The sequence below is a fragment of the Cupriavidus pauculus genome (assembly GCF_022179805.1).
Lineage (GTDB): Bacteria > Pseudomonadota > Gammaproteobacteria > Burkholderiales > Burkholderiaceae > Cupriavidus > Cupriavidus pauculus_E.
Window position 1 is genome coordinate 397,570 of record NZ_BPUO01000004.1, and the last position, 56,677, is coordinate 454,246.

Sequence of the window (56,677 nt, forward strand, 5' to 3'; positions counted from 1 at the left end):
TGTAGAAGATGCGCGTGCCGTCCTTGGTCGTCACGAAGCTGCCGCCTTGCTTGTTCTGGCGGCCGGCAGCCTGCGCGGCTTCGGCGACGCCCGGCGTCAGCGCGGCCATCGATGCCACCGACGCGGCTGCCGCGCCGACGGTGCTGCCAACCAGCAGCTTGCGGCGCGAGGCGTCGGGTTGGTTGGCTTGTTCGGCTTGTTGGGGGGCGAGGTTCGACATGATTTCTACCTTCCTGCAAAAAGTTGATTCGGTTTTTTTGATTGATGTAAACGGTGGTGTCTGGCTCGTTGCCACCGTTCTATGCTGCGGGTGCTGCGATGGGGTGAACTTTAGCGGCCAGCATGAGCCCATTGCCGCACTCATGCTGTACATTTTGTTCAAAAAATTAGAATGATGTCTGGATGGCTCAGCGAGCGGGCACCGGAGCGATCGAATCGTGCGCCGTGGTGGTGCGCTGCGCGGCCTTGTGGACCATCGTGTAGGCGTAGTCGACACCCATGCCGTAGGCACCCGAGTGTTCCTTGACCAGCTTCATCACGGCGTCGTAGGTGTCGCGGTGGGCCCAGTCGCGCTGCCATTCCAGCAACACCTGCTGCCAGGTCACGGGCACCACGCCGGCCTGCACCATGCGCTGCATGGCGTAGTCGTGGGCTTCCTTGCTGGTGCCGCCCGAGGCGTCGGCCACCATGTAGATCTCGTAGTCGCCTTCCAGCATCGCGCACAGCGCGAACGTGGTGTTGCAGACCTCGGTCCACAGGCCGGCCACTACCACCTTCTTGCGGCCGTTGGCCTTCAGCGCGTCACGTACCTTCTGGTCGTCCCACGAGTTCATCGAGGTACGTTCCAGCGTCTTGGCGTCCGGGAAGACATCGAGGATCTCCGGGTACGTGTAGCCCGAGAACGACTCGCTTTCCACGGTGGTGATGGTGGTCGGCACATTGAAGATCTTCGCGGCCTTGGCCAGGCCGACGACGTTGTTCTTCAGCGCCTGGCGGTCCATCGACTGCACGCCAAAGGCCATCTGGGGCTGGTGATCGATGATGATCAGCTGGCTGTTCTGCGGCGTCAGCACTTCGAGCTTCGGGTTGGACATGGTGTGGCTCCTTGAAACGAAGAGTTGGGCGAAGCACGGGGGGCAGCCGCGGCGGCTGGCGTGTCCCGCACCGATTGCATCGCGCCGCCATGGCAAGGCATGGGCGATGCAACCCGACGCAAGACTAGACGGGGCTTGCGAATGGAGCCATCGAACCATCGTATTAGCGCATCCGTGTTTCGGATGACTGGCGGCGCCACGGAATCGGCGCCTGACCGGGCGCAGGGGCCAACGGTGCGGGGCGGCAGGGGCAAACGGGAGGCGTATCCCGGTGTACACAGACGGCGGCGCCATACGCTCTTGGTATGGGTTCGGCATTCCGCGCTGGCTGGCGGTGGGCGGCGGGGTGCTTGTCCACTCAGCCGATGGTATGGGTGGCGCAGCGTCCGCCGCTGTGCTGAAATGCGGGGCGGCGCCATTGACCGGCGCCAACACCCTATTGGAGAACCAAAGCCGTGACTTCCCAGAGCGGGGACCTTGCCGATACCGGCGTGGCCGACGAATCGATGGTACTGATCGTCGACGACGACGCCATGCTGCGTGCCGGCCTTGGCAACCTGTTCCGTTCAGTGGGAATGCCGGTGGCGCTGTTCGGGTCGGCGGCCGAGCTGCTGGAGTTCAAGCTGCCGGACGTACCTAGCTGCCTGGTGCTCGACGTACGGCTGCGCGGGCCCAGCGGGCTGGACCTGCAGACCCGGCTGGGCCAGATGGGGGTGCATATCCCGATCATCTTCATGACCGGCTACGGCGACATTGCGATGACGGTCACGGCCATGAAGGCTGGCGCCGAGGATTTCATGGCCAAGCCGTTCCGCGACCAGGACCTGCTGGATGCGGTGTCGGCGGCCATCGAGAAAGACCGGCTGCGCCGGCGGGGGTTGCGCCGCGTGGACGAGATCCGTGCCCACTACGCCACGCTGACGCCGCGCGAGGCCGAAGTCATGGGCATGGCCGTGTCGGGATTGCTCAACAAGCAGATTGCCGGCGAGATCGGCATCAGCGAGGTCACGGTGAAGATCCATCGTGGCCAGGCCATGCGCAAGATGCACGCGCGCACATTTGCCGACCTGGTGCTGATGGCCCAGCAGATCGGCCTCTGTCGCGCCGAGCAGTAAGTTCAGGGCCGGCTCCGGCCCGCTTCTTCGTATCCCACTGTGTCTGGCGCCGTGCTTTCCTACGGTAGCTGACAGGAAGCAAGCCCGCGCGATACGCCACCGATACACGGTATCGGTGAAATGGGGCCTCCACTAGCCATTGTTCGAGTACGGAGGATTCCCATGACGACGATTCGCCCCATGAAACCTGTTCGCCTTGTTGCTGCCACGCTGCTGATGCTGGGCGCGGGGCTGTTGCAGGCCGCGCATGCGCAGGCGCCCGGCATCCATCGCACCGATCTTGTGCAGCAGGCGATCTCGGTGCCCGGCAATGAGGCTGTGCAGGTCCGCGTGGATTTCGATGCTGGCGCCTTCGCGCCCGCGCACACGCATCCGGGCGAGGAAGTGGCCTATGTGCTGGAAGGCACGCTGGAATACCGGCTTGAAGGCCGCGCCCCAGTGACGCTGAAGGCCGGCCAGGCGCTGTTCATTCCGTCAGGCGTGGCGCATTCCGCGCGTAACGTGGGCACCGGCAAGGCGTCGGAGCTGGCCACGTACATCGTGAAGCAGGGCGCGCCGCTGGTTGAACTGAAGAAGTAAGGCGCAAGCAGAGGCGCGGCTCAGCCGAACTTGCGCGCCGCGTCCAGCGCCAGGCCCGAACCGATACCGCCAAACAGGTCGCCTTCCACACGACGCGCGCCGGGCAGCAGGCGTGCCAGTTGCTCGCGCAGCATCGGCACGCTGCTGGAGCCGCCCGTGAACAGGATGGTGTCGACGCCATCGGCGGGCACGCCCGCCGTCTTCAGCATGCCTTGCACGGTGCTGGCCGTCTTGCTCACGAGTTTGTCGATGGACTGGTCGAAGTCCTCACGCGTGATATCGAGCGTGGTGTCCGGCGCAATGCGTGCCAGGTCCATCGTGGTCAGCGTGTTTTCGGACAGCGCGATCTTGGCGGCCTCCACCTGGATGGCCAGCCAGTGGCCGGCACGTTCCTTGATCAGCCTGATCAGGCGGTCGAGCTTCTCGGTGTCGGCCGCGTCGCGGTAGTTGTCCATCACGATGGCCCACGCTCGGCGCGTGTAGATCAGGTTGATGGTGTGCCAGCTGGCCAGGTCGAAATACTGGCCGGACGGCATGGCCTTGCCGTTGCGCAACTGGCTGTTCAGCCCCAGCAGCGGCATCACGCTGGCCAGGCTCAGTGCACGGTCGAAATCGGTCCCGCCGATATGCACGCCGCCGTTGGCCAGGATGTCTTCGCGGCGGTCGATCTTCTTCGCGCGTTCCGGCGACAGCCGCACCAGCGAAAAGTCCGATGTACCACCGCCAATATCCGCCACCAGCACCAGTTCCTCGCTGCTGATCCCGGCCTCGTAGTCGAAGGCCGCGGCAATCGGCTCGTACTGGAACGCAATGTCCTTGAAGCCCGCGTCACGCGCGATCTCGGCCAGCGTGTCCTCGGCCAACTTGTCGGCGACGGGGTCCTCGTCGATGAAATGCACCGGGCGTCCCAGCACGGCGGCACTGAACTGTCGGCCGGCGACGCGTTCGGCACGGCCCTTCAGCTCGCCGATGAAATGCGCGAGCAGCTTGCGGAACGGCATGGCCTGGCCCATGACCTCGGTGCTGTCGTCCATCATCGACGTGCCCAGCAGGCTCTTGAGCGACCGCATCATGCGGCCTTCGTAGCCGGCCAGGTAGTCGGCCAGCGCCGCGCGGCCGTAGCTGACCAGCGGGTCTTCGGCGTGGAAGAAGATCACGGACGGCAGCGTGGACTTGCCGTCTTCCAGCGGCAGCAGCGTGGGCATGCCGGGCCGGAGCCAGCCGACGGTGGAGTTGGACGTGCCGAAGTCGACGCCGCAAGCGTTTGTGGTCATGTAAATCAGGGGTTCAGGTGCAGCGGAAGGCAGACGGCGCGCGACAGGTGCCGCCGTTGCGCGGGGCGTTATTGTAGGGGTTTTCCTGGCGTCGGGTTGAAACGCACAGCGCGGCCATCCATCGGGGATCACCCCATGCGGGTTTGTGCCAACTGTTCTCCACACGGCCGTTGCAGTCTACTGAAGCTGCAGGTTGCAGTGTGACCGACGGGTGCTTCCGCACCGGCCGGCCGTTTGGAAAACCGACTGGAGACAATACCATGGTGACCAAGCAGGACGAATCACGCATTTTCCACGAACTGCTGGCGCTGGCCACGCTGGAGGCACTGGGCGGCGCCATCGCACTAGGGTTCGTATTCAATCTGCTCACATGAGCCCCCACGGCGAGAGGGGCCGCACGGGCCGCGGATGCGGCTACGACGGCCCCTCTTGCATGACCGGCGCCTGACAGCGGCGCCTCGATCCGCCTCCCGGCAGCGTTGCCGGAACCCCACTAGAATGGCGCATCGCCTGGCAAGGTGCCGGGCTGGACCTGGGAGTCGAAGATGCGAATTCTGGTAGTTGGCGCGGGCGCCATTGGCGGATATTTCGGTGCGCGGTTGCTGCAGGCCGGGCGTGATGTCACGTTCCTGGTGCGGGCGCGGCGTGCCGCCCAACTGGCCGAGCATGGCCTGCGCGTCAAGAGCCAGCAAGGCGACCTGCATATCGCCAAGCCCCCCATCGTCCTGTCCGAACAGATCCGCGAGCCGTACGACGTGGTGCTGCTGAGCTGCAAGGCGTATGACCTTGACAGCGCCATGGATGCCATCGCCCCGGCAATGGGCCCGGACACCGTGATCGTGCCGATGCTCAACGGCATGCGCCACCTGGACCAGCTAGATGCCCGCTTTGGCGCCGCGCGCGTGATGGGCGGCCGCTGCATGATTTCTTCCACGCTCGACGAGCAGGGCACCATCCTGCATCTGTCGGCATTCCACGTGCTGTCGTTTGGCGAACGCCCGGCGGGCAACACGCCACGCGCGCAGGCGCTGGCCGAAGCGTTCGGCAACGCCGGCTTCGACGTGCAGCGCAGCGACGCGATGCTGCACGACATGTGGGAAAAATGGTTCTTCCTGGCCACGCTGGCAGCGTCCACCTGCCTGATGCGCGCCACCGTCGGCGACATCCTGGCTGCCCCGCGCGGCCGCGAAACCATCGACGCGCTATTGCAGGAATGCGCGTCGATTGCGGTGGCCAATGGCTACCCGGTACGCGATCCGGCGCTGCAGCAGGCGCGCAACACGCTGTTTGCCGATGGGTCGCCGCTGATGGCGTCGATGCTGCGTGACGTGGAGCGCGGTGCCGCCATCGAGTCGGACCAGATCGTGGGCGACCTGATCGCGCGCCGTGGCAGCGTGGCGGCACCGACGCTGACCCTGGCGCTGACCAACCTCAAGGCCTACGAGGCCCGCCGCGCACGCGGCTAATGGGCTGACGCCACCGGCTCAGGACACGCTGGCCTGTGCCGTGCGTGTCTGCAGCCACGACAACAGATCCGCCGCCGGCATGGGCCGCGCCAGCAGGTAGCCCTGCATGGCGTGGCAGCCGATGCCGATCAGCGTCTGCCGGTCGGCCTCGTGTTCCACGCCTTCGGCCACCACTTCGAAGCCGAACGACCGGCCCAGCGCCAGTACCGCGCGCATCAGGTCTTGGTTGCGCGATGAGCGGGCGATGTCGGTGATGAAGCTGCGGTCCACCTTCACGCAGGCCGCGCCAAGCTGGCGCAGCGCGCCCAGCCCCGAGTAGCCCACCCCGAAGTCGTCCAGCGCGATGGTCACGCCGGCATTGGCCATGTTGGCGAGCTTGCCCTGCACGGCTACCACGTCGAGCGCCACTTCCTCGGTGATCTCCACGGTCAGCATGCCGGGTTCGATCTTGCATTCGTCCAGCGTGGTCAGCAGCAGGGTGTCGATATCCACCTGGGCCATTTCGCGTGGCGACAGATTGATGGCGATCGGGATGCGCGGGCCGCCCTCGGCCTCCAGCGCCTTCGACATCCGGCACACCTTCGACAGCGTGGCGCGCAGCAGCGTCTCGGACAACCCCGAGGCCGCTGCCACCGACACCAGCTCCGGCGGTGGTACCCAGCCATGGCGGGCGTGCTTCCAGCGCAGCAGGGCTTCCAGGCTGCGCACCTGCGTGCCGCCTTCGCCAAAGATCGGCTGGAACCAGACTTCGAGCTTGTCGTCGGACAGCGCGCGCGGCAGGTCGCGCTCGATATCGCGCTGCATCTGCAGATGCCGGTGCAGGTCTTCGTCGAAAACGTAGCAACCGTTGCGGCCGGTGCGCTTGGCGGCGTACAGCGCGGCATCGGCAAACAGCAGCATGTCGTCCAGGCTGATGTCGGGCCCTTTGCAGATGCCAATGCTGATGCCCAGGGCGCAATACTCGTACCCATCCAGCGGCTGGCGCACCGCTTCGATCAGCCGCGCGGCCAGCGACGACGGGCAATCCGACGCCGCGAACGGATCGTAGAGCAGCATGAATTCGTCGCCGCCCATGCGGCCCACCAGCATGTCCGGCCCCGCCACGGCTTCGAGCCGGCGGGCCACCTCGCGCAGCACGCCGTCGCCGGCCTTGTGGCCGAACGCATCGTTGATGAGCTTGAAGCCGTCCAGGTCGAGCAGCAGCAGGCAATGCCGCCCGCTCATGCCGTTGGCAAAGCGCTTGTTGGCGCGGTCGAAGAAGCCGCTGCGGCTCAACAGCCCGGTCAGCGGGTCCAGGCTGGCCAGCGTCCACATCTCGTCGGCGCGGTTCACCGCGTGGTCATGCGCGATGCGCAGCGAATCCTGCAGCGCCGTGGCTTCGTTCTTGAGACGGATCGAATGCCGGATCTGCCGTTCACTTTCAAGCGTGCACCGGATCAGTGCCGCCAGGTAGAGCACCGTCGTGCCGGCCAGCCAGTACTTGTCGAAGTTGCCGAACCAGAACAGGCACGCGGCGGCCGACAGCAGCGGCGGTGTGATGAAGCACAGGGGAATGCGCGCGTACGCAAAGCCGTGCGTGACCGCACCGGCCGTGATGCCGCAAACGACGGTCAGGTAGAACAGCGTTTGCGGCGACGTATAGCCGTCGCACAGCACGGGAATCGTGGCCCACGTCAGGCCGGACAGCAGGGCCAGCGTGCAATGGATGCGCAGGTGCCGCGTCACCGTGGCCGCCACCCTGGCATCGTCACCGCGAGCGGCAATGCCCGCGCGGGTCACCGGCACCTGGCACATCCAGATCCGCAGCACGTTCCAGAGCAGCGATACCAGGAACCACGCACCCGCCGTGGCGCCGCGCCCGGCATGCCAGGCCACGGCCAGCACGCACAGGCCCAGGATGATGTTGATCGGGATCGACAGCCGTACCGTGCGGCGCACGGCCAGCAACTGGTCATGCCGTGTGAGTCGCGCCTGCGATGCATCGAGGGCGCCAGCAGTCATGCCGGCGGCTCCATCGGACGCACGCAGGGTGTTCAGCGCTCCGCCAGCGCTATTTGTTGTTTTCATGGGTTCATGCCCACCGCCATCCGTGCGAAACACGCATGGGGTCTTCCGCGTCCAGAATTACCCGGTTCCTGCCGTTTTTGTGTTTTGACTCCGTCGCAGTGCCAGCCGGCACGATGACGGGTTCATGAACCGTGGTGCCGTCAATTTCCGCGACGCCGGCATGTCCCCGAAATCCAGCGTCGAAAACGGCGAGTATAGGTCCAAACGTGTGCCGCGCCGGAACGATTGCGTCCGGGCCGCGCGTCACGCGTCGGGCGCCGGCTTGCCGTGCTGCTGCCAGAACGCCAGGAAATCGGCCACGGGCATGGCCTTGCCGAACAGCCAGCCCTGGCCGAATTGCACGCCACGTTGCCGCAGCGCCACGCACTGGGCCTCGGTCTCGATGCCTTCGGCCACCATGCGGATGCCCAGCGCGTTTGCCATGTCGATGATATGGGGCCCGACCGACTTCGACGGCGCGTCGGTGGTCATCGATCCGACAAACGCCTTGTCGATCTTGAGCCCGTCCACATCGAGGTCGTGCAGGTAGGCCAGGCTCGAATAGCCGGTGCCGAAGTCGTCGATCAGGATCGGGTGGCCGGCGCGGCGGAACGCGGCAATGGTGTCGCGGCAGGTGGCGTCGTTGGCGAAACCGCGTTCGGTGACCTCGACCCAGACCTGTCGCGCGCGAATGCCAGTGCTGGCCAGCGCGTTGCTCAGCACTGGCAGGGTGTCGCGCGCACGGAAGTCGTCCGGGGAGAGATTGATCGAGACATGCATGGCGGGGTTGGCGGCCAGGTGTGGGCCCAGGTCGCTGAGCACGGCATTGATCACGCACTGGGTGATGGCGTGGATGACCCCCACGGACTCCGCCATCGGAATGAACCGGTCGGGCAGCACGATCGTGCCATCGGCCAGGCGCCAGCGCACCAGCGCCTCGGCGCCGATGCAGCGGCCATCGGCCAGCGACATCACGGGCTGGTACACCGCGAAGAATTCCTCGCGCCGGATGGCGTTCAGCAGCGTGTATTTGGGGCTGCGCAGATGCCGGCCCCAGCGCAGCATCAGCCAGGTGGCCAGCGCACTGATCACCAGCCCCACGGGCAGGCCGACGTAGAGCAACTTCAGCCAGGTACCCGCGAACTCGCCGGACGGCTCGTAGGCCACCACCGCGAACGGTAGCATCGGCGATTCCTTGACGTCCAGATAGCGGCCGCCATGCACCTGGCCGTCCTGCTTGCCGGCCCATGCACCCTGCCGCGTGGCGGCATCGGTGTCGTTCCAGGCCGCGACCACCTCGCCCGACGTGGCATCGACCATGCCCAGCCGGATCTGCGCGTCGAGCGGCACGATGTCGATGAAGAACTGCGCATCGACGATGGCCACGTGGCGGCCAACGCGGAACTGCACCCCGCGCGGCAGCCTGCCGGCGGTGCCCAGGCGATACGCGGCCTGCAGGTGCGGCAAGGCAATCCAGGGCTGGTGTTGTCCTTCGATACTGCGCAGGGCGCCCGGAAACGACGACGAGGAGCACAGCAGCTGCCCATTGTCGAAATAGGTGATCAGGCGTGTATAGCGGTGCTGGAGATCGGCTTCGCGCATGGCGTCCAGGTGTTCCTGGCTGCAGGCGTCGCCGGTGAAGCGGTCGGCCTGGCGGGCGGCCTGGATGGCTTCGCGCGCCACCACCTCCACGCGCAGCAGCGCGCGCCCGGTGAACTCGTCCACGCGTTCGCGGAACAGTTGCTCGGCAAACTCGCGTGACAGCCACGTGGTCAGCGCCACCGGGCCGCAGACGCCTAGCGCTACCACGCAGAACATGAAGAGCCAGAGTCGCCGGGTCATCGGAGTAGGCGGTTAGGAGTGCGAGGCAGCATAGCAGATGACCCCCCGCCATCCGTCTGATATTGCGCATGCATGGACCGGATCGGCCATGCATTCGACATTTCACGACGTGCCGAAGCATTCCGGGCCGGCAAGCTGCGACTATCCATCCATCGTCAGCTCGCCGCACACACCGCCATGCCTGCCCTAACCGATGTCCTGCCAGAGTCGCTTCGCACGGCCACCATGCCGGCCGACCCCATTGCCGCCGTGGTGCACCGCGATCCCTATCCGTGGTATCGCGACCTGGCTGCCACACGGCCGTTTTACTTCGACGCCACCCTGAAGCTGTGGGTGACCGCCAGCGCGGCGGCCGTGGCCGAAGTGCTGGATCACCCCGCCGCCCGGGTGCGTCCGGCCAGCCAGCCGGTGCCGCCGGCGCTGGCGGGTGGCGCGGCGGGCGACCTGTTCGGCCGGCTGGTGCGCATGACCGATGGCCCGGCGCACGCCGCGCTGAAATCGATCGTGCTGCGGCGGCTGGCGGCGCTGGACCTGGGCCTGGCGCGTGTGCGCGCCCACGCCCTGGCCACGGCGCTGCCACGCATGACGGACGACGATGCCCACGAGGCCAATCGCTGGATGTTCACGTTGCCGGTGCTGGCCATGGCCGACCTGCTGGGTCTGCCGCTGGAGCGCGACGACGCTGGCCATGTGGCCACGCGCGTGGCGGGCTTTGTTGCCACGTTTGCCACGGCCATGTCGCCGCTGGCCACGCCGGCCGAGGTGCAGGCCGGCGCGGCGGCCGCGCAATGGCTGGGGGAATGCGTGGCGGCGTGCGAGCCGTCGGCGCCCGATGGCAGCCTGTTGCAGGCGCTATCCCGCGACGCCGCGCTGGCCGGTATCGACCGCACCGTGCTGATCGCCAACGCCGTGGGGCTGATGATCCAGGCGTGCGAAGCCACGGCGGGGCTGGTCGGCAACACGCTGGTCAGCCTGGGCCGCTCGGGCCGCCCACCGGGTGACATCGATATCGATGCGCGGGTGGCGCAAGTCGCCCGGATGGACCCGCCGGTGCAGAATACGCGCCGCTTCATGGCGGCCGATGCCACGTTGTGTGGGCAGCCGGTGCGCGCCAACGATGCCGTGCTGGTGCTGCTGGCCGGTGCCGCGCATGATCCGGCAGGCGACCCGGCGGCCGATGTGGCGCCCGGCAACCGGGCCTGGACATTCGGCGCCGGCCGCCACGGCTGCCCCGGCGACGCACTTGCCCGGGTACTGGCCGCCTGCACGGTGCAGGCGCTGCTGGGCCGTGGCCTGCAGCCCGCGCGCCTGGCCGATGGCGTACGCTATCGGCCATCGGTGAACGCCCGCATTCCGCAGTTCGCCGCGCAACCCGCTTGACCCTCATATAACTACCAGAACGGAGCCCCCATGATTGCCGTGATCTTCGAAGTCGAACCCGCCCCGGGACGCCAGGACAACTATCTCGACATCGCCGCCCACCTGAAGCCGACGCTGGAGGCCATCGACGGCTTCATCTCGGTGGAACGCTTCCAGAGTCTGACCACACCGGGCAAGCTGCTGTCGCTGTCGTTCTTCCGCGATGAGGCCGCCGTGCTGGCCTGGCGCAATACGATCGACCACCGCCGCGCGCAGGCGGCGGGGCGTGGCGGCGTGTTCGCCAACTACCGGCTGCGCGTGGCGCACGTGCTGCGCGACTACGGCCTGCATGAACGGGAGGAAGCCCCGGCCGACAGCCGGCAGGCGCACGACGCCGCCGGCCATTGATGGCTCCGGCCGGCGGGCGCCGACATTGGCATTCGTGACAATCTGACATATTCGCCCCGTAGACTCGTGCATCATCGCAGCAGAGGTCTGACCATGCAGCACCGACACGAAAGGGCGATGCGGGATGAAACGGCGCACGGGCGGCACGAAGTTGTGGGCAATGCTGAGCAAACAGGCGACGCGCAGCGCACGCGAGTTCGGCCGCACGGTCACCAAGACCGTGACCAATCCGATGCTGCGCGCGGCCAAGCAGCAGAGCCAGGCCATGAGCAAGGCGATGGGGCAGGCCGTCGGCAAGGCCGCGCGCCAGGTGGTGACCGGCGTGGTGACCCCGGCCCGCGCCCCGGTCAGCCGCGCTGGCGGCGGATCGTGGGAAGAAGGGCAATGGGGCTTCAGCCTGGGCATCGGCCGGTTGGCGCAGCGCCGTTATCGGGTGTTCGTGCCGCCCGGCGTCAGTGCGGCGCGGCCCGCCCCGCTGCTGGTGCTGCTGCATGGCTGCGGCCAGGACGCGGCCAGCTTTGCCGCCTGCGCCCGCGTGGCCACGGTGGCCCGCGACGCGCGGTGGGTCGTGCTGATGCCCGAACAGTCGGTACAGGCCAATCCGCAGCGTTGCTGGAACTGGTTTCGGCCGGCGGCGCGCGGCGCTTCGGAAACCGCGCTGCTGATGTCAATGATCGATCACGTGTGCCAGCGCTATGCCGTGATGGCGCACCGCGTGTGTGCATTCGGCCTGTCGGCGGGCGGCGCCATGGCGATGATGCTTGGCCTGCGTTATCCCGACCGGTTTGCCGCCATCGGCTCGCACTCGGGGGCGGCCCCGTACAGCGCCGTCAACGCCACGCAGGCGCCCAAGGCCATGCGCGGCGAGCGCGCGCCCGATCTTGTCGCGGCGCGCTTCGCGCTGGCCGGGCAGCGTCCGCCGCCGCTACTGTTGCTGCATGGTGACGAAGACAGCGTGGTGTCCTACGACAACGCCACGTCCACGGCGGCCATGTGGCTGGACCTGCTGCCACCGGGCGCACCGGCGCCCAAGGCATTGCCGGTCAAGCGCGTGCGCCGTGGCACGCGCCGCGCGGTGGACGTGTTCGACTGGCAGGCCGGCGCGCGCCCCTACCTGCGTGTGGTCAAGGTGGAAGGGCTGCGCCACGCCTGGAGCGGCGGCGCGCCCGGCCAGGCATTCTCCGACCCGGCCGGCCCCGACGCGCTGAAGATCGCCCTGCGCTTCTTCTCGGTCAATGGAACGGCAACGGACTGAAGCGCGGCGGCAACCTAGCGGTCATGCAGCCGCCGCACGAACCGGTCTCCGGCCGCCTGCACGAGCGTGACCAGCGCGATCAGGATCACGATGACGACGGCCATGAGCGTCGTGTCAAAGCGCTGGTAGCCGTATCGGATCGCCAGGTCGCCCAGGCCGCCGGCGCCCACGGCACCCGCCATGGCGGATGCGCCGATCAGCGACACCACGGTGATCGTGAAGCCGCCGATGATGCCGGGCAAGGCTTCGGGCAGCAGCACGTGCAGCAGGATATGCCGGCGTCGGCAACCCATGGCCTGCGCGGCCTCGACCAGGCCCGCATCCACCTCTCGCAGGCTCACTTCGGCAATGCGCGCGAAAAACGGCGTGGCGCTGACCGCCAGCGGCACCACAGCCGCCCAGACGCCGATAGTCGCGCCCACCACCAGCCGCGTGAAGGGCAGCAGTGCCACCAGCAGCACGATGAACGGCGTGGCGCGGAAGCCGTTGACCACGCCGCCCAGCACGCGATGCAGTCTTGGCGCCGGACGCACGCCGCCCGGCGCGGACACCACCAGCACCAGCGCCAGCGGAATGCCGGCCAGCGCGGCAATCGCCGCCGACGCGCCGACCATCGTCAGCGTATCGAGAAAGCCCTGCAACAGTCGTTCAATGAGGATCGGCGACATAGCCAAGTGTCCGGAAGGTCGGGGTAGACGGGATGGTGCCGCTGCCGGGCAGCGACAGCAGCAACTGGCCCTGCGTATGGCCCTGGATGCGATCGACGCTGGCATGCAGCAGGCGCACATCGACGCCCAGCAAGGTGCCCAGCTCCGCCAGTTCGGGTGGCCGGGCGCTGCCGGCGTAGTGCAGGGCACCGATGCGCCGATAGGTGCCCGACGCCGGCGGCTGCGCCACCAGCCGGGCGGCAATGTCCTCGGGCACCGCGGGTGCCAGCGGCGCGAGCAGCGCCTGCGTGGCTGCGTGGCGTGGATTGCCGAAGACCTGCCACACGGGGCCGGTCTCGGCGATGTTGCCGCGCTCCAGCACCAGCACGTCGTCGCATATCTCGCGGATCACGCGCATCTCGTGGGTGATCAGCACGATGGTCAGGCCGAGCCGCCGGTTGATGTCGCGCAGCAACTGCAGGATCGACTGCGTGGTCTCGGGGTCCAGCGCCGAGGTGGCTTCGTCACACAGCAGGATCTCGGGCCGGTGCACCAGCGCACGCGCAATGCCCACGCGCTGCTTCTGGCCACCCGACAGCCGGCCCGGATAGCTGTGCTGGCGGTCCTGCAGCCCCACCAGCGCCAGTACCTCGTCCACGCGCCGCGCAATCGCGTCACGCGGCACGCCGGCCACCTTCAGCGGCAGCGCCACGTTCTCGCGCACGGTCTTGGCCGACAGCAGGTTGAAATGCTGGAAGATCATGCCGATGCGACGCCGCAGCGCCACACGTCCGTCGTCGTCGAGCGTGGCGACATCGTGCCCGTCCACCAGCACGCGGCCTTCGGTCGGCGACTCCAGCCCGTTGATCGTCCGTAGCAGCGACGACTTGCCGGCACCGCTGCGGCCGATGATGCCGAAAATGCGGCCGGCCGGAATCTCCAGGTCGATGCCGTCCAGCGCCTGGACGGTGCCGGCGGCGCTGGCATAGCGCTTCGAAACCTGTTCGAACCGGATATGGCCGCCGGCCGGTGCGGCATGGTCCGTGGCCGGGCGCGGGACGGCGCGTACGGTGTCGCCCGCCCCGGTGGTGAACGGCAGGCCCCGTCGCAGCAATGCAGTGAGCGTGGTCATGGGGTGGCCTGTCACGGTTGCGTCTTGAGCCACGGCAGGCTGTAGAGCTTGGCGTTGTCGGCAAAGGAACTGGCCAGTTGCTTGCGGACCGCCGGCGAGTCCTGGTAGATCCGCACGAAGCGCGCCACGCGCGGGTCGGCCGCGTTGTCGTCACGCGTGACGAAGCGGATGGCAAAGTAGGTGTCGTCGATGCCCGAGTACAGCAGCCCGGCCCCTGCGACCTGCGGCTTGCCCGCGTTGACGAAGTGGGCCGGATAGCCTTGCGCCAGGTCCACGTCGTCGAGCGCGCGCACCAGCTGCGGACCTTCCACCTCGATCAGCTTGAGCTTCTTCGGGTTGCCGACGATGTCGTTGACGCTGCCCTTCGCGCCCACGCCATCGCGCAGCTTGATCAGCCCGGCCTTCTGCAGCAGCAACAGCCCGCGCCCCTGGTTGACCGGGTCGTTGGCCACGCCCACGCGCGCGCCGTCCTTGAGGTCTTCAAAGCGCTTCACGCGGTTCGAGTACAGCCCGATGTTGGACAAGACCCCGGTAGCCACGGCGCGGAACTTGTAGCCGCGTTCCTTGACGGCATTGTCGAGAAACGCCTGGTGCTGGAAGTAGTTCACGTCGAGGTCGCCGGCCGACAGCGCCACATTGGGCGTGGTCCAGTCGGTGAACTCCACCACCTTGACGTCGAGCCCCTGCTTGCGGGCCTCGGTGGCGGCAACTTCGACGGAATCGGCCAGCGCGCCAGGCGTGACACCGATGCGCAGTGGGGCGGCGTGAGCCGGGGACAGCGCCGCGAACGAGGTCAGCAGCGACACAAACAGCGGAGCGAGGGCGGAAGACAGTTTCATTGTGGTTGGACTCGAAGCGGATTGGGATGGTCAGAGATTGCGGAAGGCGTCGGCGGCATGGCGCGCGGGCAGACGGTCGCCTTCGGCGAACAGCTTCTGCCGCAGCGTGCCGTCGGCATAGGCGGTCTTGTAGCGGCCACGGTCCTGCAGCGCGGGCACGACGAGGTCGACAAAGTCCTCGTAGCTTTCGGGCACCACGGTGCGGCTCAGGTTGAAGCCGTCGATGCCGGTTTCGTCGATCCATTCGGCCAGCGTGTCGGCCACCTGCGACGGATCGCCGACGATGGCCGGATAGCGCCCGCCCAGTTCGAACAGATCGAGCAGCTTGCGGCGCGTCCAGCCTTGCTGGGCCGCCGTCTTGGTGGCCGATTCGATGGCGTTGCCGCCACCGTAGTCCACCGGATCGTCCAGGCCATAGCGGCCGAAGTCGACGCCCGTGCTGGCCGCGAAGTGGGCCAGGCCGGCTTCGCGGCTGGCGTAGTCGCGGTATTCGGCGTGCTTCTCGCGCGCCTGCGCTGCGGTCGGGGCCGTGACCACGGCCGCGCCCATGAAGACCTTCACGTCATCGGGCCGCCGGCCAGCCGCCACCAGCTGCTCGCGCAGCGCCTGCACCGTCTTGCGTGCCGCTTCCTTGCTGGGCGGCGAGATAAACACGCATTCGGCATGGCGCGCGGCAAAGCGCTGGCCGCGCCCGGAGCTGCCCGCCTGGAACAGCACGGGCGTGCGTTGCGGCGACGGCTCCGACAGGTGGTAGCCATCGACCTTGTAGTAGCGGCCGTGGTGGTGCACCTGGCGCACCCGGGCCGGATCGGCGAACACGCGGCCGGCCTTGTCGCGCCGCACGGCGTCGTCCTGCCAGCTACCTTCCCAGAGCTTGTAGAGCACGTCCAGGTACTCGTCGGCGCGGTCGTAGCGCTCGTCGTGGGCAAGCTGCGCGTCGAGCCCCATCGCCCGGGCCGCGCTGTCCAGGTAGCCGGTGACGATGTTCCAGCCTATGCGGCCGCGCGTCAGGTGGTCGAGCGTGGAAAAGCGCCGGGCCAGCAGGTATGGCTGCTCGTAGGTCAGGTTCACCGTCACGCCGAAGCCGAGGTGCCGCGTGGCGGCGGCCATGGCCGGCACCACCAGCAACGGATCGTTGACCGGCAACTGGATAGATTCGTGCAGCGTCACGTCGACGTTGTTGCGATAGACGTCGTAGACGCCGACGATGTCGGCCAGGAACAGCCCGTCGAACAGCCCGCGTTCAAGCGTGCGCGCCTGGTCGATCCAGTAGTCGAGCGTGTTGTAGTCGGCGGAACGGTCGCGCGGATGCGTCCACAGGCCATGGTTGATGTGCCCGACGCAGTTCATGTTGAACGCGTTGAGCAGGATGTGTTGCCGCCGTGGTGTGTCCGCCATCAGATGGCTCCGTGCCGTGGCGGCGGCGTGTCGTTGAGGTAATAGTTGCCGATCGCGTGGTACTTCCAGCGCACGGGGTCGTGCAGCGTATGTGTGCGGGCGTTGCGCCAGAAGCGGTCCAGGCCCTGGTGGTCGAGCGTGGAGGACGTGCCGCCCAGTTCGAACAACCGCGTGCCGGCCAGCAGCGACGCCGTGGTGGTGGCGGCGCGTGCCGCTGCCACCGCCAGCGAAGCCTGCGCGATGCTGTGCGCATCGGGCGCCTTCTGTGCGGCTTCGACGATGCGGCCCGCGCGGCGGACCAGCGCCTCGGCCGCGCGCAGCCTGACCTGGACTTCGCCGATGTGATGCAGCGTGAGCGGATCGTCGCTGGCATTGGCCACGTTCGCATCGATCCAGGGCCGCGCCCGGTCGCGCACGAAAGGCAGCGTGGCGGCCAGCGCGCCACGGCTGATGCCCAGGTCGATCGCCGCGTGCAGTAGCTGCGCGAACGGACCGATGGTTGTGGGCCGCTCGAACGACGCCAGGAACGGCACCACCCAGTCGGCTTCCACGCGCACGTTGTCAAAGGCCACCGATCCACTACCGGTGACGCGCTGGCCAAAGCCGTCCCAGTCGTCGGTGATGGTGACGCCATCGGCGGTGCGCGGTACGAACGCCAGCCATGTCACGTCGCGGCCATCGTCCTGCGTGACCACCAGTGTCGGAATCCAGTGGGCGTACACGGCGCCCGTGCAATAGAACTTCTGTCCGTCGACGCGAAAGCCATCGCCATCGCGCGTCAGTCGTGTGCGGCGCTTGAAGTCCTTGTGGCCGATCTCGGCCAGCGCATTGCCGAAGCGCTCGCCGGCCAGTGCGCGCTGATGGAAGAATGCCTGCTGGGCGGGCGTGGCGCCCACGCGCAGCACTTCCAGCGCATAGAAATGGTTTTGCGGAATCTGCCCCAGCGAGCCGTCGGCAGCGGCGATGATGGCGATGACCTCGGCCAGTGTCTCGGCCGATACGCCCGCGCCACCGTGCTCGCGCGGGACAGTGATGCCCCACAGGCCGCTGGCGCTGAACGCTTCGAGTTCGTCCCAGGGCAGCACGCGCTCGCGGTCGCGCTGGGCGGCGCCCGGTGCGAATTGCGCGGCCAGGCGATGCGCGATGGCGATGGCTTCGGCATCGTCGGCAATGACGTGGGGCACGGCGCGGGGCGCGGGCGCGGGACCCACGCGGCCATCGGCCGGAGGGGGAGTGAATAGCAGGGACATGTCAGTTCCAGGAATGCCGGCGGGGCAGCGCGTTGTTGAGCTGGTAGTTGCCGATCAGATGCAGCTTCCAGCGCACGGGGTCGTGTAGCGTGTGGGTGCGTGCGTTGCGCCAGTGACGGTCGAGGTTGTGCTTTGCGCGCGTGGCCGACGATCCGGCCAGTTCGAACAGCTTCTCGCTGGCATGCAGCGCGGCCTCGGTGGTCAGCACCTTGGCCTCGGCCACGGCAACCGACGCGCGGCCGCTCGATTCAGCGGACACTGGCTGCGTGGCGATCTCGTCGAGCACGAGCGCGGCTTCGCGCAGCACGGCCCGCGCGCCTTCGATGTCGATGGCAAGCCGGCCCACGTCGGCAATCAGATGGGGATCGTCGCTGGCGCGCGCCAGGCCCGAGTCGATCCACGGGCGTGCATGGTCGCGGACAAAGGCGACGGCGTCGTCGAAAGCGGCCTGTGCGATGCCGAGATCGATCGCGGCCTGGATCAGTTGCGAATTGGCGCCGTAGAGGCCGGGTTTGTCGGCCAGTTGCCACAGCGGCAGTACGTCGTCCGGCTGGATCGACACGTGCTCGAAGACCACCGTGCCGCTGGCCGTCGTGCGCTGGCCGAACGACGACCAGTCGTCCACCACGGTCAGCCCGGCGGCGTTGCGCGGCACCCAGACCTGCACCGGCCGGTCGTCATCGTCCAGCGCACGCGTGGGGATGCGATGCGCGAACAGCGCGCCGGTGGAGTAGTAGCGCGTGCCACTGAGCCGCAGCCCCTGCGACGTGCGGCGCAGCCGCGTGGTGCCGTCGAGCACGGTGCGGCTGCCGGCCGAACGCCGTTCGGGCCCGGCATTGCCGAGCCGCTGCCCGGCCAGTACTTCGGCGTAGATGCGGCGCTTCTGGGCTTCGGTGCCGGCTTCGCGCAGCACGCCCAGCAGGCCGAAATGGTTTTGCGGAATCTGGCCCAGCGACGCGTCGGCCGCGCTGATGATCGCGAATACATCGGCCAGCGTGACGTAGGACACCTCTGCGCCGCCATGGGCACGCGGCACGGTGATGCCGCCCAGGCCGCTCTCCGACCAGAGATCGAGTTCCGCCCATGGCAGGCGGCGCTCGCGGTCGCGCGCGGACGCACCGTCACGGAACACGGCCGCCAGCGCATGCGCGGCTTCGATGGCTTCGGCGTCGTCGCGCAGGCGGCGCACGCGGGCGGGGTCGGGAAGTCGCGGTTCGCGCGGCTGCACGGCGTGGATATCGGAAAGGTCGGTCATCGAGAATCGGGATGCGCGGCCAGGCGGGACTGCCTGTGGCACAGCGGTGTTCCGACACGATACTGCGGCGTTTGCGCAGCGCGAACGACGCGTTCCGTCTATCCATAGGCGAACGCGGCGCATAAGACCATACGCTGTCGTTCTTGCAAACGGGCGTGGGGGAGAGGGGTCAGGCCGGGCCGGCCGGCTCGATGGTGACGTCGCTGGTCGGGCACGCCACGCACGGCAGGATGAAGCCGTCATCCTTCTCGTCGGGGCTCAGGCCGGGCCATGCAATGCGGTAGCGCACGCTGCCCGCGTGCAGGCGGCTCATGCAGGCGCGGCACGTGCCATTGCGGCATGAACTGGGCAGTGCCACGCCATCGAGCAATGCAGCTTCGAGCAGCGTCAGCGATGCGGGCGCGGCAAAGCGTGCGCCGCCCGGCAGCACCTGGGCGGAGAACTCGCGGTCGTCGTCGAACGGTTCGGGCTGCGGCGCGGTCATAAAACTACTCGTCGATGTCCGGAAAGCCGGCGCGGCCGTGCGTGGCATCGCGCAGGTCCGCATGTGCCTGGTCGCGCAACGTGGCAGGCAGGCGGATCGTCAGCGTGGCGAGCGCCCCGTAACCGGTGTCGGCCAGCGAGCAGCCGGCCTCGGCATGCTGCTCGATCCAGCGGCGCACGCGCGGTTCGTCGGCGTAGTCGACCTGCACGGTCAGCGTGGCATAGGCGATGCGCTCGATGCGTGCCGCGTCCTTGAGCGCCATCGCAATCGCATCGGTATAGGCCCGCACCAGCCCGCCGGCGCCCAGCTTGATGCCCCCGTAGTAGCGCACCACGGCGGCCAGCACGCCATCCAGGTCGTGATGGCGCAGCACTTCCAGGATCGGTCGTCCGGCCGTGCCCGATGGCTCGCCGTCGTCGGACATGCCCGACTGCCCGCCCGCCAGCAGCGCCCAGCACACGTGAGTGGCGGCCGGATGCTGCGCACGCAGGTCCGCGATCACGCCCATGGCCGATTCGCGGTCGGGCACGGGCACGGCCAGCGCGATAAAGCGGCTTTTCCGTATCTCGATGTCGGCGTGGACCGGGGCGGCTAGGGTGAACGTGGGCAAGGCGGGCTTGGGGCTAAAGGCAGGCAGGAGGGCGAGTGTAGCGCAGGCGCCGGCGGGGCCGTTTGTGTGACAGCTTGCCGACGGTCAAATGACTGTCACGAAACCGTCTTAAGATCCGGACGGGGCCGATATCGGCCCACAACCGGAATTCCCGAATTCCCACTTCCCACATGGAAACGGCAGCGTCCGACTGCCACCACCCACGAACAACCATGTCCGACCAGAACGTCCTTTCCCGTCGCCGTGCCCTGAAGATCCTTGGTGGAGCCCCGATGCTGCCGCTCGGCGCTGCCGCCGCCAGCCTGGTGGGCGGCATGACCGCCATGGAGGCGGCGTTTGCCGCACCGCGCCGCAAGGCGGGCGCCGCGTTTGCATCGGCAACGTTCACGGGCATGGCTGCGCCCACGCTGGACAATCCGGCGGCCATGGCCACCACGACGGTGGGGTCGTCGCTGAAGGTTTCGTACGCCGACGGCACTGAACAGACCTACACGCTGGCCTACCAGCCGTTCTTCGTCACCGGAGACCTGGTGCCGGACGGCAAGGGCAACCGGGTGCTGGCCGGTGGCTACTACGACATCCAGAACCGGCCGATCCTGGACGACTCGGTGCCAGGCAAGTCGCGGCCGTTCTATTCCGATGCGCCCGATGGCAGCTCGCTGCTGACGCTGCGCAACGCCAAGGTACGCGGCGTCAAGGGCAATACCGTGTTCGCGGTGGTGCAGTTCGAGTACACGTCGCGCGACCAGGCCGATGCCGAGATGCATGGCATGCTGCCGTCGCCCATCGCCGTGCTGACGCTGGACCAGGACCCGAAGACCGGCAAGCTGAGCCTGGTGCAGTATCACAACGTGGATACGTCAGGCGTGAACGGGCTGTGGATCACCTGCGGCGCGAGCCTGTCGCCGTGGAACACGCACCTGTCGAGCGAGGAATACGAGCCCGACGCGGCCCGCGCGGCCACCGACAAGAAGCTGCGCGGCTTCAGCCAGCACCTGTATGGCGATGCGTCGCGCGCCAACCCCTACAACTACGGCCATCTGCCCGAGGTCACCGTGCATCCCGACGGCACGGGATCGATCCGCAAGCACTATTGCATGGGGCGCATCTCGCATGAACTCGTGCAGGTAATGCCCGACGAGCGCACGGTGCTGATGGGTGACGATGCCACCAACGGTGGGCTGTTCATGTTCGTGGCCGACCGTGCGCGCGACCTGTCGGCCGGCAAGCTGTACGTGGCCAAATGGCAGCAGACATCGGGCACCGGCCCGGGCGCGGCCACGCTGTCGTGGATTCCGCTCGGCAGCGCCACCAGCGACGAGATCCGCAAGCTGGTGGACGGCGGCGTGAAGATCGACGACATCATGGAAGTCCAGTTCAAGGACCCGGAAGACGCCGCCTACACGCGCATCCTGTTCGACGGCAAGCCTAACTGGGTCAAGCTCAAGCCGGGCCAGGAAAAGGCAGCGGCCTTTCTGGAAACCCACCGCTACGCCGCGCTGGTGGGCGGCAGCCTGGGCTTTACCAAGATGGAAGGCACCACGGTCAACATCGCCGACCGCAAGGCGTACTCGGCAATCTCCCGCATCGAATCGAGCATGCTGGCCGGCCACGCGGCCAATGCCGGCGACATCCGCGTGGAAGGGCCGTATTCGGGCGCGGTCTACGAACTGAACCTGCGCGACGCGCAGACCGACCGCGCGGGTGCGCGCATCGACAGCGAATGGGTGCCGGTGGACATGGCGCCCGTGCCGGCGCTGGTGTCCGAAGACCTGGGCGGCGGCTTCAAGAAGGCGCAGGATGCGCTGGGCAACTACGCCAACCCGGACAAGGTGGCCACGCCGGACAACCTCAAGTTCTCGGAGTCGCTGCGCACGCTGTTCATTGGCGAAGACAGCAACACGCACGTGAACAACTTCCTGTGGGCCTACAACGTCGACACGAAGCAACTGGCGCGCGTGCTGTCGTGCCCGGCTGGCGCCGAATCCACCGGCCTGCATGCGGTGGACGAAATCCACGGCTGGACCTACATCATGAGCAACTTCCAGCATGCCGGCGACTGGGAAAAGGGCCTGCACGACAAGGTGCGCGCGAAGCTGGACCCGCTGGTGCGCGCCAAATACAAGGACCGCTTTGGCGCCGCGGTGGGCTATCTCACCGCCACCCCGACTGCGCTGCGGCTGGGCAAGCGCGCCTAGGCGGCACCGACGCTGTCTGACCACGCAGGCGCCGCGGGCCTGCTACCCTGTGGGCTTGCCGACCGGCATTCCGACCGGCGCAACCCCACAGGAGACCCCATGACCCAGCCCGCCGCCGACCTGACCGCGCGCCGCATGGCGCCCGCCACCGAGCGTAACCGCGAGCCCATCCTGGCCGTGTTGCGCGGCGTGCTGCCCCAATCGGGCACGGTGCTCGAGATCGCCAGCGGCACCGGCCAGCACGCCGTGCATTTTGCGGCGGCGCTTCCCGGGCTGACCTGGCAGCCGAGCGACCTCGATGCCACGCACCGCGAATCGATTGCCGCCTGGACGGCCCACGCGCAGCTTGCGAACGTTTTGCCGCCGCTGGCCATCGACGTCCGGCAGGAGCCGTGGGGCATCGACGCGGTGGACGCCATCGTCTGCATCAACATGATCCACATTGCGCCCTGGGCCGCTGCCGAAGCGCTGTTCACCGGCGCGGGAAAGCGGCTCGGCCCGGGCGGCGTGCTGTACCTGTACGGCCCTTACCGCCGCCATGGCGCCCATACGGCCCCCAGCAACGAAGCGTTCGACCGGCAACTGAAAGTGGCCGATGCCGAATGGGGCGTGCGCGACATGGAAGACGTGATCGCGCTTGGCGCGGCGCACGGCCTGACCTGCGACGAACCGGTGCCGATGCCGGCCAACAACTTCAGCCTGGTGTTTCGCAAGGCGGGTTGAGGGCTTCGCGCACGGAATGTTGTGGAAGCGTTAAGGATTGCGACATTGCTGTGACGGTGGTTGAGCGGCCATCGCTCCATCTCTACGCTGGGCTTCGTGGTGTTCAACCAGGAGCCCGGCCATGCATGCCGAAGCCTTAGCTGTCGCGGAAATCATCGAAACCCATCGCCTGTCTCAGGTGCCCCAGCCTGACCACGGCGCGCACGACCTGTACCGGGCGATGCGCGAGGTGTTCTGCCTGCCGATCAAGGGGCTGACGCCCGCCGAGGTCATCGAGAACCGGCTTGTCGACTTGTCCATCGAAGCGCTGACGCAAGCCATCGAGGCCGGCGAGTTTTGCGTGGAGTGGGACCCGGACAGACGGTGCCAGGAGCTGCCGGTATGGCAATTCCTGGAGCCGGCACGGAGGTTGATGCCGCCTGTTATGGCTTTGCTGCGTGAGAATCGCTTCGACACAAGCGATTTCTGGTCGGACCACGGCGATGATCTGCTGGATCTGACGCCAGCCGAGGTGCTCTGCGGCAAACTGTTCATCACGCGTCAATGGGTAGACCTGGACCAGGCCAGCTACCTTGCCGAGCCCGATGCCAGGCGGCAGCAGATCGTGATGGATCACTACAAGTACGAGGTGGCGGAGCGGACGGGGGTGAGCGTATGAGTCCGTACGCTCGCGACAATCCTTGTGCTCCGATGCCACCCCGCAGCCACCTGATCGAGATCCTTGCGGACAGCGTATGCGTATTGCGTCGTGGCACGTGGCTGGTCAGGGCGGCTCGATCCCCGGAGCAGGTGTTGCCGGAATCGGTCTCCAATACGTATCGTTGGGGACCTCCGGATTCGGCACGGAATGCCGAGGCCGGTTTCCCATTCTATTGGGTGTATGCCGCCGAAGATGTCGCCACTGCGGTTTGGGAAGGCCAGTTCTGCAAAACCAGCAAGAAGCGTCCAGGCTTCTTTAAAGTGGATCGTGGCGCGGCTGAAACTGGGTTATTGGCTGTTTTCCGGCTGGAGACTGATCTGCCACTGCTAGAACTTGGCGGTAGCACGGGCACCCGGCTCGGGCTCTACGACCGCATCTCGCAACCCAACCACAAATGGTGCCAGCGCCTAGGCATGGAGTTACACCACGTGCTATCCGAACTCCACCCGCGCACTGGTGTGATCGGTATCCGCTATCCATCCAGGCGAATGCGCAATCGTTCCGCAGTGGCCATCCACTCGGATTACCTGAAGGATTGGCGACGATCGATCACGGTCCAAACGTCCCGCTTTGGCCAGATGCCGTTCCACCGTGAACTACGCCGGGATCCGTGCTGTCTCGCGGAAGTGGAAAACCGTCAGATGGCTGTGTAAGGCTGCCTACCCCCGCACCAGCATCACCAGCGCCGTGGCAATCAGGCACACGGCGAATGCGGCGCGCAGGCGGCGCTCCGGCATGCGGTGGGCCAGCGCCACACCCCACGAGATCGTGAGCATGCCCCCGAGCGACAGCGGAATGCCGCTGTACCAGTCGACATGGCCCGCGTGGGCGTAGGTGAGCAGGGCGACGACGGCGCCTGGTGTCACCAACGCCAGGGCCAGGCCCTGCGCTGCAGCCTGGCGCATGCCGAACAGGCCCACCAGTGCCGGTGCGGCGACCACGCCGCCGCCCACGCTGAAGAAGCCCGAGAACGCGCCGCCGACGACGCCGACGGCGGGGATCCACGCCGTGGAAACGCGGGCTTGCTGATGCGTCGTAGAGCGGCCGGGGAGCAGGCGCCAGAGGAAGTACAGCGCCAGTCCGATCATGAAGACGGCGAAGATGCGACGTAGCAGTGCGGCGTCGATCGATGTGGCGAGCCGGGCCGAGAGGTAGGTTGCGAGTACGGCGGACAGGCCGAGGACGACCGCGGTCTTCAGGTCGATGTCGGCGCGCTTGCGGTATTGCCAGAAGCCGATCAAGACGTTGGGCGCGATCATGACGAGCGAAGTGCCCTGCGCCAGTTGCTGGTCCATGCCGTAGAGCAGGCCCAGCGCAGGAATCGCGATCAGGCCGCCGCCGATGCCGAAGAGGCCGCCCACGCCGCCAAGCAGCCCTCCAAGTCCGAAGATGAGCAGGGCGGACAACAGCGAATGGTCAGGCATGGCGAATCAGGGGCGGGGGCGAACGAGCAAGCGCCCGATGATACGCGGACATGGACCAGACATTGGGGAATTCGAGGACAGGGTGTCATTCCCCGCGTACGCGGGCAACGGCCGGGAAGCCGCCCGCTCCGGCCACGGTGTCCGGCGCCGCCCGCCAGCCGCCGCCCATGGCCTGGTACAGCGCCACGCTGGCGTTGAGGCGATCCGCGTGCGCCTGGATCAGGTTCAGTTCCGCGCTGAATAGCTGGCGCTGGGCGTCGAGCTGCTCCAGGTAGGGCGAGTAGCCGGCGCGATACCGGTTGGTGGCGTGCCGTAGCGCAGCGGCCAGCGCGTCGCGCTGTTCGCGCAGGCGCGCTTCCTGTTCGCCGAGCTTCTGCACGGCGGCGAGATTGTCGTTGACCTCGCGGAATGCGGTCAGCGCCACGCGGCGGTAGGCGTAGGCGGCCTCGTCGCGTTGCGCGGCGGCGGCATCGGCGCCGGCCACGATACGTCCACCCTCGAACAGCGGTGCGAGCACGCTGCCGCCGAGTGTCCAGATACGCAGCGGATTGGCCAGCCCGGTGGCATACACCAGGCCGCCCGAGGCGGTCAGCGGAATGCGTGGCAGGTACGCCTTGCGTGCGGCGGACAGGCTGGCGTCGGTGGCGGCCAGCGTGTATTCGGCCTGGGCGATGTCGGGGCGCCGGCGCAGCAGGTCGGACGGCAGACCATCGGGCACCGCCGGTTGCTGTAACGCCTGCAGCGGTATCCCACGCGCGATGGCCGAAGCGTCGGTGGCGCCGGTCAGTACGGCCAGCGCGTTTTCCTGGCGCGTGACGGCTAGCTCGGACTGTGGCACGGCTTGGGCGGTCGATTCGTATTCGGCGCGTGCCTGTTCGTATTCGAGCTGGGAGGTATAGCCCGCCTGCGCGCGACCGCGCGCCAGGCGCAGCGCATCGGCGCGCGATGCCAGCGTTTGCCGCACCACTTCCAGTTGCGCGTCGAGCGCGCGCAGCGTGATGTACCCGCGCGCGGCCGCTGCCGACACGGACAGGATGGTGGTGTCGCGCGCCGCTTCGCTGGCCAGCAGGCTGCTGCGCGCGGCGCCCACCGTATCGCTGATGCGCCCGAACAGGTCCACTTCGTATGCGGCATCGAGCGTCAGTTGCCCGGTGCTGGCCGCGCGCGGCACGCCGAACGCGTTGATTGCCCGCGCCCGCGTGCCGCCGGCCTCGAAATCGAGCGTCGGAAACAGCGCGGCGCGGGCAATGCGCGACTGGGCATCGGCCTGGCGCACGCGCGTCACGGCAATGGCGATGTCGTCGTTCTGCGCCAGCGCCTGGGTGACGAGCGCGGTCAGCGCCGGATCGCCATACGCCTGCCACCAGTCGCGCTCGATGGCCACCGTCGGGCCGGGGTCCACGCGCCAGGCCAGCGGCGGCACAACGGGTTCCGGCGCCGGAGGTCGCGGTCCCATGCAGCCCGCAAGCAACACGCAGGCGAGCAGCAGGGCGGGATGGCGTGTTTGGTTCATCGGCTGGCCGGGCGGTTGCTGCCGGTGTCGACTTCCGCCTGCACCGACATGCCGGGGCGCAGGCGGTCCGCCAGTGGCTGGTCGGGGTCGATCGTGATGCGCACCGAGATGCGCTGCGCCACCTTGACGAAGTTGCCCGTGGCGTTGTCGGCGACGATGACCGCGAATTCCGATCCGGCGGCCGGTGACAGCCGTTCCACGCGGCCGGTCAGGCGTGCGTTGTCCAGCGCGTCCACGCGGAACGTGGCCTTCTGCCCCGGTGCCATGTGGGCCGTCTGGGCTTCCTTGTAGTTGGCGATGACCCAGCGTTGCGGCGGCACCAGGAACATCAGCTGCGTGCCCGATGTCACGTACTGTCCCAGCCGCGCGCCGATCTGGCTCAGCCGCCCGTCCTGCGGGGCGCTCACGACGGTGTTCGATAGGTCGATGGCGGCCAGTTGCAGCGCGGCGCGCGCCTGTTCCACGGCGGCCTTCAGGCCGTCGCGGCCGACGATGATGGCCTGCACGTCCTGGCGCGCGATTTCCACGGCGGCACGCGACTGCTCGACACCGGCCTCGGCCTGGCGCAACGCGGCGCGTGTCTGGTCGCGCTCGCGCAGCGAGACCGAACCATCGGCAACCAGTTCGTCCACGCGCTTCATGTCGGCCTGTGCGCGCAGTAGCTGGGCGCGGGCGTTGTCGGCATTGGCCCGTTGCGATGTCACGGTGGCTTCGCGGGCGCGCTGGGTCTGGTCCGCGTTGGCAAGGTTGGCCACCTGCGTGTCCAGCGATGCGCGTGCCTGTTCCACGCGTTGCCGGTAGATCCGGTCGTCGATGCGCAGTAGCACCTGTCCCGCCGTGACCAGGTCGAAGTCATGCACGGGCACTTCGGTGACATAGCCGCTGACCTGCGGACTGATGAACGTGGTCTGGCCGCGCACATAGGCGTTGTCGGTGCTCTGGATCGTCGGCGAGAACGGCGGCAGGCCCCATGCATAGAGGATGATCATCACGCTGGCCAGCGCCACCAGCACGATCAGCGCGGTCAGGCGCCACGATCCGCGCGGTGGTGCCCAGCCCTTGGGCGCGGTCTCCACCTCGACCGGATCTTCCAGCCGTTCCGGTTTGCCCGGCGGTGGGGCGTGGCGCTCGGGCGAATCGGTCAAGTGCCTGTCTCCTTGGACGACGCGGTGGATTTGCGGTCCGGCACATGGCCCGGCACCACCCTGTTCAGATAGAGCGCCAGCAACCAGACGAACGTGAGGGTCGACAGCACGCCGATCAGCAGGAACACGTCGTTGAACGCCAGCACGTTGGCCTCGCGCGTGATCTGCTGCGCCAGCGCCATGGCGCCCTCGGTCTGGCGCAGCAATGAGTCGCCCAGCACGCGGCTGTAAACGTTGCCCAGCAACTGCAGGCGCGCCGCGTCGAGCGGATCGGAAAGACTGATGCCCTGCACCAGTGCGTGCGAATGGATTTTCTCGCGCCAGGTCTGGAAGGTGCCCAGCAGCGCCGAGCCCGCCAGCCCGCCCAGCGACTGCGTGATGCTGAACAGCGCGGAGAAGCTGACGAAGTGGCTCATGCCGCGCTGCAGTGCGCTGCCCATGCCGATCAGCAGCGTCGGCCCCAGGAAGAACACGGCGGCAAAGGCGATCAGCGACTGTGTGAAATACATGTTCTGCGGCCGCGTCAGGTTGGTGGCGCCCGCGTCGATGAAGGCGCCAATCGCGATCAGCACCAGCGAGATGCGGATCGGCCTGCCCAGGTTCTGCGGATTGAGCGTCAGCGCGCTGGCGGCAATGCCAGCCACCGTGGCCAGCGACACGACGATGTAGAGCGAGATCAGCTGGTCGTTGCCCATGCCCAGCGCCGTGAGCAGGCCCACGGCGCCGTACGGCTGTTCGGACAGCAGGATGCGCACCGACGTGGCCACCACGGCAAAGCGGATGATGGCCGTGCTGCCGAGCCAGCGCGTGTTGAGCAGCGGATTCACGCGGTTGTGCTCGATCCACAGCGCGGCCGCGATCAGGATCACCGCGCCGCACAAAGCGTAGCCCAGCCATGCCGCCTCGGTCCACCACAGGATGCGCCCCTGGCCCAGCACGGCGCAGAGTAGCGCCATGCCCGGCGCGAACAGCGCGAACGTCACGAAATCGAGTGGCTCGAATGCCTTGATGCGTTCGCTGGGTGGCAACGGCAGCAGGCCCACGGCCACCAGCGACAGCAACGACAGGCCAAACTCGAACTGGTAGAGCGTCTGCCAGTTGCCGGCTTCGAGCATGCCCGTGGAGAACGTGCGGGCCAGCGGCGTGGCCAGTTGCGGCACGCCGAAGCCAATCACCACGGCGCGCATCCGGTGTTTGGCTGGCAGTGCCTGGATGATGTAGTAGAGCGCCAGCGTGGACATGCCGCTGGCCGCGATGCCGTTGGCGGCGCGCGCCAGCAGCGCGGTGCCGAAGGTGTGGGTCAGCAGGTGCGCGCCGGTGATCAGCGCGTAGGAGAGCAGGAAGACCTTGGTGAAGCGTTGCAGCCCGTATTGCTGGCGAAACTTGATCACCAGCATCGACATGCAGACATTGGTCATCACGTAGACCGTGGACAACCACGCGGCCTCGTCGCTGTACAGGCCGAACACCCCCTGGATGTTGTTGAGGTTGGCCACCACGAGCGCGTTGCCGAAGCCGCCGGTCAGGCCAATCAGCACGCCTACGCAGAAATACCCCACGCGCCGCGGCGTGGGATGGTCGGGCGTGGCGGGCGAGCCCGGCATCGACGGCCGTTCGTGCGGCTTGAACTCGCAACTGGCAGTTGCCATGACTGGCTGGCTTGGACGAAGTTGTGAACAGCCCGACGCTGACGGCGATGATGCGTGCGGTCGGCGTCGTATGTCAAGGCGCGCCGGAAGGGCGACTTGGGGCAATGGTGTGCAGCGGCCAGCGCGGACGGAGGCCAGGCGGACGGACTATTGATTCCCCTTAGGGTGCCTTCCGCAATGGCAATTTCACAGGAGCGTGGGGGACGGGTAGATTGGCGGCATCGCGCCTTGCGCACATTTCGCCCCCGACACTGCCATGTCCAGACCGCTTGAAGGCATTACCGTACTTTCGCTCGAACAGGCCATTGCCGCGCCGTTCTGCACTCGCCAGCTGGCCGACCTGGGCGCGCGGGTGATCAAGATCGAACGGCCGGGCCCCGGCGATTTCGCCCGCGCCTATGACGGCCGCGTGCGCGGGTTGTCGTCCCATTTCGTCTGGACCAATCGTTCGAAGGAAAGCCTGACCCTGGATGTGAAGGCACCGGACGCCGCGCCCGTGCTGGAGGCGTTGCTGGAAAAGACCGACGTGCTGGTGCAGAACCTGGCGCCGGGCGCTTCCGCGCGGCTGGGGCTGGACTATGAAACGCTGTCCCGGCGCTATCCGCGCCTGATCGTCTGCGATATCTCCGGTTACGGCGGCGATGGCCCGTACCGCGACAAGAAGGCGTACGACCTGCTGGTGCAGAGCGAGTCGGGTTTCGTGTCGGTGACCGGCACGGCCGACGAGGGCGTCAAGGCCGGCGCCTCGGTGGCCGACATCGCGGCGGGCATGTATGCCTACAGCAACGTGCTGTCGGCACTGATCGAGCGGGGCCAGACCGGGCGCGGCAAGCACATCGACGTGTCGATGCTGGAATCGATGGTCGAGTGGATGAGCTTTCCGATGTACTACGCGTTCGACGGCGCCGCGCCGCCGCCGCGTGCCGGTGCCGCCCACGCCACGATCTACCCCTATGGGCCGTTCCCGACCGGCGACGGCAAGACCGTCATGCTGGGGCTGCAGAACGAGCGCGAATGGGCCGTGTTCTGCCGCGTGGTGCTGCAGGAACCCGAGCTGGCCACGCAAGCGGCGTTTGCCACCAACACGCTGCGCAGCGCCAACCGTGCGCAGTTGCGGGCACGTATCGTCGAGTCGTTCGGGCGGCTGACCTCCGCCGAAGTGGTGGCGCGCCTGGAAGAAGCGAACATCGCCAACGCCAGCGTCAACACCATGGCCGACGTCTGGGCTCACCCGCAGTTGCAGGCGCGTGGCCGCTGGCGCCAGGTGGACACGGCCGCCGGCCCGGTGCCGGCGCTGTTGCCGCCGGGCCTGACCGATGCACGCATGGACCCGGTGCCGGCAGTCGGCCAGCACACTGACGCCATCCTGGCCGAGGTGGGCTGCAACGCCGAGCGGATCGCCAGCCTGCATGCCGATGGCGTGGTCTGAGGAGGGCGGCATGACTGCAACCACCCCCGCACGCGCGCCGCGCAGCTACCTGTTCGTCCCGGCATCGCGCCCCGAGCGCATTGGCAAGGCCATTGCCGCCGGCGCCGATGCCGTGATCGTCGACCTTGAGGACGCGGTTGCCCCCGACGCCAAAAGCGAGGCACGCGCGGCGCTGGCCGCACCCTGGCGCACGCTGCAGGATCAGGCCGACGCCGCCGGCGTGGTGTTGCTTGTGCGCGTGAACGGCGCCGATACGGCCTGGTTTGCCGACGATCTGGTGTTTTGCCGGACCTATGGCGTGCGGTCGGTCGTTCTGCCGAAGGCCGATCGGGCGTCGCTGTCGGCCATGCGTGCCGTGCTGCCCGACCTGCCATGCCATGCGCTGCTGGAAACTGCCACGGGCTTTGCCGATCTACGCGAGGTGGCGCGGGCGCCGGGCGTGATCCGCCTGATGTTCGGCAGCATCGACCTGATGTTCGACCTCGATGTTGGCGACGACGACCTGCCGCTGCACCACTTCCGCAGCCAGCTGGTGTTGCATTCACGCGCCGCCGGCCTGCCGGCGCCGGTGGATGGCGTCTGCACGGCCATCGGCGACGCCGAGGCGCTGGCCGCCGACACCTTGCGGGGCCGTCGTTTCGGGTTTGGCGCCAAGTTGCTGATCCATCCCAACCAGGTGGCCGGCGTGCACGCCGCGCTGGCGCCGACCGAGGCCGAAACGCTCTGGGCCCGGCGCGTGGTGGAGCAGGCCGCCGCCGCACAGGGAGCCGCCATCGCGGTGGACGGGAAAATGGTCGATCGTCCGGTACTGGAACGCGCGCAACGTATTGTGGCGGCCGCCGTTTATTAATGCTTTATTAAGAGCGCGCGCAGCGGTTTTTATATGGGGGACAGCGCCAATCGGTGTTTTCCCTGACCGGTGGGTTCGGCACAAATATTGAGATATACCGGCAAGATGAAAGCCGTTTGTAATAAGGTTGCGATGAAATGCGCGTGGGAGATCGTGCGCAGTCCCGATTTGGGGAAACTATGCGGGCATCCGGGTAAAACAGAACGATAAAAGTCACTTACCCGGTGCACCATTCGGCTGGCACGGTCGTTTACTGCAGACCGCATGCTGAATTGAGCCAGACTGATCGTGCATTTTCCTGTTTCCCGTGCCGCCGCGGCAGCGCTGCTTGCCCTGGTGGCCAGCGCTGGTCACGCCGCCAGCGAGCCGATGCCGCCAGACGGCCCCTGCATTCCACCGCCTGCCAAGGCGGCCCTGACCTTGGCCCAGGCCCGGCTTGACGCGCTGCGCTGCAATCGCGACATCATCAGCGCGCGCCGCAGCGAAGAAGCCAGCCAGGCCGACATCCAGATTGCCTCCCAGCGGCCCAACCCGGTGCTGAGCCTGGGCGTGGCCAATATCAACCCGCACCTGGGCGTGGGCTCGGGCAACCTGCGCAGCAAGACCGTCGATTCGACCGTCCGTGTGGACCAGGTCATCGAAACCGCCAACAAGGGCGGCCTGCGCACCGAGGTGGCCCGCAAGGCCAGCGTCGCCGCCGGCGAACAGACCCAGGCCGTAGTGGCCCGGCAGCTGGGCGCGGTGGACCAGGCATGGTACGAGGCCGTGGTCAGCCAGACGCGCGTGGAAGTGCTGACCGAAATGGTCGGGCTTTCCGCCCGCACCCAGCAGGCCAATGAAACCCGGCTCAAGGCTGGCGATGTGTCGCGCGCCGACGTGACCAAGCTGCAACTGGAAACGCTGCGCGCCCAGAGCGACCTGCGCGCGGCCATTGCCGACCACACCAACGACAAGGCAGCGCTGGCTGCCGCCATGGGCGTGCCCGGCACGCTGATGGACAACCGCCTGGTGGCGGACTGGCCGGCGCTCGACGCGCAGGTGCCGCGGGTGGACCCCGATGTGCTGCAGCGCCGTCCCGACGTGACGGCCGCCGAGGCCCGCCTGGCCGCCGCGTCATCGCAGCGCGACCTGGCCCGCGCCGGCCGCGTGCCCGACGTGACCGTCGGGGTGCAGTACGAGCATTATCCGATCTCCGAGAGCAACACCACGGGCAGCGGCAACAGCTACGGCGCATTCGTGTCGATCCCGCTGTTCGTGCGGCACAGCTACGGTGGCGAAGCGCGCCGTGCCGAGGTGGACTATTACGCGGCGCTGGACGACCGCAACCGCATCCTGCTCGAAGCCCAGAACGACATTGGCCGGCTGCGCGCGCAGCTGGACGCCGCGCGGGCATCGCTGCAGCAGATGAAGGAATCGGTACTGCCGGCCGCCGAGAGCGTGGCCAATAGTGCCGAATTCGCCTATTCGAAGGGTGCCAGTGGCGTGCTGGATCTGCTCGACGCGCGCCGCGCGCTGCGCCAGACCCGCGTCGATGCCGTGGAAGCGCAGGGCAACTATGCCAAGGCGCTGGCGGCTTACCTGACCGCGCTGCAATCCACCCAATCCGATATCAACAAGCTTCCCCAGGTTCGTACTGATGCGTCGCGCCCATAAATTCCCGTCTCTCTCCGGCCGCCTGCGCGTGGCCGCCGTGGTGTCGCTGTGCGCGTTGGCACTGGCCGCCTGTGGCAAGAAGGAAGTCCCCGAAAACGATGACGATCCCAAGATCGCCGGCCAGACCATTACCTACCCCGCCGGCGTCAAGGTGCTGCCGGGTGTGGTCGGACAGGCCGTTCGCAGTGGCGGCGACCGCATGCTGAGCATGCCGGGCCGCCTGGTCTGGAACGAGGACAAGACCGTGCGCGTGGCCACGCCGTTCGCGGGCCGCGTCATGGAAATCCTGGTGCAGCCCGGCACCACGGTGAAGGCCGGCCAGCCGCTGGCCATGCTGACCTCGCCGGACTTCGGCGTGGCGCAGGCCGATGCGCGCAAGTCCGCCGCCGACAGCGCCGTGGCGGCCAAGTCGCTGGCGCGCCAGCGCGAGCTGTACCAGGCAGGCGTGATTGCCCAGAAGGACCTGGAACAGGCCCAGGCCGACAACGCCCGCGCGGCCGCCGACCAGGCGCGCACGCAAGCCGCGTTGCGGATGTACGGCGCGGGCGGCGGCGATGCCGTGAACCAGCGCTTTGCGCTGCGCAGCCCGATCGAGGGCCTGGTGGTGGAGCGCAATATCAATCCGGGCATGGAAGTCCGCCCCGACCAGCAGCCCAACTCGCCGCTGTTCCTGATTACCGACCCGTCCACGCTGTGGGCACAGCTCGACGCCGCCGAGGCAGACCTGGGCCTGTTCAAGCCCGGCGTCACCGTGCAGCTGTCCAGCGCCGCCTACCCCGGCGAAACGTTCACGGGCACCGTGGTCAAGATCGCGGACTACGTCGATCCGGCCTCGCGCAGCGTCAAGGTGCGCCTGTCGGTGCCCAACGCCGACCGGCGCCTGAAGGCGGAGATGTACGTCACGGCCAAGCTCCAGGCGGCGTCGTTCCAGGGCATCGCGGTGCCGTCGAAGGCCGTGTTCCTGGCCGACAACAAGAACTACGTGTTCATCCGCACGTCCGCCGCGCCGTTCGTGTTCGAACGCCGCGAGGTGAAGACCGGCGTGGCGCTGCCGGGCGTGACCGAGGTGGTCTCGGGTTTGAAGGCCGACGAGGTGGTGGTGACCGACGGCAACCTCTACCTGCAGGACATCCTGCGCGATGCCACCGCGGTGAACGCCGCGCGCGCAACCGCCAAGCAATGAGGACGGCGGCCAGATGATTTCACGTATCGTTCATTTTGCGCTGCACCAGAAGCTGTTCGTCTGGCTGGGCCTGATCATCTTCATCGCAGGCGGCCTGGCCGCCTTCAAGAACCTGCCGATCGAGGCATTCCCGGACGTGTCGGACATCCAGGTCAACGTGATCACGTTGTACCCGGGCCGTGCCGCCGAGGAAGTGGAACGCCAGGTCACGATTCCGATCGAGACCGCACTGGCCGGCACGCCGAATTCGGTGCGCGTGTTCTCGCACACGCAGTTCGGCCTGTCGTTCATGATGGTGACCTTCAATGACAAGGCCACCGACGTCACCGCGCGCCAGCAGATCATCGAGCGCCTGCGCAGCGTTGACCTGCCCGACGGCGTGCAGCCGGAGCTGGCGCCGCTGTCCACCGCCATCGGCGAGATCTTCCGCTTCCGGCTGACCGGCAAGGGCTACACGCCGCAGGAGCTGCGCACGCTGCAGGACTGGGTGGTGGAAAAGAACCTGCGCCAGGTGCCGGGCGTGGCCGACCTGGTCACCATCGGCGGTTCGATCAAGCAGTACGAGGTGAACCCGAACCTGGGCCGCATGCGTGACGCCAAGATCTCGCTGTCGCAACTGTTCACGGCGCTGCAGCGCGGCAACTCCAATGCCGGCGGCGGTGCGGTGGCTCATGGCCGGCAGCAGTACCTGCTGCGCTCGCTGGGCAGCTTCCGCTCGTCGGCGGACATCGCCAACGTGGTGGTAGCCGAGAACAATGGCACGCCGATCCTGGTCAAGGACATCGCCGAGGTCAAGATCGGCCTGGCCCCGCCGCAGGGCCTGATGGGCCAGGACAACGAAGACGACATCGTCTCGGGCATCGTGGTGATGCGCAAGGGCGAGAATCCGTCGGTGGTGCTGGAGGCGCTGAAGCAGAAGATCGAACTGCTGGACACGCAGATCCTGCCCAAGGGCGTGAAGATCGTGCCGTACTACGACCGCTCCACGCTGATCGACAAGACGCTGCACACGGTGTTCGGCAACCTGGTAGAAGGCGCGCTGCTGGTGATGGCGGTGCTGTACCTGTTCCTGGCCAACGTGCGCGCCGCCGCCATCGTGGCGCTGGTGATTCCGCTGTCGCTGCTGTCGACGTTCATCGGCCTGACCTGGGTGGGCATTCCGGCCAACCTGCTGTCGCTGGGCGCGATGGACTTCGGGATCATCGTCGACGGCGCGGTGATCGTCGTCGAGAACATCTTCAAGCGGCTGGGCGAGCTGAAGGAACACCAGATCAAGGACAGCAAGGCACGGCTGCACGCCATCCTGCAGGCCACCACCGAGGTGGGCCGTCCTACGGTGTTCTCGATGATCATCATCATCGCGGCGCACATTCCGATCTTCACGCTGCAGCGCCACGAGGGCAAGATCTTCGCGCCGATGGCCTACACGGTGACCGGCGCGCTGATCGGGTCGCTGATCCTGTCGCTGACCGTTGTGCCGCTGCTGTGCCACCTGCTGCTCAAGAAGAACATCGCGCACGAAGACAATTTCGTGGTGCGCCACTGCAAGCGCATCTACGAACCGATGCTGTCGTGGGCGCTGGACAACAAGAAGAAGGTGGTGGGCGTGGCGCTGGCGCTGCTGGTGGCCACCGTGGGGGTCGGCAAGTTCCTGGGCAGCGAATTCCTGCCCGAACTGGACGAAGGCTCGATGTGGGTCAGCTTCGACTTGCCGGCTTCGGTGTCGCTGGACGAGGCCCGCGACCAGGCGCGCATTCTGCGCACCGTGATTCGCAAGACGCCCGAAGTGAACAGCACGATCTCGAAGGTGGGCCGCCCGGACGACGGTACCGATCCGAAGCTGATCAATACCGTGGAAATCCTGGTCGACCTGAAGGGCGACAAGCAGTGGCGCGCGGGTTACGACAAGCGCAAGATCATCGACGAGATCAACCGCAACCTGCGCCAGTTGCCGGGCATCGAACCCAATTTCTCGCAGCCGGTGCGCGACAACATCCTTGAGAGCATCTCGCAGATCAAGGGCCAGATCGTGATCAAGGTGCAGAGCGACAGCCTGGAGCACAACAAGCACGTGGCCGACCAGATCCTGGCCAACGTGCAGTCGGTCAAGGGCGTGATGCGCGCGTTCATCGACCGCGACGGCGAACTGCCGCAGTACGTGCTGGAATTCGACCGCGCCCAGGCAGCCCGCTACGGCATCAACGTGGCCGACGTGCAGGACCTGATGGAAAGCGCGCTGGCCGGCAAGGCCGCCACGGAACTGTGGGAAGGCGAGCGGCACTTCAGCGTGGTGGTGCGCCTGAAGCCGGGTGAGCGCGAACTGCCGAACCTGCCGAACATCTTCATGCAGACCGCCGACGGTGCCCAGGTGCCGCTGTCGCAACTGGTGACGTTCCGGGCCGCGTCCGGCGCGATGAACATCAGCCGCGAGAACGGCCAGCGCACCACGTCGATCGGTATCTTCATCCACGACCGCGACATGGGTAGCGTGGTGAAGGACATGCAGGCGCTGGTGAAGAAGAACGTCAACGCCGAGGACGTCAAGATTGGCTGGTCCGGTGAATTCGAGAACCAGGAACGCGCCATGGCGCGGCTGTCGATCGTGGTGCCGCTGTCGGTGCTGATGATCTTCCTGCTGCTGTTCAATGCGTTCCAGTCGTTCAAGAGCGCCGCGCTGATCATCTCGAACATTCCGTTCGCACTGATCGGCGGCGTGTTCGCGCTGTTCCTGACCGGCATTCCGCTGTCGGTGTCGGCCGCCATCGGCTTTATCGCGCTGTTCGGCCAGGCCGTGCTGAACGGCGTGGTGATGGTGACCTACTTCAACCAGCTGCGCCAGGAAGGCATGCCCGTGCGGCAGGCCGTGCTGACCGGCTCGATGGACCGTCTGCGCACTGTGCTGATGACCGCGATGCTGGCCATGCTGGGCCTGTTCCCGATGGCCATCTCGCGCGCCATCGGGTCGGAAACGCAGCGCCCGCTGGCCATCGTCATCATCGGCGGCCTGATCACGGCCACCATGCTGACGCTGATCGTGCTGCCCACGCTGTACGAATGGATGGTGGGCCGCAACTGGCCTGACGAGGAAGGCCAGCCGGAAAACGAAAACCGCCTCAACGATTCGATGGCCAACTGAGCCGGCTGAATTGCCGAGGTAGTGAAAAGCCGGGGCGCCTTGACGGGCGCCCCGGCTTTTTTCATTGGCACCGGCCGCATGTCCGACCGGATATCCGGCCCGGCGCAGCAACGCGCTGTAGCATATGGGCTCCAGCAAAAGGCGGGAGGCAGGTTTTCTCCCCGATTCCAGGATTCCTGTGCCGCCGCAATCGTCCCTCCTGAGGTCCATCTTCCCGAGCATCGTGTCGACCGGCGACATGGCGGATCGCGTGCGCCACCACGACTGGGCCCACACGTCGCTGGGGCCGATGGCGGCATGGCCAGCCGGTGTGCGCGTGGCCATCAACAATCTGCTGTCGTCGCCGTTTCCGGCCTGCGCCTGTTTTGGCGACGCGCTGACGATGGTCTACAACGATGCCTTCGTCCCGATCCTGGCGAAGAAGCACCCCGCGCTGGGGCAGTCCTTCCAGCAGGTATGGGCCGAGGCCTGGGAGCACATCGGGCCGCTCGCGCGCGGCGCGCTGGCCGGCGAGACGGTGTTCATCAAGGATTTTCCGCTGACGACCAACCGCGACGGCCAGCCAGCGCAGGCGTTCTTCACGTTCAGCTACAGCCCGCTTCACGATGAGAACGGCGCCGTGATCGGCATGCTGGACACCGTGTTCGAGTCGACCGAAGCCGTGGCGGCGGGGCGCCGGCTGGAGGCGCGCGCGTCAATCCTCGAATACGAGGTGGTGCAGCAGACCGATGCGCGCCAGCAGGCCGAGCATGCGCTCCAGGAAGCCAGGAAGCTGGAGCCGATCGGCCGCCTGGCGGGCGGTGTCGCCCATGACTTCAACAACCTGTTGCAGGTGATTTCCGGCAATCTGCAGATCCTGGAATTGCGGATGGGCGCGGACGCCGCCGCGCAGCAGCGGCTGCTGAGCGCCCGCGCCGGCGTGGAGCGCGGCGCCAGGCTGGCCGGGTAGTTGCTGGCGTTCAGCCGCAAGCAGACGCTGGACCCCAGCGTCTGCAATGTCAGTGAACTCGTCGCGGGCATGGAAGACATGATCCGGGTGACGCTCGGCGGCAGTTGCGTGCTGCGGATGCACTGGCCGGAGCGGTCTTGGAATGTGCTGGTCGACACGGCGCAGCTGGAAAACGTGGTGCTGAACCTCTGCCTCAATGCGCGCGATGCCATGGCGGGCGGCGGCCGGCTCGACATCGAGGTGGGCAACGTGCGGCTCGATGCCATGTCGGCACAGGGCCAGGAGACGCAGCTGGACGGCGACTTCGTGGCGATTTCGGTGCGCGATACCGGCGCGGGCATGTCCGCCGATGTCATGGCGCAGGCGTTCGAGCCGTTCTTCACCACGAAGCCGGATGGCAAGGGCACCGGGCTGGGCCTTTCCACGGCGTTCGGATTCGTCAAGCAATCGGGTGGCCATTTGCTGCTGCAGAGCGAACCGGGCATCGGCACCACCGCAACGATGTACCTGCCCCGGTCGTTCGACGCCGCGCAGGCGATCCGCGCGCAGCCTGACGACGAACCGGCGGGTGGCGGGACCGAGACCGTGCTGGTGGTGGAGGACGAATCGCAAGTACAGGACACCGTGGTGGAACTGCTGCGCGGACTCGGCTATTCCGTGCTGCGCAGCAGCGGCCCGGGCAGCGCGCTGGCGGTGCTCGAAAGCGGCCTGCGGATCGACCTGTTGTTTACCGATGTGGTGATGCCGGGTCCGGTGCGCGCGAACGAACTGGCGCTCATGGCCCGCAAGCTGCAGCCCGAGATCGCCGTGCTGCTTACGTCCGTCTATACGCAGGGCGCCGGGCTCGATGCGGGGGGCGATCTGCTGCCGAAGCCCTACTCGCGGGAAGCACTCGCGCGCAAGGTGCGGCAGGCGTTGGCGCGTCGGCAAGGGCTGGCGGCCAGGTAAGACCAGGCCGGCGACTAGCTTGTCTTGTCGCCGCGTTCCGCCGGACGCGGAAACAGCGGCCAGACGCATAGCGCCACCCCGGCCGTCGTGGCCCAGACCACTGGCCACGATGTGAGTGCCAGCCAATGCGGCAGGCAAAGCGGCGTCAGGAAGAAGCCGAAGAACACCACGGTGTTGGCCATGCCAAGCGCGGTACCCGCGCGGTCGGCGCCGGCCATCGCCGCCAGCTCTGTGTATCCCACCCCATGCCAGGCGGACACCGCGATACCGGCCAGCCCCAGCGCCACGGGCAGTAGCGTCATCAGTGTCGCGCTGGACGCACTGCCGTGGACGCAGGCCGCCAGCACCAGGAATGCCGCCACCGTGACCAGCGTGCAGCCGCGCAGGTAGTGGCGGCGGTTGCCATGGCGATCGGTCCAGCGGCCGCTCCAGACACGCATGACCATCGCGCCGGCCTGGATCGCCACCAGCGTGGCCGTGATGGTGGCCAGCCCCGCATGGGCGTAGTCGTGCAGGAAGATCGACGCGAACGTCAGCACCGCGAACTGCGGCACGCACAGCAGCCCGATGGCCATGACGATGCGCCAGATCTCTGCCCGCCCCAGCGGATTCGGGTGCCGGACCGACGTGGCCGCCGTGGCGTGCCCGTCCGGCGGTTCATGCAGCCAGTGCCAGGTCAGCAGGGCCGAGACACCGCACAGCACGGCGACCCAGCCATAGGCCCACCCAAAACCAAAGGTCGAAGCCAGCCACGGCAGCGTCAACGCGCCAATGCCGCCACCCATCGGCACGGCGGTCTGGCGGATGCTCATGGCAAGTCCGCGCTCACCTTCGTGGAACCAGCGCATGACGGCGCGTCCGCTGGCGCCATTGACGCTGCCGCCGACCAGGCCGACCACCGTCATCGCCACAACCAGCCAGGCCAGGTCCGGGACATGGCCGGAAGTGGGCGCTAACCAGAGCGCCATGCCCAGCAGCGCCAGGCAGGTGGCGGCCAGGCCGCCCAGCAGCACGGGCCGGTCGCCCCAGCGGTCGGCGGCGAGGCCCCACGGTAATTCGGACAAGGCCGTACCGAGCCCGAGCGCGCCGACGGCCAGACCGACTTGCGCGGTGTCCAGCTGGTAGCCGGTGCGCATCCAGACCGCGGTGGTGGGCAGGCCGCTGATGGCGGCGATGACGCTGGCGTTGGCGGCCACGCCCACGCCCAGGACTTTCCAGCGGTGGGATGGTGCCAGGCGGGGCGGGTGCGACAGGGAAACTTGCAGAGCGTGCAGGGACATAAGTGACACGTGATCCGAGAGGCGATTTGACGTGTTCCAGTCTGTCACCGAGAATTCATCCTGAAAATCAGAAAATAACGTTCGATTCGTTCGATAAAACAGGATGGTTGCGATGTCCCGAACCAATCTCGATCTGGCCGCGCTGCGCACGCTGGTGGCCGGCATGGAACTGGGCAGCTTTGCCCGGGCGGCTGATCGCGTGGGCCGATCCACGTCGGCGATCAGCGCGCAGATCAAGCGGCTCGAAGAGCAGGCCGGCACGCCGCTGTTCCGCAAGTCGGGGCGCGGCCTGGCGCTGACGGCGGCGGGCGAGGCGATGCTTGGCTACGCGCGGCGGCTGGTGGAACTGAACGACGAGGCGGTGACGGCGGTACGTGGCGTGGACCTGTCGGGCGGTATCCGGCTGGGCCTGCAGGAAGAATTTGGCGAGGGTTTGCTGCCCGAGGTGCTGGGCCGGTTTGCACGCGCGCATCCCAAGGTACGTATCGAAGCGGTGGTGTCGCGCAATGCCGACCTGCTGGAGCGGATCGATACCGGACGCTGCGACCTGGCACTGGTGTGGGCCGATATGCACCCGGCCATGTCCGACGGCGTTGCGGGCTATGCGATGGGGCGCCGCCACGCGACGCGCATCGACGACGTGCCGATGAGCTGGGTGGGCCCGGCGTCGCTGCCGTGGCAACCGGCGGACGGCGAGCCGCTGCCGCTGGTGGCTTTCGACCGGCCTTGCCAGTTCCATGCGGCCGCGACGGCTGCACTCGATGACGCAGGCATTCCGTGGCGCATCACGTTTTCCAGCCCGAATCTGGGCGGATTGTGGGCAGCGGCGGCCGCCGGGCTGGGCCTGACGGTGCGCTCGCGCTACGGGCTGCCGGCCAATGTGCGTGCGCTGTCGGCCGACGAAACCGGTTTGCCGGCGCTGCCGTCGATGTCGCTGGCGATGGTGCGGGCGTCCGCCACGATGCCGCCCGAGGTGGAGCGTCTGGCCGACATCCTGCTGGCGTCGCTGCGCGGCAGGCCGGATCAGGAAGCGATGGCGGCCTGACCCGGCCCACTTTCAATCGTCGTAATGGCCGCCATGGCGTGACGGCCGGCACAGCAATGCGCCCAGCAGCACGCCCACGCCCAGCGCCATGCCAAGTGCCTTGATCGGTTCGCGATGGGTGTACTCGGTCACGCATTCCTGGCCACGCGACACGCCATCGGTCACTTGTGCCTTGATCGCTGCCAGCTTGTCCGAGCCTTGTGACGCCTTGTTCAGAAATTTCTGCTTGGCCGACTGGATGGCCTCGCCGGTCAGGTTCGGCAACTGGGTGAGCAGGTCGTCCAGATCCTGCGCCAGCTGGCGGGTATCGGCCTGCAGCTTCTGCTGGGGCGTCGGCGGATTGATGTTGTTGGGATCGAGCGGGTCCATGGCGTCTCCTGGGTGGGCAATCGAAGATCGGGATCGGGACATCTTGCTGCGCAGGTTTCGTACCAGTGGCGACAGAACGTCCAAAGGCCGGCCACGCCGCGCCACGCCGGCCCGCAGCGGCCGCAACTTACCTGCGTTTGTAATTTACTCCCGCTGCGTCGCACCAATAAAAAAGGCCCGGCTTCGCGCCAGGCCACAAGTACTACCCTCTTTTCGGGACGGTCAGGTCAGTCGGCCTGGATGCCGAACTCCTTCACCAGCTTGCCGTAGCGCGCATAGTCGGCGGCAATCAGCTTCTGCAGCACGGCCGGCTCGCCGCCCACGGGCGTGACGGCAATCGTGGCCATGCGCGCCACCACATCGGGCTGCTTCAGGATCTCGTTCACATGGCCGTTGAGCAGGCGCACGATTTCCGGCGGCAAGTTCTTCGGCCCCAGCAACGCCTGCCATGCGCCGATCTCCACGTCCTTGTAGCCCAGTTCCGCCAGCGTCGGCACGTTCGGCGCGAACGGCGAGCGCTTGAGGTCGGCCACGGCCAGCGGCAGCAGCGTGCCATTGCCCACATACTGCGCCACGGCGCCGTAGGTGACGTAGGTCATCGGCACCTGGCCGCCCAGCACGTCGACGATGGCCGGGGCGGTGCCACGGTACGGCACCTGCGAGATCTTCACGTTGGCCGACTTGTTGAACAGCTCGCCCATGATGTGCATCGGCGAACCGTTGCCCGGCGTGGCGTAGGTCTCCAGCTTGCCGGCCTTGGCGCGTGCCACGAGGTCGCTCATCTTGGCGATGCCGCTGTTCTTGTTCACGACCACGAACAGCGACTGCGTGCCCAGTTCGGCAATCGGCGTCAGGTCGTTCACCACGTCATAGCTGGCACCGGTGCCGGACTTCAGCACCAGCGGCGCGATCGATACCGTGTTCGGCGCCAGCAGCAGCGTGTAGCCGTCGGCCGCCGCGCGGGCCACGTAGGCGCTGCCGATGGTGCCGGCGGCGCCCGTGCGGTTTTCGACCACGACCGATTGCTTCAGGCGGGCAGCCAGCTTTTCGGCCATCAGGCGTGCCAGCACGTCGGTGTCGCCGCCGGCCGGGTAGGCCACCACGATGGTGATCGGCTTGTTGGGATAGCCGCCCTGGGCCATCGACGGGGCGGTGGACAGCAGGGCGGCGGTGCCGATGGCGGCGCCAAGCGCGCCCAGTACCAGGCGGCGGACAAGGTTCGAATTCATGGTGTGGCGCCCCTTAGAAGATGTGCTTGATGCCGACCATGGCGCCCAGCTGCTGGCCGCCCGGCTTGGTGTTGGCACCCGCCTGCGCGCCGCTGACCGAGAACGTCAGGTTGCCGTCGTTGTTGATATAGCCGGCCGTGGCATACACCGCGGTGCGCTTGCTGAAGTTGTACATGCCGCGCACCGAATAGAGCATCGATTTGTTGTCGCTGTTCTGGTAGTTCAGGTAGTAGACCTGGCCGGACAGCGTGAACGCGGGCGTGATGTCGTAGGCGGCGCCGATGTAGTACAGCTCGGAGAGCGGCGTGGTGCTGGCCTGGTTCTCGCGGCGGATCACGCCGGCGCCGATCTTGGTGCGGTTCAGCAGCACGTAGCCCGCCAGCGACGCGCGGTCGTCGCGCAGGCTGCTGTTGGTCAGGCCGGCAAACGCGCCCGGGCCGCCGCGCTGCGAATCGTACGCGGCATAGACACCCCAGGTCTTCGTATCCCAGCCGACCATGGCAGACCATTCGCGGCACTGACTCTTGTTGGCCGGATTCTCGCCGGCGCAGTTGGTGCCCGACGGGCTGGGGCCGGCATTGGCCACGTCGCGGCCAAAGCTGTACGTCGCGCCCAGTTGCAGGCCGCCGAAGCTGCCCTTGTAGGCGATGGCGTTGTCGGCGCGCGTGTTCGGGATGTAGCTGTCGAGCGAGCCGGAGCCGAAGGCGTTGGGGCCCAGGATGTCCGGATCGAGGATGGCCCAGAACAGCATCGTGTACTGGCGGCCGAACGAGACCTGGCCCCATTGGTTCGACTGCAGGCCCACCAGCGCCTGGCGTCCGAACAGGCGGCCACCCTGGTTGGCGGTGCCGGAATCGGGCGCGAAGCCGGACTCCAGCACGAAGATGCTCTTCAGGCCGCCGCCCAGGTCCTCGGTGCCGCGCAGACCCCAGCGCGACGGTACGGTGCCGGTCAGCGTGTTCATGCGCACCACGCTATTGCCGGCCGCGCCAACCTTGTTTACGAATTCCACGCCAGTGTCCACCACGCCATACATGGTGACGGACGACTGGGCAGTGGCCAGCAGGGGCGCGGCTGCGAGCAGGCCCGCCGCGTATTTTGCGATCTTCATCTACCGTTTCCTTCTCTAGTCTTGTGGGCTCCGTGGACGTTTCCGGCGGCAACGGTATGGGGGCTGCCGTTTTGTTTGTGTTTCATTAGTAAAACAATGAACTACATAGGAAACGTTTGAGCGAAATATAGGCACGACATCGAACGGCGTAGATAGGGAGCAACCCTAGTGCGGTCGGGCGGTGACAGTGGCGAGCGCGCCCGGCACCACTCCGTCGAGGGGGAAGGCGCACGGCGGGCGTGGTGCGCGGCGCACCGGCTTGGCGCGGCGCGGCGTGTCGGGTGAATCGACAAACGACGTCCGGGCGAACGCCGAGGCGGATCTCGCGGCGGACAGGCGATTGCCCCATCGCGGGGCCGTGTGCCGGGGGCCATGCACCGGCTTCGAGACCGCGCAGCTGCCAGCAATTTTTCTACTTGTTTACCCTGATCCCACGCCCTGAAGGACTGCGCCTATAGTCGAGAGGTTTTATTTGCGAACGGTTATTTCATATATGGAACACATTGCGTCGCATCAGCCACTCGACCCCGGCGCGGGTTTGCTGGCCGCGCTGGACAGCCATTTCGCCGAGCGCGTGGTGATGACCGGCAGCGACGGCACGCGCACGGCCTGCCGCGTCGGCGGATCGCGCGGGCCGGTCATCGTGCTGCTGCATGGCATCAGTTCGGGCGCGGCATCGTGGCTGCCTTGCGCGAGCCTGCTGGCGGCGCAGGCGCGCGTGATTGCTTGGGATGCGCCGGGCTACGGCCAGTCGTCGCCATTGCCCATGCCGGCGCCTGCCGCGCGCGACTACGCGCTGCGGCTCGAAGCACTGCTGGCGGCGCTGCGGGTGCGGCCGGACCTGATCGTCGGCCATTCGCTCGGGGCGTTGATGGCGTCGGCCTACGCCGCGCACGCCGCGCCCGACGCGCAGCCGGACCGCTTCCTGTTGCTGAGCCCGGCGCTGGGCTACGGCGCGCCAGGCAAGGAAGAAAAGTCGCGCGACGTGGCGCGGCAGCGGATCGAATCGCTGGAATCGCTTGGCGTCGACGGGCTCGCGCAGCGCGGCCCGACGCGGCTGCTCAGTGCGGCCGCGACGCCCGATGCCCGCGCCTGGGTGCAATGGAACATGCAGCGGCTGAACCCCGACGGCTATCGCCAGGCCGTGGGTTTGCTGTGTGGCGACGACATCGGCCCCTATCTGCAGGCACGCACGCGCCCGGTGGACGTGGGCTGCGGTGCTGCGGACGTGGTGACCACGCCCACCGCATCGGCAGCGCTGGCGCAACGCTTCGACCTGCCGTTCCATGACATCGCCGATGCCGGCCACGCCTGCTACATCGAGCAACCGCAAGCGGTGGCGCGTTTGATTCGCGCCACCGTCTCTGGCAGCTGAGCAGCACCTGAAGTCACTACCGCGTCTGCGCTGGCCGGATATCGGCCAGCGCCCCCTCTCCGGCGCGGGTTAACCCCGATCAATCTTTAAACCGTCGTTGTCTATAGTCGTACCTGTGTTCAATATTTAAACTCGTGTTTCATAGGTAAAACGCAGAAAGCGCAAAACCTGACGAAAGCGAGCAGCGGATTGAGCCAGCCGTCCCCACACAGCAAGCCATGGAGCAAAGCGCAATGGAAAGCCTCGCTTACAACCCGAACCTGGTTCCCTGGGAGCGTTCCGCGCCCAACAACGTTGCCGGCAAGGGTCACATCGAGAAGCCCGGCCACGTGCCCAACATCGTCTGGCAGACGCGCGCCGCCGCGCCCACCGCCTACGAGAACGCGCTGGGCGATGCGCTGGAAGCCGCCTTCGAAGGCGGTGCCAAGTCTCCGGAAGACATCGTGCGCGCCTTCAACCGCGCGGGCTTGCTGGCCGCCGACGGCCAGTCGTGGACCGAGGAAGGCTTCCTCGCCGAGATGCGCCGCCTGGGCGCCTGAGCCGCCGGCCGAGAAGACAAGCGAGAACACAGACATGGAATCAAACAAGCAAGCACGCGCCGAAGCGCGCCTCAACACCGGCCTGCGTAACTACTGGTACCCGGTGGCTGCGTCGTGGCAGGTCACGCATGCGCCCATCGGCATCACGCGCCTGGGTCAGGACATCGTGGTCTGGCGCGACAAGGCCGGCCGCCTCAACGCGCTGGAAGACCGCTGCCCGCACCGTGGCGCGCGGCTGTCGATGGGCTGGAACCTTGGCGACCGCGTGGCGTGCTGGTACCACGGCGTGGAAGTGGGCGGCGACGGCCAGGTCAAGAGCGTGCCGGCAGTGGAGAACTGCCCGCTCGAAGGCCGCACCTGCGTGCGCAGCTATCCGGTGGAAGAACAGGCCGGCGCCATCTTCCTGTGGTTCGGCGACCGCGCGCCCACCGGGGCCGACGCGCTGCACCTGCCGGAGGAACTGGTCAGCGACGAACACACCAACTTCCTGTGCGTGGCGCACTGGGACTGCAACTACCGCTACGCCATCGACAACGTGATGGACCCGATGCACGGTGCCTACCTGCATGCGGTGTCGCACTCGATGGCCAGCGGCGAGAAGTCGGCCACGATGCAGGTGGTGGAGACCGAGCACGGCCTGGTCTTCGAGAAGACCGGCCAGCGTGGCGTGAACTTCGACTGGGTGGAATTCGGTGAGACCGGCACGCTGTGGCTGCGCCTGTCGATTCCGTACCGCGACAGGGTGGGCCCCGGCGGCCCGTTCGGCATCGTCGGTATCGCCACGCCGGTGGACGAGGATCACTGCCAGGTGTTTTTCTGGCGCACCCGCCACGTGCAGGGCTGGGAGCGCGACGTGTGGCGCTTCCTGTATCGCAACCGCCTGGAGGGCCTGCACTGGGACGTGCTGGAGCAGGACCGCGTGGTGCTGGAGTCGATGGCGCCGAACGCGCGCGATCGCGAGATGCTGTACGCGCACGATGCCGGCATCACGCGCGTGCGCCGTCTGCTGAAGCGACGTGCCGATGCCGAAGTGGCCGACGAACCGGTGGCCATGCTGCAACCGGTGACCGGAGCGCACAGCCATGCCTGACGTCACGTACGCCAACCTGCTGGCCGGCCGCAAGGTGCTGGTGACCGGTGCCGCGCGCGGCCTGGGCCTGGCCTTTGCCACAGCCATCGCCGAAGCCGGCGCCAGCGTGGCCATGGCCGACATCCTGGCCGACCGCGTCAACGAATCGGCCGCCACATTGAAGGCGCGCGGCTTCAACGTGGTGCCGCTGCAGCTCGACCTGAACGATCCCGCTTCGGTGCGGGCCTGCGCCAACGCCGCGGCCGAAGCGCTCGGCGGGCTGGACGGCCTGGTCAACAACGGCGCGGTGACTGATTCCGGCGGGCGTGGACTGACCGAGCTGGACATCGACACGTGGGACCGCGTGATGAACGTCAACGTGCGCGGCACCTGGCTGATGACGGCCGCCTGCACGCCCGCGCTGCGTGCCAGCGGCCGGGGCGCGGTGATCAACCTGGCATCGGACACGCCGCTGTGGGGCGCGCCGAACCTGCTGGCCTACGTGGCCAGCAAGAGCGCCATCATTGGCATGACCCGCTCGCTGGCCCGCGAACTGGGCGAGGCCAATGTCACGGTCAACGCTGTGGCACCGGGCCTGACGCTGGTGGAAGCCACCGAATACGTGCCGCAGCACCGGCACGACCTGTACCGCAACCAGCGCGCCATCCAGCGCGAGCAGGTTCCCGATGACGTCTGCGGCGCCGTGCTGTTCGCGCTGTCCGACCTTGCCCGTTTCGTGACCGGCCAGACGCTGGCGGTCAACGGCGGCTTCGTCATGCAATGAGCAATCTCCCCTGAGGAATGGAAATGAGCGATCTGTCGCAACAGCAAAACATCAAGCGCACCTGGGAGCAGCCGGACGGCGCTTCGTTCGAATCGTGGATGGAGTCGCGTGTGGCGCGCTTCAGCACCCGCCGCTACGACTGGGATGCACTGAAGTTCCAGGCCGACTACGACCCGAAGTACCGCCGCGCGCAGATGCGTTACATGGGCACGGGTGGCACGGGTGTGGCCGCGGACGCCAACACGGTGCCGTCGGAGCACTTCACGTTCTCGACGATGATCATCCCGGCCGGCCATGAAGGCCCGTCGCACCTGCACACCGACGTCGAAGAGGTGTTCTTCATCCTGCGCGGCAAGATCAAGCTGATCCTGGAAAAGGACGGCGAGCGCTTCGAGACCATCCTGACCGACCGTGATCTGGTGTCGGTGCCGCCGGGCGTGTACCGCGAGGAAATCAACATCGGCGAGGAAGACGCGCTGATGTGCGTGATGCTGGGCGCCAAGAAGCCGATCACGCCGACCTATCCGCCGGAACACCCGCTGACCCAGGTCAAGCGCTGATCTGCAGCGAGACGCCGAACCATGAGCGCCAATCCCGAAACCGTTGCCGGCCTGATCGCCGAGGGCCAGGACAGGTACATCGTCCCGGGCCTGGAACGCGGCCTGCGCCTGCTGGCCGAGTTCAACGCGCGTGACCGCGTGCTGTCGGCGGCCGACCTGTCGCGCCGGCTCGATGTGCCGCGTTCCACGGTGTTCCGCCTGCTGGCCACGCTGGAGGCCACCGGCTACGTGGAGCGGGCCGATGGCGGGCGCGAGTACCGGCTGGGACTGGCGGTGCTGCGGCTCGGCTTCGACTACCTGGCTTCGCTGGAACTGACCGAACTGGGCGGCCCGTTGCTGAACCGCCTGCGTGACGACATCGAATACCCGTGCAACCTCGTGGTGCGCGACGGGCGTTCGGTGGTGTACGTGGCCAAGGCCGCCGCGTCGCGTCCGTTCGCCAGCAACATCAACGTGGGCGCGCGCCTGCCGGCGCATGCCACGGTGCTGGGCCACGTGCTGCTGGAGGACATGGAACTGGAGCCGCTGCGCGAGCTGTATCCGGAGCCGCAGCTTCAGGTCTATTCGGACAGCACGCCGCGCACCGTGGAAGCGCTGCACGAACTGGTGCAGCAGGTACGCCAACAGGGCTACGTGCTGCACGAAGGCTTCTTCGAAGCCAGCATTTCCACGATTGCCGCACCGGTGCGCGATCGCACCGGCAAGGTGGCCGCCGCGTTGGGCGCCACGATTCCGGCGTCGCGGCTGCCGCAGGAAGAACTCGACCGCATGGTCGAAAAAGTCAGGGAAACAGCGGGTGAACTGTCGCGCCTGCTTGGCTACCGGCCCCACCGTCTCGCCAGAAGTGGGCAGGGCAAGGTGGTTCCCATGTATCGCGATTGAGGGGACGAGGGAGTTTCGATGTCCATGATTGAACTCGACGGCAAGGTAGCCGTCGTCACCGGCGGGTCCTCCGGCATCGGACTGGCCACGGTAGAACTGTTGCTCGAAGCGGGCGCCGCGGTGGCCATGTGCGGCCGCGATGCCGCGCGCCTGCGCGGCGCCGAGGCAACGTTGCGCGAGCGCTTTGCCGGTTGCCGGCTGTATGCGGCCACGTGCGACGTGCTCGATCCCGTGCAGGTCAACGCGTTTGCAGCCGACGTGGCGCGCGAACTGGGCCCGGTGGACATGCTCGTCAACAACGCCGGCCAGGGCCGCGTGTCGACGTTCGCCACCACCGAGGACGCCGCCTGGTTGGAAGAACTGCAGTTGAAGTTCTTCTCGGTGATCCACGCGACGCGCGCCTTCCTGCCGCAACTCGAACAGTCGGGCCAGGGCGCCATCGTGTGCGTGAACTCGCTGCTGGCCACGCAGCCGGAGCCGCATATGGTGGCTACATCGGCCGCACGGGCCGGCGTGCACAACCTGGTGCGCTCGCTGGCCACGGAATTCGCCCCCAAGGGTGTGCGCGTCAACGGCATCCTGATCGGGCTGGTGGAGTCGGGCCAGTGGCGCCGCCGCTTCGAGGCGCGTCCCGAGGAGGACCGCCACCTTGACTGGCCGGCGTGGACCGCGCGCCTGGCCCGCCAGAAAAACATTCAACTGGGCCGTCTCGGCCTGCCGCAGGAAGCTGCGCGCGCCATCCTGTTCCTTGCCTCGCCGTTGTCTTCGTACACCACGGGCAGCCATATCGATATTTCCGGAGGACTCTCCCGTCATGCGTAACGAACAACAAGTCACCGTGGGCTGCGCCATTGCCGCCTTCCTGGAGCAATGCGGCGTCAAGGCTGCGTTTGGTGTGATCTCGATCCACAACATGCCGATTCTCGATGCGATGGGCGAACGCGGCAAGATCCGCTTCGTACCGGCGCGCGGCGAGGCCGGCGGCACCAACATGGCCGATGCCTATGCGCGCACCACGGGCAGCCTGGGCGTGTGCCTGACCAGCACGGGCACCGCCGCCGGCAACGCGGCCGGCGCCATGGTCGAGGCACTGACGGCCGGCACGCCGCTGCTGCACATCACGGGACAGATCGAAACGCCGTACCTGGACCAGAGCCTGGCCTACATCCACGAAGCGCCGGACCAACTCACGATGCTGAAGGCCGTGTCGAAGGCCGCGTTCCGCATCCGCAGCGCCGACACCGCGCTCTCGACGATCAAGCTGGCCGTGCAGACCGCGCTGACCGCCCCGACGGGCCCCGTCAGCGTGGAGATTCCGATCGACATCCAGGCCGCGCTGATCGCCATGCCGAGCGACCTGAAGCCGCTGCCGGTGCCGCAGCACCAGCCGTCGGAACACGCGCTGGACGCACTGGCCGAGCGCCTGCTCAAGGCCCGCCGTCCGATGCTGTGGCTGGGCGGCGGCGCGCGCCACGCCAGCCAGCAGGTAAAGCGCCTGATGGACATGGGCTTTGGCGTGGTGACGTCCACGCAAGGCCGCGGCATCGTGCCCGAGGACGATGCGCGTTCGCTCGGTGCCTACAACCTGCACAAGCCGGTCGAGACGTTCTACCAGACCTGCGACGCGATGGTCGTGGTGGGTTCGCGCCTGCGTGGCAACGAGACGCTGAAGTACGAACTGAAGCTGCCGCGCCCGTTGCTGCGCATCGACGCAGACCCGGCCTCGGAAGGCCGCTGCTACCAGAGCGACTACTTCGTCAGCGGCGATGCCGCACTGGCACTCGATGGCCTGGCCGATCGCCTCGAAGGCCGTATCCAGATCGACGCGACCTTCGCCGATGACCTGCGCCGTGCGCACGACGTGGCCGTGGGCGCGCTGGTCGATGGCCTGGGCCCGTACAGCGCGCTGGTGCAGGCGCTGCAGAAGGCCGTGGGCCGCAACTTCAACTGGGTGCGCGACGTGACTGTGTCGAACAGCACCTGGGGCAACCGCCACCTGCAGATCTTCGATTCCCGTGCTGGCGTGCATGCGCTGGGCGGCGGTATCGGACAAGGTCTGGCGATGGGCATCGGCGCTGCCGTGGGTGCTGCAGCCACCGCGTCGGGCAAGAAGACGTTCACGCTGGCCGGTGACGGCGGCTTCATCCTGAACCTGGGTGAACTGGCCACGGCGGTGCAGGAGCGCGCCGACATGGTCATCGTGCTGATGAACGACAAGGGCTATGGCGTGATCAAGAACATCCAGGACGCGCAGTACGGCGGCCGCCGCCATTACGTGGACCTGCATACGCCCGACTACGCGCAGCTGTGCCAGTCGCTGGCGCTGCGCCACCGCCGCGTGAGCAACCTGGCCGACGTTGGTGCCGCGCTGGAAGACGCCACGGTGGAGCCGGGCCCGTTCCTGCTGGAGATCGACATGCTGTCGATCGGCAGCTTCAAGACGGTCTTTGCCGGCCCGCCGGTCAACAAGCAGGCACCCATCGCCAACACGGCGACGGCCGCGGCCTGAACGGAGATGTCCATGCTGCATGTGTCGATGGTGGGTTGCGGGGCGATTGGCCGTGGCGTGCTGGAGCTGCTGAAGTCCGACCCCGACGTCGTGTTCGATGTGGTGGTGGTGCCCGAAGGCACGATGGACGAGGCACGCGGTGCGTTGTCCACGCTGGCGCCCAACGTGCGCGTGGCCACGCGGCTCGCCGACGGCGACGTGCGCCCCGACCTGCTGGTCGAGTGCGCGGGCCACCGGGCACTGGAAGAGCACGTGGTGCCGGCACTCGAACGCGGCATTCCGTGCCTGGTGGTGTCGGTGGGCGCGCTGTCGGAGCCCGGCATGGCCGAGCGCCTGGAAGCGGCCGCGCGGCGTGGCAACACGCAGGTGCAGCTGCTGTCGGGCGCCATCGGTGCCATCGACGCCCTGGCGGCGGCACGCGTGGGCGGCCTGGACGAAGTGATCTACACCGGCCGCAAGCCGGCGCGCGCATGGGCCGGCACGCCGGCCGAGCAGATGTTCGACCTGGACGCGCTGACCGAGCCGACCGTGATCTTCGAAGGTACGGCGCGCGATGCGGCACGGCTCTATCCGAGGAACGCCAACGTGGCGGCCACGGTGTCCCTGGCGGGGCTGGGGCTGGACCGCACGTCGGTCAAGCTGCTGGCCGATCCGTCGGCCGTGGAAAACGTTCACCACGTGGAAGCACGCGGCGCGTTCGGCGGCTTCGAACTGACCATGCGTGGCAAGCCGCTGGCCGCCAATCCCAAGACGTCCGCGCTGACCGTGTTCAGCGTGGTGCGCGCACTCGGCAACCGCGCCCATGCGGTGTCGATCTGAAGCGAGTAATACCCGATGACGACGCAACAAGTTCTCCCGATCCTGATCGCTGGCGTATGGCGCGCCGGCGGCGGCGACCGCTATGCCACGCGCTACCCCGCCACGGGCGAGGTGGTGGCCGAGCTGAACGCGGCCAGCCTGGCCGACGTAGAGGAGGCCATCCAGGGCGCGCACCAGGCGTTCCGTACCAGTGGCTGGCCCCGCCGCAAGCCGCATGAGCGTGCCGCCGTGCTGTACCGCGTGGCGGAGCTGATTCGCGCCAAGTCCGAGGCCCTGGCCCAGCGCCAGCGCCTGGACAACGGCAAGCCCATCAGCGAAACGCGCGCACTGGTGGCCAGCGCGGCCAGCACGTTCCAGTTTTTCGCCGCCGCGCTGGAAACGCTGGAAGAGCAGATCACGCCGCAACGTGGCGACTGCCTGACGATGAGCGTCTACGAGCCGATGGGCGTCGTGGCGGCCATCACGCCGTGGAATTCGCCGATCGCCAGCGAAGCGCAGAAGATGGCACCGGCGCTGGCTGCCGGCAACGCGGTCATCGTCAAGCCGGCCGAGGTGACACCGCTGATGGCGCTGGAACTGGCCGCGATCTGCGAGGAAGCCGGCGTGCCGCGTGGCCTGATCAGCGTGCTGCCTGGCAAGGGCTCGGTGATTGGCGACGCCATCACCAAGCATCCGCTGGTGCGCCGCGTGTCGTTCACGGGCGGTACCACCACTGGCAAGCACATCGCCCATATCGCCGCCGACAAGATGATGCCGGTGTCGCTGGAACTGGGCGGCAAGTCGCCGACCATCGTGTTCGACGATGCCGATCTCGACCACGCCGTGAATGGCGTGCTGTACGGCATCTTCAGCTCGTCGGGCGAATCGTGCATCGCAGGCTCGCGCCTGTTCGTGGCGCGCTCGCAGTACGAGCCGTTCCTGGACCGCCTGGCGGCTGGCGCGGCGAAGCTGCGCGTGGGCGACCCGGCCGACGAGCGTACCCAGATGGGGCCGCTGATCACCGACCGGCACCGCGACAGCATCGATTCGTATGTGGCGGCGGGCGTGGACGAAGGCGGCCAATTGCGTACCGGCGGCATTCGCCCCGACGTGGCAGGACTGCCCAATGGCTACTTCTATACGCCGACGATCATCGAAGGGCTTGGCAACGACGCGCGCATCTGCCAGGAGGAAATCTTCGGGCCGGTGCTGGTGACGATGCCTTTCGACGACGAGGACGATCTGATCGAACAGGCCAACGACAGCATCTACGCGCTGGCCGCTGGCATCTGGACGCGCGACTACAAGCGTGCATGGCGGGTGGCACGATCCGTGCAAGCCGGCAACGTATGGATCAACACGTACAAGCAGTTCTCGATCTCGACGCCATTCGGCGGCTGGCGCGACAGCGGACTTGGCCGTGAGAAGGGACGCCTTGGCATCCTGCAGTACATGGAGCAGAAGAGCGTGTACTGGGGCTTGAACGAACAACCGCTGCCGTGGGCCAACTGAGGCCATCGCGCGCAAACGCAAACCGGCAGGACGGAGACTGGAAATGAAGGTATTGGGAATCGATGAAATCGTCTACGGCGCCGACGATTTCGATGCATGTCGCGGATTCTTCGGAGACTGGGGCCTGGCCATCAAGCGCGACGACGCGCAGGGCCTGGACTTCGAAACGCTGAACGGCTGCCGCGTGCTGGTGCGCAAGATCGGTGACGCCGCGCTGGCACCGGCCATCGAAGAGGGCCCGACGCTGCGCGAAGTGGTGTGGGGCGTGGACAACGAAGCATCGCTGCGCGAACTGCGCGAGGCCATCGCGGGCGAGCCGACGTTCGTGTCGCTGGAAGGCGGCGCACGTATCGGCTGCACCGACCCGAACGGGCTGGCCGTACGCTTCCAGGTGTCACGCAAGCACGACGTGGCCGTGGATTGCGCGCTGATGAACACGTGGAACGACAAGCCGCGCATGAACCAGCGCAGCCCGATCTACGAACGCGCGATCCCCATCGAAGTGGGCCACGTGGTGTTCTTCGTCAAGGACGTGAAGGCCACCGAGCGCTTCTACATCGAGAAGTTCGGCTTCGTTCAATCGGACAACTACCCGGACCGGGGCGCCTTCCTGCGCTGCACGGCCGAGGGCGGTCACCACGACCTGTTCCTGCTGCAACTGCCGCATGGCAAGGCGGGGCTGAACCACGTGGCGTTCACCGTGCGCGACATCCACGAGGTGTTTGGCGGCGGCATGAACATGTCCCGCAAGGGCTGGGACACGCAACTCGGCCCGGGCCGTCATCCGATTTCGTCAGCCTATTTCTGGTACTTCAAGAATCCGGCCGGTGGCCTGATCGAGTACTACGCCGACGAAGACCAGCTCGACGCGCACTGGGAACCGCGTGCCTTCGAGCCGGGCCCCACGATGTTCGCGGAGTGGGCCATCGAGGGTGGCATTGACGGCAATACCCGCCGCCAGAAGAATGCCGGCGGACCGGAAGGCAAGTTCCTGACGGAAAAGCGGTAAAGCATCGAGCATCAAGAAGCATTGAGAAGGAAGCCGTCATGAGTGCGAGCCAATCTTTGACACTGCGCGTGCAGGCCATGCGCTTCGAGGCGCGCGGCGTTGTCAGCATCGAGCTGCGCGACCCCGCCGGCGTGCCGCTGCCCGAGTTCGCGCCCGGTGCGCATATCGACCTGCACCTGGCCAACGGCCTGGTGCGCAGCTATTCGCTGTGCGGCGCACCCGAGCAGCGCGACCGCTATACCGTGGGCGTGCTGAACGACCGCAACAGCCGGGGCGGTTCGCGCTTCGTACACGAGCAGCTGCGCGTGGGCACCACGCTGACGGTGGCCGTGCCGCGCAATCACTTCGCGCTGGACGAGGACGCCGCGCACACGGTGCTGGTGGCCGGCGGTATCGGCGTCACGCCGATCGTCTGCATGGCGCGCCGGCTGGCCGAGCGCGGCCGCTCTTTCACGCTGCTGTACTGCGCCCGTTCGCGGGAAGAAGCCGCGTTCGTCGAGCAACTGTCGGCCTATGGCGATGCCGTGCGCTTTCACTTCGATGACGAAGCGGGCGTGCCACCGGACCTGAAGGCGATGCTGGCCGGCCAGGAGGCGGGCACGCATTTCTACTGCTGCGGTCCCGGTCCGATGCTCAACGCGTTCGAATCCGCATGCGAAGCCCACGGCTATCCGAACGTCCACATCGAGCGCTTTGCCGCCGACCCGGCCACCGAGTCGGTGCAGGAAGGCGAGTACAGCGTGCAGCTGCAACGATCGGGCAAGACCGTGCGGGTGCCGTCCGGCAAGTCGCTGCTCGATGCGCTGCTGGAGTCCGGCGTGCAGGTGGAATACAGCTGCCGCGAGGGCGTGTGCGGATCGTGCGAGACGGCCGTGGTGGAAGGCTGCCCCGAACACCGCGACAGCGTACTGAGCAACAGCGAGCGTGCATCGAACCGGACCATGATGGTTTGCGTGTCGGGCTGCAAGGGCCAGCGCCTGGTGCTGGACCTCTGACCCATCCGCGCCGCGCCGTGGATGCGCGGCCACCACGACTGCCCGCCGCAAAACGCAG

At 67.4% G+C, this 56,677-nt stretch carries 52 protein-coding genes (1 of these 52 cut by a window edge); 31 read left to right on the forward strand and 21 right to left on the reverse strand.

Annotated features, from left to right (window positions below; all coding sequences use genetic code 11):
• Nucleotides 1–220, reverse strand: partial view of an alpha/beta fold hydrolase gene (locus MFF62_RS10480; RefSeq protein WP_238262842.1) — the start only. Its footprint begins 779 nt before the window's first position; 220 of the gene's 999 nt are visible here — the first part of the coding sequence; its start codon is at nt 218–220; the stop codon falls past the left edge of the window.
• On the opposite strand from MFF62_RS10480, the gene MFF62_RS10485 reads away from it, so the two are divergent.
• Nucleotides 219–395 carry a hypothetical protein gene (locus MFF62_RS10485; RefSeq protein ID WP_238262844.1) on the forward strand — a complete coding sequence of 59 codons (177 nt, stop codon included), beginning with the start codon at nt 219–221 and terminating at the stop codon, nt 393–395. The two genes, MFF62_RS10480 and MFF62_RS10485, sit on opposite strands and share 2 nt — an antisense overlap.
• 12 nt (nt 396–407) lie before the next feature.
• On the opposite strand, the gene MFF62_RS10490 is transcribed toward MFF62_RS10485, so the two are convergent.
• On the reverse strand, nt 408–1,094 hold the full coding sequence (locus MFF62_RS10490) for a hydrolase (protein ID WP_238262846.1): 687 nt from the start codon (nt 1,092–1,094) through the stop codon (nt 408–410).
• A gap of 506 nt (nt 1,095–1,600) precedes the next feature.
• Between MFF62_RS10490 and MFF62_RS10495 the strand changes: the two genes are divergently transcribed.
• Together MFF62_RS10495 and MFF62_RS10500 are read left to right on the forward strand one after the other, a co-directional pair.
• Nucleotides 1,601–2,209 carry a response regulator transcription factor gene (locus MFF62_RS10495; RefSeq protein ID WP_238263104.1) on the forward strand — a complete coding sequence of 203 codons (609 nt, stop codon included), beginning with the start codon at nt 1,601–1,603 and terminating at the stop codon, nt 2,207–2,209.
• A 180-nt stretch (nt 2,210–2,389) separates the two neighbouring features.
• Complete coding sequence (locus tag MFF62_RS10500) at nt 2,390–2,788, forward strand: cupin domain-containing protein (protein ID WP_238262848.1); 399 nt, start codon at nt 2,390–2,392, stop codon at nt 2,786–2,788.
• A gap of 20 nt (nt 2,789–2,808) precedes the next feature.
• Here the strand turns inward: MFF62_RS10500 and MFF62_RS10505 are convergent, their stop codons facing one another.
• On the reverse strand, nt 2,809–4,062 hold the full coding sequence (locus MFF62_RS10505) for an Hsp70 family protein (protein WP_238262849.1): 1,254 nt from the start codon (nt 4,060–4,062) through the stop codon (nt 2,809–2,811).
• 545 nt (nt 4,063–4,607) lie between these two features.
• Here MFF62_RS10505 and panE point away from each other — a divergent pair.
• Nucleotides 4,608–5,528 (forward strand): 2-dehydropantoate 2-reductase, encoded by a 921-nt coding sequence (panE, locus tag MFF62_RS10510; RefSeq protein WP_238262851.1) that lies wholly within the window; start codon nt 4,608–4,610, stop codon nt 5,526–5,528.
• An 18-nt stretch (nt 5,529–5,546) separates the two neighbouring features.
• On the opposite strand, the gene MFF62_RS10515 is transcribed toward panE, so the two are convergent.
• Together MFF62_RS10515 and MFF62_RS10520 are read right to left on the reverse strand one after the other, a co-directional pair.
• A complete protein-coding gene (locus MFF62_RS10515) occupies nt 5,547–7,529 on the reverse strand; it encodes a putative bifunctional diguanylate cyclase/phosphodiesterase (RefSeq protein WP_238262853.1) in 1,983 nt (660 codons plus the stop codon).
• 309 nt (nt 7,530–7,838) lie between these two features.
• Nucleotides 7,839–9,416 (reverse strand): EAL domain-containing protein, encoded by a 1,578-nt coding sequence (locus MFF62_RS10520; RefSeq protein ID WP_238262855.1) that lies wholly within the window; start codon nt 9,414–9,416, stop codon nt 7,839–7,841.
• Nucleotides 9,417–9,593: 177 nt separating this feature from the next.
• On the opposite strand from MFF62_RS10520, the gene MFF62_RS10525 reads away from it, so the two are divergent.
• The 3 genes from MFF62_RS10525 (at nt 9,594) to MFF62_RS10535 (ending at nt 12,438) form a co-directional block, all read left to right on the forward strand.
• Nucleotides 9,594–10,796, forward strand: a complete 1,203-nt coding sequence (locus MFF62_RS10525) for a cytochrome P450 family protein (protein WP_238262856.1) — start codon at nt 9,594–9,596, stop codon at nt 10,794–10,796.
• A gap of 30 nt (nt 10,797–10,826) precedes the next feature.
• Nucleotides 10,827–11,183, forward strand: coding sequence for an antibiotic biosynthesis monooxygenase family protein (locus tag MFF62_RS10530; RefSeq protein WP_238262858.1), 357 nt, complete (start codon nt 10,827–10,829; stop codon nt 11,181–11,183).
• Nucleotides 11,184–11,307: 124 nt separating this feature from the next.
• Nucleotides 11,308–12,438, forward strand: coding sequence for an extracellular catalytic domain type 1 short-chain-length polyhydroxyalkanoate depolymerase (locus MFF62_RS10535; protein WP_238262860.1), 1,131 nt, complete (start codon nt 11,308–11,310; stop codon nt 12,436–12,438).
• Between the two features lie 14 nt (nt 12,439–12,452).
• Here MFF62_RS10535 and MFF62_RS10540 read toward each other — a convergent pair whose 3' ends face one another.
• The 8 genes from MFF62_RS10540 to MFF62_RS10575 all read right to left on the reverse strand — a co-directional run bounded on the left by MFF62_RS10540 (nt 12,453) and on the right by MFF62_RS10575 (nt 20,053).
• Entirely contained in the window at nt 12,453–13,106 is a 654-nt protein-coding gene (locus MFF62_RS10540; protein WP_238262862.1) for a methionine ABC transporter permease, read from the reverse strand.
• Nucleotides 13,087–14,217, reverse strand: coding sequence for a methionine ABC transporter ATP-binding protein (locus MFF62_RS10545; RefSeq protein WP_238262864.1), 1,131 nt, complete (start codon nt 14,215–14,217; stop codon nt 13,087–13,089). The genes MFF62_RS10540 and MFF62_RS10545 overlap by 20 nt, the downstream gene beginning before the upstream one ends.
• 11 nt (nt 14,218–14,228) lie before the next feature.
• Nucleotides 14,229–15,056, reverse strand: coding sequence for a MetQ/NlpA family ABC transporter substrate-binding protein (locus tag MFF62_RS10550; protein ID WP_238262866.1), 828 nt, complete (start codon nt 15,054–15,056; stop codon nt 14,229–14,231).
• A 30-nt stretch (nt 15,057–15,086) separates the two neighbouring features.
• Nucleotides 15,087–16,454 carry an LLM class flavin-dependent oxidoreductase gene (locus tag MFF62_RS10555; protein WP_238262868.1) on the reverse strand — a complete coding sequence of 456 codons (1,368 nt, stop codon included), beginning with the start codon at nt 16,452–16,454 and terminating at the stop codon, nt 15,087–15,089.
• Nucleotides 16,454–17,704: an SfnB family sulfur acquisition oxidoreductase gene (locus MFF62_RS10560; protein ID WP_238262870.1), complete on the reverse strand. Its 1,251-nt coding sequence runs from the start codon at nt 17,702–17,704 to the stop codon at nt 16,454–16,456. Before MFF62_RS10560 ends, MFF62_RS10555 begins: the two co-directional genes overlap by 1 nt.
• Before the next feature lies 1 nt (nt 17,705).
• A complete protein-coding gene (locus MFF62_RS10565) occupies nt 17,706–18,959 on the reverse strand; it encodes an SfnB family sulfur acquisition oxidoreductase (protein WP_238262872.1) in 1,254 nt (417 codons plus the stop codon).
• Nucleotides 18,960–19,128: 169 nt separating this feature from the next.
• Nucleotides 19,129–19,443 carry a 2Fe-2S iron-sulfur cluster-binding protein gene (locus MFF62_RS10570; RefSeq protein WP_238262874.1) on the reverse strand — a complete coding sequence of 105 codons (315 nt, stop codon included), beginning with the start codon at nt 19,441–19,443 and terminating at the stop codon, nt 19,129–19,131.
• Between the two features lie 4 nt (nt 19,444–19,447).
• Entirely contained in the window at nt 19,448–20,053 is a 606-nt protein-coding gene (locus tag MFF62_RS10575) for an IMPACT family protein (protein ID WP_238262876.1), read from the reverse strand.
• A gap of 212 nt (nt 20,054–20,265) precedes the next feature.
• Here MFF62_RS10575 and MFF62_RS10580 point away from each other — a divergent pair, with 212 nt between their 5' ends.
• The 4 genes from MFF62_RS10580 to MFF62_RS10595 all read left to right on the forward strand — a co-directional run bounded on the left by MFF62_RS10580 (nt 20,266) and on the right by MFF62_RS10595 (nt 24,327).
• Nucleotides 20,266–22,251, forward strand: coding sequence for a PhoX family protein (locus tag MFF62_RS10580; RefSeq protein WP_238262878.1), 1,986 nt, complete (start codon nt 20,266–20,268; stop codon nt 22,249–22,251).
• Between the two features lie 99 nt (nt 22,252–22,350).
• The gene (locus MFF62_RS10585) at nt 22,351–22,974 is read left to right on the forward strand and encodes a DUF938 domain-containing protein (protein WP_238262880.1); all 624 of its coding nucleotides are present in this window, start codon (nt 22,351–22,353) and stop codon (nt 22,972–22,974) included.
• Nucleotides 22,975–23,095: 121 nt separating this feature from the next.
• On the forward strand, nt 23,096–23,632 hold the full coding sequence (locus tag MFF62_RS10590; protein WP_238262881.1) for a hypothetical protein: 537 nt from the start codon (nt 23,096–23,098) through the stop codon (nt 23,630–23,632).
• On the forward strand, nt 23,629–24,327 hold the full coding sequence (locus MFF62_RS10595; protein ID WP_238262883.1) for an RES family NAD+ phosphorylase: 699 nt from the start codon (nt 23,629–23,631) through the stop codon (nt 24,325–24,327). The genes MFF62_RS10590 and MFF62_RS10595 overlap by 4 nt, the downstream gene beginning before the upstream one ends.
• Nucleotides 24,328–24,333: 6 nt before the next feature.
• Here MFF62_RS10595 and MFF62_RS10600 read toward each other — a convergent pair whose 3' ends face one another.
• The 4 genes from MFF62_RS10600 to MFF62_RS10615 all read right to left on the reverse strand — a co-directional run bounded on the left by MFF62_RS10600 (nt 24,334) and on the right by MFF62_RS10615 (nt 29,405).
• The gene (locus tag MFF62_RS10600) at nt 24,334–25,098 is read right to left on the reverse strand and encodes a sulfite exporter TauE/SafE family protein (RefSeq protein ID WP_238262885.1); all 765 of its coding nucleotides are present in this window, start codon (nt 25,096–25,098) and stop codon (nt 24,334–24,336) included.
• 85 nt (nt 25,099–25,183) lie between these two features.
• The gene (locus MFF62_RS10605; RefSeq protein WP_238262886.1) at nt 25,184–26,611 is read right to left on the reverse strand and encodes an efflux transporter outer membrane subunit; all 1,428 of its coding nucleotides are present in this window, start codon (nt 26,609–26,611) and stop codon (nt 25,184–25,186) included.
• A complete protein-coding gene (locus tag MFF62_RS10610; protein WP_238262888.1) occupies nt 26,608–27,756 on the reverse strand; it encodes an HlyD family secretion protein in 1,149 nt (382 codons plus the stop codon). Before MFF62_RS10610 ends, MFF62_RS10605 begins: the two co-directional genes overlap by 4 nt.
• The gene (locus MFF62_RS10615) at nt 27,753–29,405 is read right to left on the reverse strand and encodes an MFS transporter (RefSeq protein WP_238262890.1); all 1,653 of its coding nucleotides are present in this window, start codon (nt 29,403–29,405) and stop codon (nt 27,753–27,755) included. The genes MFF62_RS10610 and MFF62_RS10615 overlap by 4 nt, the downstream gene beginning before the upstream one ends.
• A 256-nt stretch (nt 29,406–29,661) precedes the next feature.
• On the opposite strand from MFF62_RS10615, the gene MFF62_RS10620 reads away from it, so the two are divergent.
• The 7 genes from MFF62_RS10620 to MFF62_RS10650 all read left to right on the forward strand — a co-directional run bounded on the left by MFF62_RS10620 (nt 29,662) and on the right by MFF62_RS10650 (nt 39,553).
• Nucleotides 29,662–30,834: a CaiB/BaiF CoA transferase family protein gene (locus MFF62_RS10620; RefSeq protein ID WP_238262893.1), complete on the forward strand. Its 1,173-nt coding sequence runs from the start codon at nt 29,662–29,664 to the stop codon at nt 30,832–30,834.
• Between the two features lie 10 nt (nt 30,835–30,844).
• Nucleotides 30,845–31,684 carry an HpcH/HpaI aldolase/citrate lyase family protein gene (locus MFF62_RS10625; protein WP_238262895.1) on the forward strand — a complete coding sequence of 280 codons (840 nt, stop codon included), beginning with the start codon at nt 30,845–30,847 and terminating at the stop codon, nt 31,682–31,684.
• A gap of 288 nt (nt 31,685–31,972) precedes the next feature.
• Nucleotides 31,973–33,337, forward strand: a complete 1,365-nt coding sequence (locus tag MFF62_RS10630; RefSeq protein ID WP_238262897.1) for a TolC family protein — start codon at nt 31,973–31,975, stop codon at nt 33,335–33,337.
• The gene (locus MFF62_RS10635) at nt 33,321–34,520 is read left to right on the forward strand and encodes an efflux RND transporter periplasmic adaptor subunit (RefSeq protein WP_238262899.1); all 1,200 of its coding nucleotides are present in this window, start codon (nt 33,321–33,323) and stop codon (nt 34,518–34,520) included. Before MFF62_RS10630 ends, MFF62_RS10635 begins: the two co-directional genes overlap by 17 nt.
• 13 nt (nt 34,521–34,533) lie before the next feature.
• Nucleotides 34,534–37,656: an efflux RND transporter permease subunit gene (locus tag MFF62_RS10640; RefSeq protein WP_238262901.1), complete on the forward strand. Its 3,123-nt coding sequence runs from the start codon at nt 34,534–34,536 to the stop codon at nt 37,654–37,656.
• A 223-nt stretch (nt 37,657–37,879) separates the two neighbouring features.
• Entirely contained in the window at nt 37,880–38,605 is a 726-nt protein-coding gene (locus MFF62_RS10645; RefSeq protein ID WP_238262902.1) for a sensor histidine kinase, read from the forward strand.
• On the forward strand, nt 38,606–39,553 hold the full coding sequence (locus MFF62_RS10650; protein ID WP_238262904.1) for an ATP-binding protein: 948 nt from the start codon (nt 38,606–38,608) through the stop codon (nt 39,551–39,553).
• 14 nt (nt 39,554–39,567) lie between these two features.
• Here MFF62_RS10650 and MFF62_RS10655 read toward each other — a convergent pair whose 3' ends face one another.
• The gene (locus tag MFF62_RS10655; RefSeq protein WP_238262906.1) at nt 39,568–40,833 is read right to left on the reverse strand and encodes an MFS transporter; all 1,266 of its coding nucleotides are present in this window, start codon (nt 40,831–40,833) and stop codon (nt 39,568–39,570) included.
• A gap of 112 nt (nt 40,834–40,945) precedes the next feature.
• Here MFF62_RS10655 and MFF62_RS10660 point away from each other — a divergent pair, with 112 nt between their 5' ends.
• Nucleotides 40,946–41,878, forward strand: coding sequence for a LysR substrate-binding domain-containing protein (locus MFF62_RS10660; protein WP_238262908.1), 933 nt, complete (start codon nt 40,946–40,948; stop codon nt 41,876–41,878).
• Between the two features lie 12 nt (nt 41,879–41,890).
• Here MFF62_RS10660 and MFF62_RS10665 read toward each other — a convergent pair whose 3' ends face one another.
• The 3 genes from MFF62_RS10665 to MFF62_RS10675 form a co-directional block, all read right to left on the reverse strand.
• Entirely contained in the window at nt 41,891–42,247 is a 357-nt protein-coding gene (locus MFF62_RS10665; protein WP_238262910.1) for an ElaB/YgaM/YqjD family protein, read from the reverse strand.
• A gap of 227 nt (nt 42,248–42,474) precedes the next feature.
• Complete coding sequence (locus MFF62_RS10670) at nt 42,475–43,476, reverse strand: Bug family tripartite tricarboxylate transporter substrate binding protein (protein WP_238262912.1); 1,002 nt, start codon at nt 43,474–43,476, stop codon at nt 42,475–42,477.
• 13 nt (nt 43,477–43,489) lie between these two features.
• Nucleotides 43,490–44,587 (reverse strand): porin, encoded by a 1,098-nt coding sequence (locus tag MFF62_RS10675; protein ID WP_238262913.1) that lies wholly within the window; start codon nt 44,585–44,587, stop codon nt 43,490–43,492.
• Nucleotides 44,588–45,080: 493 nt separating this feature from the next.
• On the opposite strand from MFF62_RS10675, the gene MFF62_RS10680 reads away from it, so the two are divergent.
• From MFF62_RS10680 to MFF62_RS10735, 12 genes are all read left to right on the forward strand, one after another.
• Entirely contained in the window at nt 45,081–45,962 is an 882-nt protein-coding gene (locus MFF62_RS10680; protein ID WP_238262915.1) for an alpha/beta fold hydrolase, read from the forward strand.
• 233 nt (nt 45,963–46,195) lie between these two features.
• Nucleotides 46,196–46,501, forward strand: coding sequence for a recombinase-like helix-turn-helix domain-containing protein (locus MFF62_RS10685; protein WP_404990726.1), 306 nt, complete (start codon nt 46,196–46,198; stop codon nt 46,499–46,501).
• A 34-nt stretch (nt 46,502–46,535) separates the two neighbouring features.
• Nucleotides 46,536–47,591, forward strand: coding sequence for an aromatic ring-hydroxylating dioxygenase subunit alpha (locus MFF62_RS10690; protein ID WP_238262919.1), 1,056 nt, complete (start codon nt 46,536–46,538; stop codon nt 47,589–47,591).
• Nucleotides 47,584–48,354 carry an SDR family oxidoreductase gene (locus tag MFF62_RS10695; RefSeq protein ID WP_238262920.1) on the forward strand — a complete coding sequence of 257 codons (771 nt, stop codon included), beginning with the start codon at nt 47,584–47,586 and terminating at the stop codon, nt 48,352–48,354. The genes MFF62_RS10690 and MFF62_RS10695 overlap by 8 nt, the downstream gene beginning before the upstream one ends.
• 23 nt (nt 48,355–48,377) lie before the next feature.
• Complete coding sequence (locus MFF62_RS10700) at nt 48,378–48,914, forward strand: cupin domain-containing protein (RefSeq protein WP_238262922.1); 537 nt, start codon at nt 48,378–48,380, stop codon at nt 48,912–48,914.
• 21 nt (nt 48,915–48,935) lie between these two features.
• Entirely contained in the window at nt 48,936–49,796 is an 861-nt protein-coding gene (locus tag MFF62_RS10705; protein WP_238262924.1) for an IclR family transcriptional regulator, read from the forward strand.
• An 18-nt stretch (nt 49,797–49,814) separates the two neighbouring features.
• Nucleotides 49,815–50,618 carry an SDR family oxidoreductase gene (locus MFF62_RS10710; RefSeq protein WP_238262926.1) on the forward strand — a complete coding sequence of 268 codons (804 nt, stop codon included), beginning with the start codon at nt 49,815–49,817 and terminating at the stop codon, nt 50,616–50,618.
• Entirely contained in the window at nt 50,611–52,305 is a 1,695-nt protein-coding gene (locus tag MFF62_RS10715; RefSeq protein WP_238262928.1) for a thiamine pyrophosphate-binding protein, read from the forward strand. The genes MFF62_RS10710 and MFF62_RS10715 overlap by 8 nt, the downstream gene beginning before the upstream one ends.
• A gap of 12 nt (nt 52,306–52,317) precedes the next feature.
• A complete protein-coding gene (locus MFF62_RS10720) occupies nt 52,318–53,124 on the forward strand; it encodes an aspartate dehydrogenase (RefSeq protein WP_238262930.1) in 807 nt (268 codons plus the stop codon).
• 15 nt (nt 53,125–53,139) lie between these two features.
• Nucleotides 53,140–54,615 carry an aldehyde dehydrogenase gene (locus tag MFF62_RS10725; RefSeq protein WP_238262931.1) on the forward strand — a complete coding sequence of 492 codons (1,476 nt, stop codon included), beginning with the start codon at nt 53,140–53,142 and terminating at the stop codon, nt 54,613–54,615.
• 43 nt (nt 54,616–54,658) lie between these two features.
• Entirely contained in the window at nt 54,659–55,624 is a 966-nt protein-coding gene (locus MFF62_RS10730) for a VOC family protein (RefSeq protein WP_238262933.1), read from the forward strand.
• A 38-nt stretch (nt 55,625–55,662) separates the two neighbouring features.
• Nucleotides 55,663–56,619: a PDR/VanB family oxidoreductase gene (locus MFF62_RS10735; RefSeq protein WP_238262936.1), complete on the forward strand. Its 957-nt coding sequence runs from the start codon at nt 55,663–55,665 to the stop codon at nt 56,617–56,619.
• Nucleotides 56,620–56,677 lie beyond the last annotated feature (58 nt).

Coding starts and splice junctions, on each gene's coding strand:
- MFF62_RS10485 (WP_238262844.1), top strand. CDS start 219: ATGATTTCTACCTTCCTGCAAAAAGTTGATTCGGTTTTTTTGATTGAT.
- MFF62_RS10490 (WP_238262846.1), bottom strand. CDS start 1,094: ATGTCCAACCCGAAGCTCGAAGTGCTGACGCCGCAGAACAGCCAGCTG.
- MFF62_RS10495 (WP_238263104.1), top strand. CDS start 1,601: ATGGTACTGATCGTCGACGACGACGCCATGCTGCGTGCCGGCCTTGGC.
- MFF62_RS10500 (WP_238262848.1), top strand. CDS start 2,390: ATGAAACCTGTTCGCCTTGTTGCTGCCACGCTGCTGATGCTGGGCGCG.
- MFF62_RS10505 (WP_238262849.1), bottom strand. CDS start 4,062: ATGACCACAAACGCTTGCGGCGTCGACTTCGGCACGTCCAACTCCACC.
- panE (WP_238262851.1), top strand. CDS start 4,608: ATGCGAATTCTGGTAGTTGGCGCGGGCGCCATTGGCGGATATTTCGGT.
- MFF62_RS10515 (WP_238262853.1), bottom strand. CDS start 7,529: ATGACTGCTGGCGCCCTCGATGCATCGCAGGCGCGACTCACACGGCAT.
- MFF62_RS10520 (WP_238262855.1), bottom strand. CDS start 9,416: ATGACCCGGCGACTCTGGCTCTTCATGTTCTGCGTGGTAGCGCTAGGC.
- MFF62_RS10525 (WP_238262856.1), top strand. CDS start 9,594: ATGCCTGCCCTAACCGATGTCCTGCCAGAGTCGCTTCGCACGGCCACC.
- MFF62_RS10530 (WP_238262858.1), top strand. CDS start 10,827: ATGATTGCCGTGATCTTCGAAGTCGAACCCGCCCCGGGACGCCAGGAC.
- MFF62_RS10535 (WP_238262860.1), top strand. CDS start 11,308: ATGAAACGGCGCACGGGCGGCACGAAGTTGTGGGCAATGCTGAGCAAA.
- MFF62_RS10540 (WP_238262862.1), bottom strand. CDS start 13,106: ATGTCGCCGATCCTCATTGAACGACTGTTGCAGGGCTTTCTCGATACG.
- MFF62_RS10545 (WP_238262864.1), bottom strand. CDS start 14,217: ATGACCACGCTCACTGCATTGCTGCGACGGGGCCTGCCGTTCACCACC.
- MFF62_RS10550 (WP_238262866.1), bottom strand. CDS start 15,056: ATGAAACTGTCTTCCGCCCTCGCTCCGCTGTTTGTGTCGCTGCTGACC.
- MFF62_RS10555 (WP_238262868.1), bottom strand. CDS start 16,454: ATGGCGGACACACCACGGCGGCAACACATCCTGCTCAACGCGTTCAAC.
- MFF62_RS10560 (WP_238262870.1), bottom strand. CDS start 17,704: ATGTCCCTGCTATTCACTCCCCCTCCGGCCGATGGCCGCGTGGGTCCC.
- MFF62_RS10565 (WP_238262872.1), bottom strand. CDS start 18,959: ATGACCGACCTTTCCGATATCCACGCCGTGCAGCCGCGCGAACCGCGA.
- MFF62_RS10570 (WP_238262874.1), bottom strand. CDS start 19,443: ATGACCGCGCCGCAGCCCGAACCGTTCGACGACGACCGCGAGTTCTCC.
- MFF62_RS10580 (WP_238262878.1), top strand. CDS start 20,266: ATGTCCGACCAGAACGTCCTTTCCCGTCGCCGTGCCCTGAAGATCCTT.
- MFF62_RS10585 (WP_238262880.1), top strand. CDS start 22,351: ATGACCCAGCCCGCCGCCGACCTGACCGCGCGCCGCATGGCGCCCGCC.
- MFF62_RS10590 (WP_238262881.1), top strand. CDS start 23,096: ATGCATGCCGAAGCCTTAGCTGTCGCGGAAATCATCGAAACCCATCGC.
- MFF62_RS10595 (WP_238262883.1), top strand. CDS start 23,629: ATGAGTCCGTACGCTCGCGACAATCCTTGTGCTCCGATGCCACCCCGC.
- MFF62_RS10600 (WP_238262885.1), bottom strand. CDS start 25,098: ATGCCTGACCATTCGCTGTTGTCCGCCCTGCTCATCTTCGGACTTGGA.
- MFF62_RS10605 (WP_238262886.1), bottom strand. CDS start 26,611: ATGAACCAAACACGCCATCCCGCCCTGCTGCTCGCCTGCGTGTTGCTT.
- MFF62_RS10615 (WP_238262890.1), bottom strand. CDS start 29,405: ATGGCAACTGCCAGTTGCGAGTTCAAGCCGCACGAACGGCCGTCGATG.
- MFF62_RS10620 (WP_238262893.1), top strand. CDS start 29,662: ATGTCCAGACCGCTTGAAGGCATTACCGTACTTTCGCTCGAACAGGCC.
- MFF62_RS10625 (WP_238262895.1), top strand. CDS start 30,845: ATGACTGCAACCACCCCCGCACGCGCGCCGCGCAGCTACCTGTTCGTC.
- MFF62_RS10635 (WP_238262899.1), top strand. CDS start 33,321: ATGCGTCGCGCCCATAAATTCCCGTCTCTCTCCGGCCGCCTGCGCGTG.
- MFF62_RS10640 (WP_238262901.1), top strand. CDS start 34,534: ATGATTTCACGTATCGTTCATTTTGCGCTGCACCAGAAGCTGTTCGTC.
- MFF62_RS10655 (WP_238262906.1), bottom strand. CDS start 40,833: ATGTCCCTGCACGCTCTGCAAGTTTCCCTGTCGCACCCGCCCCGCCTG.
- MFF62_RS10660 (WP_238262908.1), top strand. CDS start 40,946: ATGTCCCGAACCAATCTCGATCTGGCCGCGCTGCGCACGCTGGTGGCC.
- MFF62_RS10665 (WP_238262910.1), bottom strand. CDS start 42,247: ATGGACCCGCTCGATCCCAACAACATCAATCCGCCGACGCCCCAGCAG.
- MFF62_RS10670 (WP_238262912.1), bottom strand. CDS start 43,476: ATGAATTCGAACCTTGTCCGCCGCCTGGTACTGGGCGCGCTTGGCGCC.
- MFF62_RS10675 (WP_238262913.1), bottom strand. CDS start 44,587: ATGAAGATCGCAAAATACGCGGCGGGCCTGCTCGCAGCCGCGCCCCTG.
- MFF62_RS10680 (WP_238262915.1), top strand. CDS start 45,081: ATGGAACACATTGCGTCGCATCAGCCACTCGACCCCGGCGCGGGTTTG.
- MFF62_RS10685 (WP_404990726.1), top strand. CDS start 46,196: ATGGAAAGCCTCGCTTACAACCCGAACCTGGTTCCCTGGGAGCGTTCC.
- MFF62_RS10690 (WP_238262919.1), top strand. CDS start 46,536: ATGGAATCAAACAAGCAAGCACGCGCCGAAGCGCGCCTCAACACCGGC.
- MFF62_RS10695 (WP_238262920.1), top strand. CDS start 47,584: ATGCCTGACGTCACGTACGCCAACCTGCTGGCCGGCCGCAAGGTGCTG.
- MFF62_RS10700 (WP_238262922.1), top strand. CDS start 48,378: ATGAGCGATCTGTCGCAACAGCAAAACATCAAGCGCACCTGGGAGCAG.
- MFF62_RS10705 (WP_238262924.1), top strand. CDS start 48,936: ATGAGCGCCAATCCCGAAACCGTTGCCGGCCTGATCGCCGAGGGCCAG.
- MFF62_RS10710 (WP_238262926.1), top strand. CDS start 49,815: ATGTCCATGATTGAACTCGACGGCAAGGTAGCCGTCGTCACCGGCGGG.
- MFF62_RS10715 (WP_238262928.1), top strand. CDS start 50,611: ATGCGTAACGAACAACAAGTCACCGTGGGCTGCGCCATTGCCGCCTTC.
- MFF62_RS10720 (WP_238262930.1), top strand. CDS start 52,318: ATGCTGCATGTGTCGATGGTGGGTTGCGGGGCGATTGGCCGTGGCGTG.
- MFF62_RS10725 (WP_238262931.1), top strand. CDS start 53,140: ATGACGACGCAACAAGTTCTCCCGATCCTGATCGCTGGCGTATGGCGC.
- MFF62_RS10730 (WP_238262933.1), top strand. CDS start 54,659: ATGAAGGTATTGGGAATCGATGAAATCGTCTACGGCGCCGACGATTTC.
- MFF62_RS10735 (WP_238262936.1), top strand. CDS start 55,663: ATGAGTGCGAGCCAATCTTTGACACTGCGCGTGCAGGCCATGCGCTTC.